Here is a 57671-nt window from a genome sequence, read left to right as displayed (position 1 = left end):
CGGTGGTGGCCGCCGAGATGGCCACGGCCTGGCAGGCCCTCGGCTCCCACGTCACGGTCCTCGTCCGCGGCTCCGGGCTGCTGCCGCGGATGGAGCCCTTCGCCGGTGAGCTGGTCGCCGAGGCGCTGCGCGAAGCCGGCGCGGTGGTCCGTACGGACGTCTCCGTCGAGGCGGTCGTACGGGACGGCTCGACCGGGCCCGTCCAGGTCGTACTGGAGGGCGGCGAGATCCTGGAGGGCGACGAGCTGCTGATCGCGACCGGCCGCTCGCCGCACACCGAGGACATCGGGCTGGAGACCGTCGGGCTGACGCCCGGCGACTGGATCCCGGTCGACGAGAGCTGCCGCGTCCAGGGCCACGACTGGCTGTACGCGGTCGGCGATGTCAACCACCGCGCGCTGCTGACCCACCAGGGCAAGTACCAGGGCCGCATCGCGGGGGCCGCCATCGCGGCCCGCGCGGCGGGCAGCCCCGCGCTCGACACCGGCCGCTGGGGCGCGCACGCGGCGACCGCCGATACGCAGGCCCTGCCGCAGGCGGTGTTCACCGACCCGGAGGCGGCGGCCGTGGGCCTCACCCTCGCGGAGGCCGAGCGCGCGGGCCACCGGGTCCGCGCCGTCGACTACGACCTCGGCAAGGTCTCCGGCGCAGGCCTGTACGCCGACGGGTACCGGGGCCGGGCCCGGATGGTCGTCGACCTGGACCGGGAGGTGCTCCTCGGGGCGACCTTCGTCGGCCCGGGCGCGGCCGAGCTGGTGCACGCGGCCACGATCGCGGTCGCGGGGGAGGTCCCGATCGGCCGGCTGTGGCACGCGGTCCCGGCGTTCCCGACGATCAGCGAGATCTGGCTCAGGCTGCTGGAGGCGTACCGGGGATAGCCGGGTCCACGACGTCGGCCCGCCGGTAGCTGCTGCCGTCGCGGGTCCGGGTCAGCAAGCCCGAGGTGATCAGGTAGCGCCGCAGCGCCGAGCAGTCCTCGTGCACGGTGCGCAGCGCGTCGTTCACCTCGGGCTCGGTGTACGTGCGGCCCTCCGCGAAGAGGGTCTCGGTGAGGGGGCGAGCAGCTGCTCGCGGCGGGCGGCCTTGCGCGGGATGGCGATGAGCCGCCCGCCGGAGAAGAGGTCGGCGACACGGCGCTCTTGTGGTGACATGGCAGCGAGCCTGTCCGACACCCCGCACGTCCGGCAACGGATTTATGCCCGACGCACGGTCGGGGACGTCAACTCCCCTGAAAAGTGACGGTCGTTCATCTTACTGAGCGGTAGGCCCCGCCAGTACCCTCCCCCGTGACCGCTTCCTGCCCCACGGAGGAGCACGTATGCGACGTCCCACCGCCCGCCTGAGAACTGCCGTAGCCGCCGGGGTGATCGCCCTCGGAGCCGCCCTGCTCTCCCCGCTCGCGACCGCGGCCGCGACCGCCGCGCCGTCCGCCGATCCCGTGCCGCTTCCCGTCGCCGACTACTGCGGCGGCCAGTGCGCGGACATCCTGCCGCCCGGCCAGAACGGCAACGCGACCCTCGCCCAGATCCTCCTGCACAAGGCGTTCGGCACGATGCCCGCCCACGCCTCCGACCAACTGGCCCGCTACGACTCGCTGGTGGCCGGATATCCCGGGCTCACCGACGCCAAGGTCAACGACTTCTTCAACGACGCGTCCTTCGGGGTCCCCGCCGACCAGGTCGAGTCCACCGCCAGCCCGCGTTCCGACGTCACCATCACCCGCGACAAGAAGACCGGCGTCCCCCACATCAAGGGCACCACCCGCTACGGCACTTCCTTCGGCGCGGGCTTCGCCGCCGCCCAGGACCGGCTCTGGCAGATGGACCTCTTCCGCCACGTCGGCCGCGGCGACCTGACCCCGTTCGCCGGCGGCGCCCTCGCCAACCAGGGCCTGGAGCAGCAGTTCTGGCCGCAGGCCCCGTACACCGAGGCCGACCTCCAGGCGCAGGTGGACCGGATCCGCACCACCGAGGGCGACCGCGGCCGCCTCGCGATGGAGGACGCGCAGGCGTACGTCGACGGCATCAACGCCTACCGCGTGCAGTCCAAGAACGGCCGCTACTTCCCCGGCGAGTACGTCCTCACCGGCCACATCGACTCCATCACCAACGCCGGCGAGATCCAGCCGTTCAAGACCACCGACCTGATCGCCCTCGCCTCCGTCGTCGGCGGGCTGTTCGGCGGCGGTGGCGGCGGCGAGGTGCAGGCCGCGCTCTCCCTGCTCTCGGCGCAGCAGAAGTACGGCCTGGAGGAGGGCACCCGGGTCTGGGAGTCCTTCCGCGAACGCGACGACCCCGAGGCCGTGCTCACCGTCCACGACGGCACGAGCTTCCCGTACGCGCAGAAGCCCGCGAACCCGCAGGGCGCCGCGCTCCCGGATCCGGGCTCGGTCACCGCCGAGCAGCTGGTCTACGACCGCACGGGCGCGGCGGCCACCGCTGCCGCCGCGAACCCGCCGAAGCCGGTCAAGCAGAGCATGTCCAACGCCCTGCTCGTCTCGGGGGCGAAGACCGCGAGCGGCCACCCCGTCGCCGTCTTCGGCCCGCAGACCGGCTACCTCGCACCCCAACTCCTCATGCTCCAGGAGCTCCAGGGCCCCGGCATCAGCGCCCGGGGCGCCTCCTTCGCCGGGGTGAGCATGTACGTCCAGCTCGGCCGGGGCCAGGACTACGCCTGGAGCGCCACCTCCGCCGGGCAGGACATCACCGACACCTTCGCCGTCGAGCTGTGCGAGCCGGGCGGCGGGGCCCCGACCACCGCGAGCGCCTCGTACCTCTACCGCGGCACCTGCACCCCCATGGAGAAGCTGGAGCGCACCAACACCTGGAAGTCCTCGGTGGCCGACCCGACGCCGAACGGCTCGTACCGGATGCAGGTCTGGCGGACGAACTACGGCATCGTGACCCACCGCGCCACCATCGCGGGCAAGCCCGTGGCCTACACCGCGCTGCGCTCCACGTACCGCCACGAGGCCGACTCGATCATCGGCTTCCAGATGCTCAACGACCCCTCGTACGTGACGGACGCCCGCACGTTCCAGCAGGCCGCCCAGCACATCGGCTACGCCTTCAACTGGTTCTACGCCGACGCGCGCGAAGCGGCGTACTACAACAGCGGTTCGAACCCGGTCCGGCCGGCCGGGGTCGACGCCGCGCTGCCGATCGCGGCGAAGCAGCAGTACGAGTGGCAGGGCTTCGACCCGGCGGCCAACACCGCCGCGTACACGCCGCCCGCCGAGCACCCGCAGTCCATCGGGCAGGACTACTACATCAGTTGGAACAACAAGCAGGCCAAGGGGTACGGCGCGGCCGGCTTCGGCATGGGCTCCGTGCACCGCGGCGACCTCCTCGACCAGCGCGTGAAACCGCTCGTCGCCGCGGGCGGGGTCACCCGGGCCAAGCTCACCCAGGCCATGGCGGACGCGGCCGTCACCGACCTGCGGGCCGAGAACCTGCTGCCCGAGCTGCTCGCGGTGGTACGCAGCCAGCCGGTCACCGATCCGGCGGTGGCCGCCGCCGTCGACAAGCTGGCGGCGTGGCAGGCGGCAGGGACCGAGCGCAAGGAGACCGCTCAGGGCTCGAAGGCGTACGCTCACGCCGACGCCGTCCGGATCATGGACGCCTGGTGGCCGCTGCTGATCGAGGCCGAGTTCAAACCGGGGCTCGGGGCGCCGCTCTACGACGCCCTGCGGGCCTCGCTGACCGTCGACGAGGCGCCCAACGCGGGGCACGGGCCCACCGGTTCGCATGCCGGGTCGGCGTTCCAGTACGGCTGGTGGAGCTACGCGGACAAGGACCTGCGCACGGTGCTCGGGCGCCCGGTCGCCGGTCCGCTGGCCAAGGCGTACTGCGGAGGCGGCTCGCTGTCCGCGTGCCGCGACGCGATGGCGGCCACGCTCAAGCAGGCGGCCTCCGCGACCCCGGCGTCGGTGTACCCGGCCGACGGGACCTGCGCGGCCGGGAACCAGTGGTGCGCGGACTCGATCGTGCAGCGTCCGGTGGGCGGGCTGAGCCACCCGCAGATCAACTGGCAGAACCGGCCCACGTACCAGCAGGTGGTGGAGTTCCCGGCGCACCGCTGAGGCCCGCGCGTACGGGCGGGGAGGCCCCGCCCGTACCACCGCTGAGGCCCCGCGCGTACCACCGCTGAGGCCCGCCGGTCCCGGATCGCTCCGGGGCCGGCGGGCCTCTTTCTGCGCGGGTTGCCGCCGTCCCTCAGGGGCCGACGGTGATCTGCTGCGCCGGGTCGGTCGTGTCGGTGACCTTGTACACGGCGTTGAAGACGGACGCGGTAGCGCTGGTCGGGCAGCCGAACCCGCCGGTGACCGTGACCGGCACGGAGGCGTTGGTGAAGGTCAGGCTCGGCGGGGCGCCGTTCACCCAGGTCCCGCCGACGTTCGCCGGGGCGGTGGGGGCGGCGGTGACCGTACAGGTGGCCAGGCCGGTCGTGTGCACGACGAGCCCGCCGACGGGGACGGTCATGGTGGCGGTGATCGGGGAGCCGTTCTGCATCGACACCGACCAGGAACCGCTGGTGGTGACCGTCGGGGTCACGCCCGGGATGCTGGAGGTGCACGAGCTGTACGTAGGCGGCGTGATCGGCGACGAGACGGGACCTGCGGGGTTCTGGTTCCCGGGGGCGGCCGGGACGGTGCCGGTGGAGACGGAGACCGTACAAGTCACCGTCACCGAACCGGCCTTGAGGGTGGCCTTGCCGCTGAGGGCGGCTTTGAACGAGTGCCCGGCCGGGGTGACGGTGGTCGATCCGGCCAGCGGCGAGGGCGCGGCGGTGGCGGTGACCGAGGCCACCGACAGCGCTCCGGCGGCGGCCAACCCGAGGGCGAGCGCGGTACGCGTGCGGCTCATGGCTGTGCTCCTTGGGGATCGGGGTGCGCGGTGGTGCCGGTTGGGGCGGGGGACTGCGGCGGTACGGAGTCCGGCGGCTCGGGGGAGGGGCGCGGGGCGGTGGCGTTCGGCTGCCAGGCGAACATCAGCCCGCCGCCGAGGATCCCGAGCAGGGTGCCGATCAGGAACCCGCCGAGGTTCGACATGACCAGCGCGGCGGTGGCGATGAGCGTGGTGAGGACACCGGCGAGGTTGCGCTGTGCGGGCGAGAACCAGGCGGTGAGGCCGAGCACGATCATGACGATGCCCATCAGGACGGACGGAATGCCCGCGATGCCCTGCTGGAGCATCACCTTCAACGGTGCGAGCGGCAGGGCGCAGATCTCCGCCCCGGCGAGGACGGCGAACAGCCCTCCCCAGAACGGCCTGCCCCGACGCCACTGCCGCCACCGCCGCCGGAGGCTCAGAAGCATTCCTTCTTGCCCTTGCTGATGTTCATGCTGAGCCCGGAGAGCTTGAAGGTGCCCGCGTTCGTGGCCCAGGCCGTCTGCTGCAGACCTGTGATGCTGACGGTGTCCGCCTGCTGGGCGAACAGGTCCTGCATGCCCACGGCCTCCGCCGGCCCCTTGTCGAGGGTGGAGGCGTCGCGGCCGATCTCGATGTTGCTGAACACGGCGTCGCCGGAGAGCTGGGTGGCGTCGACGAACAGGTTGCTGGCCTCGACGGGGGCCTTCTTGCCCGCGGTGAGGTTGAGCGAGATGTCGCCGACGACCGGCAGCGTGGTCACGACCGACTGGCAGAGGCTGTGGAGCTTGGCCTCCTTGATGGCGGTGACCGCCACCGGGATGAGCTCCTCGCGGGCGTTGACGTCGATGCTGCCGTACTGGGCGAAGCCCTCGCCCTCCAGGCTCGTCGCCGACACCTTGAACTGCTGGCCCGATACGGCGAAGGAGGCGGCGAGGGCGCCTTGCGCGAGGGCGATGCCGAGGCCCGCGGTCACGGCGATGGCGGGGACGGTCAGGACGGCGAAGCGGCGCCAGCGGACGCGGCCGCCTCCCTCGTCGTCTCTGCCGGGCGGGGCGGAGGAATCCGATAAGTTGGGGGAATCTGCCATGAGATCGTCCCTTATTTCGGCTGTGCATCGTTGTTACCGACGAGTTGAATGTAAGAGTGCCAATGGGGGTTGGCAAGGTTGCTCGGCCGTGCCTTTTCGGCCGACTCCTACCGATCGGTCACTGCCTTCCGGTGCGGCCTTACGCGCCCTCATGCGGTATTACGCGGCTTTACGCGTCCTTCCGGAGCAGTTGGGCGACCTCCGCCTCCACCCGCCGGGCCATCGCCCGGGCGAACTCCGACGCCACGACCTCGCCCGCCACCGGACGCAGCGCCGCCACCGCGTCCGAGATGTGATCCAGTTGGGTGGCCGAAAGTCGCTCCAGCCCGTCCGGTCCGATCACATGCCGCCGGAACAGTCCGACGAACCGGTCGGCGAGCGCGGCCGCCTGCGTCTGTACGAAGTCCCCCGCGTCGAGGATCTCCGCGAGCGGCACGCCCTGCCGCACGAGCGTGAGCGTGGCCTCCAGCAGGCGCCGGCTCCGGTGCGTGACCCGGTCGCCCTCGATGCGTACGTACCCCAGCTCCGCGGCCCGCCGGGTGTCCTCGGCCGTCCCCGTCGGGCCGAAGAGCCCGCGCAGCTCGGCCAGGGTCATGGTGACCGGCTCCTCGTGGACCCAGTCGCGGGTCATCGCCCGCTCCAGGCCCAGGAGTTGGGACAGGCCCCCGCCCGCCTCCCAGGCGTGCAGCAGCTCGGCGATCCCGTTGACGGTGTACCCGCGCCCGAGGAGATCGCTGATCAGGCGCAGCCGGGTCAGGTGGTCCGCGGAGTACCAGGCGATGCGGCCCTCGCGGCGCGGCGGCGGGAGCAGCCCGCGCTCCTGGTAGTAGCGCAGGTTGCGCACCTTGACGCCGGCCGCGCGGGCCAGGTCCTCGCGGCGGTAGCGCTCGGCGGTGGTGGCGCCGCCCGCGCTGCCGTCCGTACCGTCGTCTTCTCGTACCTGGCTGCTCACGCGGCCGAGTGTAGGGCGAACCGGGGGAGCTACCGGCGGGTGTACCGGCAGGTCACATGGGGCGCGGCCGGTCCTCCTGCTTGACCGCCCGCAGCACCACGAACTTCGGTTCGCTCGCGGCGACTTCGCTGTTGCCGAACAGGCGGCGCAGGTGGGTGTGGTAGCCCATGTGGCGGTTGGCGACCACCCACAGCTCACCGCCCGGGCGCAGCACCTTGCGCGACTGCGCGAACATGCGCAGCGCCGTGGCGTCCGTCGTCGCCTGGTGGGAGTGGAACGGCGGGTTGCACAGCACCAGGTCGACCGAGCCCGGGTCCAGCATGGCCACGCCGTCGCCGACGAGGAAGTCGGCCCGCTCGCGCTCGTGCTGCACGTTGGCGCGGAACGTGGCCTTCGCCGAGGCGACGGCCTGGTACGACTCGTCGGTGAACACGATCTCGGCGCGCGGGTCCGCGACCGCGACCGCCGTGCCGACGATGCCGTTGCCGCAGCCCAGGTCCACGACCCGGGCGCCGTTCGTGTTGTTCGGGATGCTCTGGAGGAAGAAGCGGGTGCCGACGTCGAGCCGGTCGGCACAGAAGATCCCGGCGTGGTTGACGGCGGTCAGGCCGGCGCCCGAGCCCGCGTCCTCGTCCAGCGTGTACGTCACCGGCCACGGGTCGACGGCCCGCGTCGAGGTGGCGCTCGGCGTGCAGAAGATCAGTCGGGCCTTCTTCTCGGCGAGCGAGGTCTTCGTCGGGCCGAGGATCTTCTCGAAGAGCTTCAGCGTGGAGGTGTGGATCTCCTTGACCATGCCCGTGCCCACGACGACCGTGCCGGCGTGCACGTGCGGCGCCAGCCGGTACAGCTGGTCCTCCAGCAGCGCCAGGCTCTTCGGCACCCGTACGAGGAGTACGTCGATCCGCTCGGGCGGCGCGTCCTGCGTGGTCAGCAGCCGCACCGTGGACTTGGCGGTGCCGATCCCGGCGCGGTCCAGGTTCGCGGCGGTGCCGGCCCGGGCGAGGTAGGAGTCGGTGATCTGCGTGGGGTGGTACGCGGCCAGCGCCGTCGTGAGCGCCCCCCAGCGGTCCCCGAGGATGGTGATCTGCCCGGCGCCGGCCAGGTCCACCGGGCCGTGTTCCCCCGTACCGGAGTCGAGGTGGCGCAGCAGGTACTCGTCGGCGGCGTCCCAGGCGCGGAGCTGGTCGCGCGGGTCTTCGGGGAAGCGGGTGAGCTCGTAGGAGCCGAAAGGCGTGGTCAGACGGTTCATCGTGACCCCAGGCTAACCGAGGCTGCGGCCCGGCCCCGCACACACGGGGCCGGGCGGTGGGCTACTCGGGGCACCACCTGCGGTGCTACTCGGGGAACTCGCCCGCCATCGCGGCGGCCATCCGCAGGTGGGGGCGGGCTTCTTCGGCCCGGCCCTGGCGCTCCAGCGTCCGGCCGAGCATCAGCTGCGCGTAATCCTCCACCGGCCAGCGCTCGAGGATGGCGCGGAGCTCGTGCTCGGCGCGGGAGAGCCGGGCGGAGTGGTAGTAGGCGCGGGCCAGCAGCAGCCGGGGCGCGAGCTGCTCGGGGGCCTCGCCGGCCAGCGCCTCCAGGATGTTCGCGGCCGTCGTGTACTCCTTCGCGTCGAAGAAGAGCCGGGCGCGCTCCCAGCGCTCGGCCGCCGTGCCGTGCTCGAAGTACGTCGTCGGCGCGTTCATCGAGATCCCTTCCGCCGTTCAGGTGGTGTGTCCGCCTGCCCCAACACGTGAGGGCGGCCGGACATTCCACCGAACGCGGCGCCGGTGTCGGTACTAAGTTGTGGGGTATGAGCAATCTCGATCGCCAGCCCGCTCTCTCCGCCTGCGGCGGCCGCGGCTTCGTCGTGGCCGAACCCGTGCGCGAGCTCCTCAGCCCGCGCACGGTCAAGCTCGGGGAATCCACCGAGGTCCGCCGACTCCTGCCGAACCTGGGCCGCCGCATGGTGGGCGCCTGGTGCTTCGTCGACCACTACGGCCCGGACGACATCGCGGGCGAGCCCGGCATGCAGGTCGCCCCGCACCCCCACTCCGGGCTCCAGACGGTGAGCTGGCTGCACGACGGCGAGGTGCTGCACCGGGACAGCGTGGGCAGCCTCGAGACGATCCGGCCGCGCGAGCTCGGCCTGATGACCTCCGGCCGCGGGATCAGCCACTCGGAGGAGAGCCCGCGCTCGCACGGCCGCATCCTGCACGGGGCCCAGCTGTGGGTGGCCCTCCCGGACGAGCACCGCAATGTGGAGCCCCATTTCCAGCACCACGCGGAGCTCCCGCAGGTGACCGCCCCGGGCCTGACGGCGACGGTCATCCTGGGCACCCTGGACACGGCGACCTCGCCGGGCACGGCGTACAGCCCGATCGTCGGCGCTGACCTGGCGCTCGCGGCGGGCACGGAGACCCGGCTCCCGCTCGACCCGGACTTCGAGTACGCGGTGCTGTCGATGGCGGGGGAGGCCCACGTGGACGGCGTCCCGGTCCTCCCGGGCTCGATGCTCTACCTCGGCTGCGGCCGCACGGAACTCCCCCTGCGCGCGACCTCGGACGCGGCCCTGATGCTCCTGGGCGGCGAACCGTTCGAGGAGGAGATCGTGATGTTCTGGAACTGGGTCGCCAGGAGTCATGAAGAGGTCGTTCAGGCCCGTGAGGACTGGATGAACGGAACCCGATTCGGCGAGGTCAAAGGCTACGACGGGCCCTCGATCCCGGCCCCCGAGATTCCCCCAACTCAGTTGAAACCACGGGGTCGTGTGCGTTGACTATGTGAGCATTCGGGATGCGAGTCCGGGCCTCGTCGAGAGGAGGCGAGGCCTGGACCTCTGCGCGTTCTCAACACCTTTCAACGAAGCCAGAAGCCGGTCGGCGCCTCCAGCCTGATTCTCAGGTGTGGCCGTTCGCGTCAGGGTGTGCCAGGACGAATGCTGACTCTGGTTCACCTCTGGGTGACGTCGATGGGCCGACTCAGATACGTCTGAATCTCTGTGTGATCCGCAGTTCGTGGCACACCTTCGGGTCCTGCAGCAAGCCAGGCCGCGGTGCCATATGGGACGACGAGATCATCGATCCAGATTCGGTAGGCACCCGTCGGTCCGCGGCGGCCGCTTTTTGTGGAGATGAGACAACGACAGAGTAGCGTGCTGACCGAGGCGGATCCGAATGTTTTGGGCGTTGTCGACGGTCAGCCGCTGCGGGAGGTCGAGCAGACTTTGGGCTGCGGGGGCCGTAGTGGTGCATCGAGGTGGCGCACACCCTGGCCGTCGTTAGGCTCCCTTCGACGTGATCGAAGGTGCGAAGGCCGGTAGCCGATGTCGACTCCCGCCCGGACGTGGGTCGCTGGTGAAGAAGCCCCCTCGCCGTAGCGGCAGAGGCGTCCAGGTCCTCCTCGGCGAAGGGTCTCTTCGTCGCCGGGTGCGGTTCCGCGGGAGGGTCTGTAGCGCCGGTGATTGCCTGCCAGCGCCCGGACGGTCGTCCGCGAGTGCCCAGGGGTGGACGACCCAGTGGCGGCCGATGCGGTCGCGGATGGTCCATATACGCGGATGTTCGGCTGGCGCGGGGTGTGGCGGCGAGGGATCGCGACCCGCGTCTCCTCGCGGGGGTGGGCTCGCTCCGTCCCGGTTGATGGCTGCTGGCGGTCGGACCACCCGAGGTGGATTGGCGAAGGATGTGCGATGACTACATGGACCGCACGCGTTCCAGGTTCGCTCGCACTTGAGCGGTCACCGGATCCCCCGACCTCAGTACCCGCTCGCAGTCCTTCAGGAGGACTTCGTACAGCCGGGTCGCGCGATTCAGGTCGCCCGCAGCCGCGTATAGGAGCGCGAGGTTGCTACGTGAGGCCAGGGTGTTGGGGTGGTCTTGGCCCAGTTCCTGCTCCTGGCCGTGCAGGGTGCGCTTGTGCAGTGTGATCGCGCGGTCCAGGTCACCTGCAGCCCGGTAGGCGGCAGCGAGGTCCTCGCGGGAAATGATGGTGGTGGGGTGGTCTTTGCCCAGCACCCGCTCGCAGATTTCTAGGGTGCGTTCGTACAGCAGGATCGAGTGGTCCGCGTCGCCCGCCTCCTGGTAGGCGGCGGCCAGGTTGTTACTGAAGGTCAGCGTGGTCGGGTGGTCGTCGCCCAGGACCCGCTCACACTCTTCCAATGAGCGCTCCAATACCGGGATGGCCCGGTTCACGTCGCCCGCCTCTTGGTATGCGGCCGCCAGGTTGTTGCGCGAGACCAGAGTGTCGGGGGCGCGCTTACCCAGCACCCGCTCCCGGTCTTGCAGAGTGCGCTCGAAGAGCTGGATCGCGCGGCGTATGTCGCCCGCTTTCTGGTGCGCGCCCGCAAGGTTGTTGCTGGTCATCATCGTGTCGGGGTGTTCGTCGCCCAACACACGCTCGAACTCTCTCAAGGTCCGTTCGTACAACGGAATCGCGCGGCCCGGCTGGCCTGCCTCTTGATATGCGTATGCCAAATTGTTGCGAGAGATCAGAGTGTGGGGATGGTCACTACCGAGAACCCGCTCGCGGATGTCGAGCACGCGCTCGAAGGTGGGAACGATTGCGGCCGGTAAGCCCTGCGCCTGCCGGAACACTGCGGCGCAGTTGAGGATACGGGCGGTGTGAACGGTGTCGTGGTCGGGGGTGTGCAGGCTGGTGAGGGTGTCGCTGTGAGGCAGGAGCGCTCGGAAGCGCGGCCAATTTCGGGGCTGGTCGAGTTCGGTGGGGAAGGCATTTGCCAGGAGGGTTGTGGCTTGCCCGCGGGCTTGGTTGATGGCGGCGGTGCGGCGGTGGGGGTCGCGAGGGTCTGCGGTGCGTGCAAGGGCCTGGACGAGGCGGTGGACGGACAGGGTGCCGTCGTGGTTGTCGACGACCATGCTGTAGGCGATGAGCCGGCCGATCGCGGTCGCGCGTTCCGGCGGCTCTGCGAGAGCGTCGAGGAGGTCGCGGGGAATGCGGTCGGGGGAGTACCAGGCCAGGATGCGTTGGATGTCCCCAGCCAGTGGGGTGTCGGTCAGACGGTCGAGGGTTAGGCGCCAGATTAGGGCTACGGTGCGGTCGGACTCGCTGCCCTCGGGGCCGGCGGCGAACACCGTCGCAGGATGCTCAGCCAACATGCCCAGGTAGTCGCGCGGGGTGATGCCTGTCTCGGCGCAGTACGCGGCGGCCTGCTCCACGGCCAGTGCTAGATATCCGAGTTCCTCGCACAGAGCGTTCGCTCCGCCAGTCTCCCGTGGCCCGTGGTGGGTGAGGACCCGGGCGAACAGTTCTACGGCGTCGGTCGGAGAGAGGGTGCCGAGTCGGCTGCTTGTGGCATCGTGGTGCCAACCGGTCGCCCGACGGCTGGTGATCAGGACCAGGCCACCCGGGATCCGGTCCAGCAGTGGACGGATATGGGCCGGGTCCTCGACATTGTCGAGCACCAGCAGCCACTGGTCGTGCGTGGCAAGCCACCGCATTACGGTCTCGGTCTGTTCCTCGGCGGGTTGGCTGGTCAGCCTAGGGTGAAGGGCCCGTGCAAGCGCGGCCAACCCGGCATCCACAGCGGACGTACTGTCGGCGGTGATCCACCACCGCACTGCCTCGGGCCGGCCCGCTGCCCAGTGCGCTGCAAGCGCCGATTTCCCGACCCCGCCCAGACCGTGCACCGTGTGGACCACGGCGTGACCCGCCTCGGAGAACGCCGCGTCCAGCGCGCGGAGTTCACCCGCCCGGCCTATGAACAGCCCGGATCGCACGTTCGACACCTTGTCCACCAACTCCACGGAAGTGCCCCTGGGCTCGAAGTAAGCCCGACGCACCGGGTCGCCCTCGGGACTGTGAAGCCTGCGCATCAGCTCCGTTTCGTCCCACAACCGAAGCACGACACCGTGGCCCTGCTCAGTTCGCTTCTTCCACCCGTCCCACCATTTCGCCGCGGGACCGTCCATGCAGGAAGGGATGCACAGCACCCACTCCGTAATCGTGTGACCGTTGGCTTGCGCCGCCTTCAGCGCCTGGGCGAAGGACTCTCGGATCTGCTGTGAGTGGCTTGTGGTAGTCACAGGCATGAAGTATTTGCACTGCCACACGGCGATCGCACCGCCGAGGTCTCCGGCGAACGCGTCCACGCCCCAGTCCCCGGGATTGGCCTCGATTCTGCGGACGTTCGGAGTCGTGGCCCCGGCCAGCTCCGCGATCATCTTCTCGAACTCGGCGCGGGCTCCGTCCACGCTGCCGGTACGGAGCTCGTGCGCCCGGAAGTTGATGAGAGGCACGCCGACTGCCGCAGGCATGGAGGAAATCAACTTGTCCCCGCCCCTCCTCATTCCGCAGACAGCAGCACCTGTTTGTCTTGCTCGCTGCGCACCACTCAGTGTGCGCTCATCCTACTTGGCACGGCCTTCGGGCCACAGTGCCCCCGCAGGACGCCATCGCCGAGACCTCAGGGCATCCGCTCCGGGCACCGGATGGTGGCTGAATCGTCGGCCCCGGACGTCTACTTGAGGTCCGTCCGAATAGGCTGGCGACGGACGGGATCGATTTACCCAGTTCCGATAGGCCTGTGATCACGCATATCTGCACACGGCTGGAGTCTTCTGAAGATGGCGAGAGATGTTCTGCGATCTCGCCGACCAGATCCGATCGAGAAACGTCCGCAGGCCGGGTAACGGGGCCCGTGCACCAGCCTGAAGTCCTGCCGTCCCACCGCTGCCAGTAGCTTCTCGTCCTTGGCGAGCAGTGCACGCCGAAAGTCGTCGACGGCCCGGTGTGCCATCGTCGGATCCGCCGCACGCTGCCTGAACCGATTGAGCGGACAGCGCGTGCTTGTTTGTGGTGCTCATTCTCGACACCGACAAGCCTGGATGGCCGACCGGTTCTGGCGCACCCCCAACTACCCGCCCAAGTCCGCCGCTGCGTGACCCGGTCCCCCCGGACCTGGAGCCCGCCGGGCGCAGGGAGCGCCCATGCCTGAGATTGGCGTGTGCGGCGCCACCGGACTCTTCGGCTGGCCGGAGCCCGTCGGCGGCGGCCGCTGAACGTGGCGCCGGCGGGCAGCTCAGGACTCGACGTCGATGCCGTAGTCGGTGGCCAGGCCAGCCAGTCCGGTGTCGTAGCCCTGCCCGACGGCGCGGGCCTTCCATCCGTCGGAGTGCCGGTAGAGCTCCATCGCGACGGTGACCGTTTCGCCCGATGCGAAGGGCTCCGGCTCGAACGACAGGAGGTTCCCTGACAGTTGGGTAGCCTCGGCCCGCCAGGTGGTGTGCTGGTCGAAGACGGCGGTGGGTTGGGCCTCGAGGTCGATATTGACGACGACGGCGATGCTCCTGACGGCATCGGGGACACTGCCCAGGACGGCCGTGACCGTGTCGCCGTCGGCTCGGACGCCGTCCTGCTGAGGATGGTTGTAGAAGACCAGATCGTTGTCGTTGCGCACTTTGCCGTTGGCGGCGAGCAGCACTGCAGATACGTCGACGGGCGCTCCGGTGGCGATGATGCGCACGGTGACGGGAGCTGTCTGCAGTGGGGCGTTGCCTCCCTTGGCCAGTTGTTGCACTGGACCTGCACGGAGATTGCCCGCAGTCTGATCTGCGACCACCGGAGGGGTTGAGGTTGTGAGTGTACTGATCGCGCTCTGGAGAACCGGCCAGCCTTCGGATTCTTCTCCTGGCCAGGGCCAGGTCATGCGCTGTGCGCCGAACTGCTTCGCGGTGGGCGGTTCACCGAGTGCCTCATGGAGCTGGACATAGCGCAGGCTCTCCGTGGCCAATCGGCTCAGTTGCCACTGCCGACGCGACTCATCCGGGTCGTTCATCCAGGTGTCGTGGTCGAGAGACTTGCCGCCCAACGCGTCGTAGACCCTGCGGGCGAAGTCATAACCGTCGCAGGTCAACAGACGGGTGGGCCGGTGCTGCTCGGCTGCGGCCGGCTCCCCGATGGCCGTGTACACGGAACCCAGGTCACCGCCGGTCCAGCGATTCGCCGCAGTGGTGGCGAACTGGGCGAACTGGATCAGGGTGGGCGGACGGCCCTTGGCGGCGACGAACCTGTGATGGGCACCGGCCACATCTTCCAGCTCGGTGCGCCAGCGCTGCCGGAGGTAGTCGTCGAGGTGTTTCTCAGCCCATGCTCGGCGGTGCCGTGTCACGATGTCGCGCACGCCCTCGAAGCCCTCACGACGAGTGGAGTAGCCGATGCCCGAGGACACGGTGATGTCACCGAAGGGCGTGCCGTCCGAGAACCCCCTGTCCCTCGTGATCCTCTCCTCCGGCCCCAGGTGCTGTTCTGCGGTACGCAGCTCTTCGAACAGGGAGGGGTCGACTGGACAGCCGACCCTCTGGAGTTCGGTGAGGGAACGTCTGTAGTAGTCACCGACGCCGGACAAAGAGGTGCGCGAGTAGGGGCCCTCACAGACGAACCAGGCAGTGAGGGCAACCCCGTGCCAGAAGTCCACTGCAGGGCCGAAGGCGTCGGCCATCAGCTGGTGTGGCCGTGGATTGCTCACGATGCTGCGGGAATGGCGCTGAAGCGTCATCGTGTCCCACAACTGGCCTACGCGCTCGTTCACAGCGGTGGGCAGGATGTCTCGGTACAACTGGACAGTGTGGCCACGGTCGTTCCCAGAGAGTGCCATGAGGTCCTCGTCGACCAATCCCCACAGTGAGCGCATACCCGGAGCTTGCATGGCGTGAGCCTGGTCGAAGGCCGTCCACCACTCACGCAGCGCGTCACTGCGTTCTTCAATCGGGGAGAGTGAAGACGATCCCCCGAGGAAGGCGGCGAGTACTGCGTGGATCTCTTCTTCGGCCACCCCGGACTCGGTCGCCATGGCCGCCGCCTGGGAGGACATGCCTACGTACAGGCGAGGCTCGGGGAGCGTGGTAATGACTTCCTCGTCCGGATGAGGGGGCGCTTGCAGGTAATCCAGCACAGCGAGCCAGTCGCCGGAGAAATAGCCGGAGACGACGGGCTGCAGGGCCCGCGTCAGCACGCGACGCGCCAGGGCCGTCCCGACCTTGGCGGACTTGGCCTTCTTGGCGAAGCCCTCCATGAGGGACTGCACCTGCGTCATGCGATGACGGGCGACGAGTTGCGACAGGTCGCTGGCGGCGAGTGAGTCCAAGAGATCAAGGCGTGCGCGATGTTGCCCAGCTCGGTCCAGGCGGTGCCAGCCGGCCCCGAAGCGGAAGCACTCCAGGACATCGGGAGCCAGACCCAGGCGAGCGAAGCGGCTTTCGATCCCACCCCACAGCTGCCGCTGTTCCTCAACCGATCCGATCGGCCCTGCCGCCCGGATCCGGACCGGCTCCATCAGCGTTTCGAACAACGGGTTCAACAATGCCCACAACAACACCAGATCGGCGCTGTCCACGGCGCTGATCCTGGCAGTGTCGTCCGCTGTAACCGTCATCGCATGAGCCGCGCGCCGTCGCATCAGATGCGGCAGGTTCACCACACCAGCCTTCAGAGACAACTTCTGCGGTAGGTACCAGGCCCCCCGACGCTGCTGCTCCTGGACACCAAACACGTCCGTGCAGATCAGGCCCTCGTGCGGCGAGAGACCCACCAAGGCGACGGTGTCGGAGGTCTGAGGCCCCTTAGCCTGGGTGACTCTGACGATCGGCTGCCCGTTGAGTGCGGCTTCCAGGAGTCTCGCGGCCATCCCGTCGAGTTCGGCGAACCGCTGGTCCTGGCCCGCGGCAGTCTCCAGAGCGAGGGCCTCGGCTGGGCTCACGACGATGGCCTCTTGCCACCATCGCAGTTGATCACTGGCCACCGGTCAGCCTCCTCACGTACTCGACGAACTGCTCGAACGGCATGGGGGTCGTGGAACTCTGCGCATAGACGGCGTAACGCTGCGCCATCAGCTGCATCCCCCGCTCGGCTCGTCTCGCCTCCACCCGTTCCAGGTCGTGCACCACACGCTGCTCGACGCGGCCCCGTTCGTACAGCACGAACGCATCCACCCCGGCCGGTCCGGTGTCTGCAGACTCATCACCCCTTTCGCCATCGCTGCCTTCGGTTCCATCCGACAGTGATGCGGCATCGATGAGCGGGGCGTCGAGCAGCACCGCGGGATCCAGGTCGTTGTCCACGCACATGGCCTCCAGATGTTCCTCTAGGCCCAATTCTGCGTGGCAGACCACGTCCATGTACTGCTCGTCGGTGGGGACGCTCGCATGTCGCAGGACGCGTACACCACGCCCCACGAACTGGTAGAACTCACCGAAGCTGCCGTAAGGCCGCACCGGCACGACCACGGTGATCGGCGGGAAGTCGTAGCCTTGGCCGAGCATCCGAAGTTGGACGATGCCCTGGAGGTCACCCGAATCTGACTCGAACCGACGCCGGGTCGCGGAAATCGCCGACGCAGACATGCTGTGATGCAAAGTCCCACAGGGTATGCCGTGTGCCTCGGCGATCCGAGCGATCTGGTGGGCGTGAGCCTCACCCATCGCCGAGAACAGAACCCGAGGCTTGACTGGAGCCAGCAGCTTGGCCTGCTCGTCTAGACATGCTCGCGTCACCGCCATCACCTGGTGGATCGATGCGTCTGACCGCGCGGTGATCCGTGCCATCTTCCGCTCGTCCCCGAGCGCCGCGAGCAACGCCTCCCGGCCCACGATCTCCTCGCGCCGGCCGTCCGGCCAAATAGCCTCGTACACCGTCGCCGCTGCATCCGGGGCGAACCTGCGGACCCGCAAATTCTTCGCGGATCCGTCCGCGACGGAGTCCACCAACTTGTATCGATAGACGACGTCGGCGTCGATGGGCTTGCCGTCGAGGCGCTTGAAGCAAGCCGACATGAGCAACGTCCGCGCATGACGGAAGTGATCGAACAGCCGCTGGTAGGAGTCACTGGCAGCGATGTGCGCCTCGTCCACCACGATGAAGTCGATTTCGTTCGGCGCCAGTTTCGCCAGTAGATCCCCGGGCTTGTCACCGGTGCCCAGGGCATGGAAGTTCGTTACCAGAACGTCGGCCGCCAGCAGCTGTTCCCGGGTCACCTGGCTGATCTGCGTGTCGTCCGCGTCCAACACCACGGTGTGCGGCGGGCGGGCCCCCGGCAGCAGGGGGCCGCCCGCCAGCCCGTACAGAACGTTCCCCGGAACGCCGGGGTCGAGGGCCTTGGCGAAGGTGCCGCGGATTACCGAGCCAGGTGTCACCACGAGAGCCCGGCGTTTTGTGAAGGAAAGCGCGGCAGCTACGCACAGCGCGGTCTTGCCAGCTCCGACAGCCATCACGGTTGCCGCGTGGCGGCCACCGGAGGCGTAGTAATTGGCCAGCGCACCCAACGCTTCGTCCTGGCACGCCCTCAGCGGCCCTCGGTCCACCAGGGCCCGGATTCCGTCGAAGTAGGCGGTGCCAGAAGCTGCCGGGCCGTATCGCGGAGGATCGGCGGACCGCATCGGATCGCCCGCCATATCCGGCACTTCGACGTGGGGCGTCGCGACGACAAAGGGGGAGAGCCCTGCATCGCGGTGGAGCATGGCCTGCAGCTGTGCGACGCAGCGACGGGTGTCAAGGCGCACGGCATCGTAGGAGAACCGCAGCACGGTCAAACCGGTGGCTGCCAGGTCGTTCTGGCGGAGCCTGTCGTATGTGAACGCGGCGCGGTCACTATGGAAGGCGAAACCATCCAGTTCAATGGCAAGTTGGAGTGAGTTGCCCGCGATGAGGTAGTCCAGTCGGTACGAGCGCTCGTTGACCGTCACCGGATGCTGGCTGTGCACCCGAGGCACGATGCCCGGTTCGACGGCAGGAGTGAGCACCCATCGAAGGAAGGCCTCCTCCAGGAAGGACGCAGAGGGGATCAGCTGGTCAAGGCGAGTGCTCATAGCAGTCCGCCCGCGGCACCCTCGGCAGTCAGAGCGTCGGTCTTCTCTAATAGGCGCTCGACCACATCCTCGCCCTGCTTGAAGCTGGTGAGCCTGCGAGCCAGCACCAGCGCTTCCGCGAGGGCCCCTTCGCGCTCGAGAAGAGAGATCAAGCGCGGCACGGACGTGACCCTTACGAACGTGTCCGGACGGATGTTCTCGTCGAACGACACCGCCTGCGGTGCGGCCTCCATCAACTCCAGGTCCAGCTTGGCGAAGACCTCGAGCATTTCTAGGCCGGCAGGGTACGAACGGCGGTCGCTCCACAGACGGTCGACCGCACTCTGAAGGACGAAGTGGTAATCCATGGCCGAGCCCGGAAGCTCCAGGGCCTCCCAGACACTCGCGAGGTGCTCCGCGCCCCTTGCGTCGAAGGGTACGTGCTGGCTGGCCGGGGTCGCGGAGGTACTACCCTCGGCGGTCGGCCACATAGGCGTGCCGTACGACTCATCCGGTCGGACGGAGGCGCCGGGCAGCTGATCCCTCTTGACACCAGGGCTGCCGACGAAGGCCAAGCCTGGGATCGATGCCATTCGCTCGAACCACGTTCTCAACAGCTCCCACCCCTGTTCGTCCGTGTACGGCTCAGCACGCGCGCCATGTCACACACGACACCTATTGTCACAGCACGTGGTGTGTCGAGACACCCCAACTGGGTACCTCCTGCCGCCCCTATTGGAGAGATGTTCATGCGGCGAGGGTGGTGTTGAGGATGGTGGCTGCTTGACCGATGGTGCCGGGCATGAGGTGGCGGTAGGTCTTGAAGGTGATCTCGAGGTTCTTGTGGCCCATCCATTCGGCGACGTCGGTGATGGGGATGCGGTGGGCGAGGCAGTTGGATGCGAAGAAGTGGCGGAAGCCGTAGAGGACCATGCCATCGGGCATGTCGAGCTTCTTGGTCTGTTTGATGCGGCGCCACTGGTTGTTGAGCAGGTAGCTGGCGTAGGGGCGTGAGCGGTCCTGCGGGTGGCGGAGGAGGTAGCCGTCGACCGCTCCGTGCGCCTCCGTATATCGCTCGATGGCCTCCTTCACCTTCGGTGGTAGGGGGACGTCGCGGTACTCGCCCTTCTTGCGGTGCTTGAGGCGGTCGTACTGCTTGGTGGTGCGGTTGACCTGTTCGGTGACGCGGTAGGTGTCGGCGGCAACGATGTTGTTGAGGTTGACGGCCGCCGCCTCGCCGTTACGGAGGCCGCAGCCGCTCATGAGGTCGACGAGTAGTTGGAAGGTGTCGTCGCCGACGGTGCGTAGGACGCGGAGTTGTGTGGGGGAGGGGATGACGGCGCGCTTGGGGTCGTAGACGGGGGCTTGAACGCCGAGTAGGGGGCTGTCGAGGTAGATGCCGAGGCGGTGGGCGTCGAGGAGGATGGCCTTGAGTTTGTCGAAGGCGCTGGCCTGGGTGGCCAGGCCGGTGCCGGCTCGTTCCATGGCGCGGATGAAGTGCTCGACGACCTTGTGGTCGAAGGAGTCCATGCGGCGGCTGCCCAGGGTGGGGAAGAGGTGGTGCTCCAGGAGCGAGTCGAGGTGGAGGAGGGAGGCGGGTGCGAGGTGGCGTTGGCCCTGCTTCCACTCGCGGGTGTAGTCGCGGAAGGTCATGGGGCCGTATTTGGCGATGCGCTCGGTGCGGGTCTGGTTGGCCGGGGTGGTCTTGCGTTCGTTGTAGACAGCCACCAGGCGTGTGATGGCCGCCTCCCGGCTGGTGAAGCCTGATTCCTGTTGCTGGCGGCCCATGGCGTTGCGGTAGCGGATCTTGTAGGGATGGGGGCAGCGGGGCCAGTAGGCCGGGCCGTGACCGCATTCCTTGAATACGGTGCCCATGCCGTGTGCCAGAGTGGTTGGTGCCATCAGTGTGACGCTCCTCGGACCGATGCTGACGATTTGCTGACCGTCACCGATCCAGTACCCCTCTGACCTGCGAAAACTTGTCCTAGTGAATAAATGTTCTGGAACTGGATCGGGCGTAGCAACGAAGAGATCATCCAGTTCCGCAAGGACTGGATGGAGGGCACCCGCTACGGCGAGGTAAAGGGCTACGACGGCCCCCCGATCCCCGCGCCGCAACTCCCGCCCGTCCCCCTGAAGGCACGCGGCCGGGTGCGCTGACCTGCACTTTCGTGCAGCAGGCCGACCAGCCGAGACCAGCCCAGGAGAGGCCGTAACCCACGCGGAGATCATCCCGTCGAGGCGAGCGCAGGGAGGCTCCGCGCGACCCTCTCCGGGCCCTCGCCGTTTCCCAGGTATGACCAACGGTTCGTCAGGCCGCTCGTGGCCGCAAACGAGCCGGGGACGGGGTCCTCGTTCTGGGCGGACCCGCTGCCCCGGACCGTTCCTGCCCCGCCCGGGCCCTACCGGATACAGGTCGGTGCCGGGTCGCTGACCGAGGGGCCGTTGCGGAAGACCGGGCAACGGCCCTCGGCCGTCTTCGTGTCAGTCGGCGGGATCAGTACGCGAAGCTGGACCTGGCGTTGATGGCGGCCGCGACACGGGAGACGTCGCTGCCGGGGGGCAGGGTTTGGACGGGCTCGGCGCTGGAGGTGGTGCTGCCGTTGCCCAGCTGTCCGCCGGCGTTGGTACCCCAGGCCACCACCGAGCCGTTGTCGAGCACGGCCAGGGTGTGCTCTCCGCTGCCCGCGATGTCCTTCACACCGAGAGGGGTTTCGATGGGGACGGGAGTGGTGCGGTCGATGGTGGTGCGGTCACCGAGCAGGGAGCCGGCGTTGTCCCCCCAGGCGCTGACGCTGGCGTCGCTCAGGATGGCGAAGCTGCTGGAGGCGGTCGCGGACACCTTCGCGACGGAGTCGAGGAACTGGACGTCGACGGGGACCTTGCTGTGGTTCTCCGTGCCGGTGGTGGCGATGGTGTCGTTGCCCAGCTGGCCCTTGTTGTTGTGACCCCAGGCCTTGACGGTGCCGTCCGTCGTTCTGGCCAGCACATGCCTGCATCCCACCGAGATGGACTCCACGTCGGCCAGGTCCTTGACCTGTTTGGGGACATTGCTGGCGGCAGTGGCGCCGTTGCCGAGGCGGCCGTCGGTACCCGACCCCCAGGCCCACACCGTGCCGTTCTTGTGCAGGGCGACGCTGAAGTCACAGCCCGCGCCGACCTTGTCGATCCCGCTCAGGCTTTGAACCGCCACCGGGGCGGTCGACGGTGTCGTACTGGTCGTCCCGTTGCCGAGCTGGCCCGAGCCGTTGCCGCCCCAGGACAGGACGCGACCACCCTGCACGGCCAGCGCGTGGTTGAGACCAGCGGAGACATGGCTGATGCCGGAGAGCTTGGCGACAGCGGCGGGACGGTTGTTGTTCGTGGTGGTGCCGTTGCCGAGCTGGCCGTCCTTGTTCGAGCCCCAGGACCGTACGGTGCCGTCCTTGAGCAGTGCGATGGCGAAGGTGGTGGCGGGGGCGGCGGGAGTGGTGACGGCCTCCGTGCCGCCCGCGGAGAGTTCCTGTACGTCCGCGCGCGCGATGCCCTGGACGGCGGTGGGGGTCGTTTGCTGGACCTCGTTGCCGTTGCCGAGTTGGCCGACGGTGTTCGCGCCCCAGCTGCGGACCCACGGGTCGCTGCTCCCCGCGTGAGCCGGTAGGGCGGAGGCGGTGAGTGCGGTGAGTGCGGTGAGGGCAGTGAGGGCGAGAGCTGAGGTGAGGGCGACTGCCGGGGTGGTGCGCAGGAGGGTCATGCCCGGTCCTTTCGAAGGGTTGACGTCAGTACGTGTACGAGGTGTTGCCGCCGAGTGATGCCGTCACCTTCGTGATCGCGGACCCTTCGTTGAGGACGGTGACCAGCTCGTGGCGCGCGATGGTGGTGCCGTTGCCGAGCTGGCCTTCGCCGTTGTCGCCCCAGGTGTAGACCTTGCCGGCGGTGACCGCGATGCCGTGGCGTGCGCCCGCGGCCAGGCTCTGGACGCCCTCCAGGCGGCGGATCTCGACGGGGGAGGTGCGGTTGGTCCGCGATACGTTGGCTTCGAAGGCCGCGTCGGGCTCGAGGAGTTGGCCGTACTGGTTGCTGCCCCAGCCGAAGACTCTGCTGTCGCCGGTGCGGGCGTAGTTGTGGTGGGCTCCGGCCTCGATCTCGGTCACGCCCTCCAGCCAGTCGACGTCGACGGGGACGGTGGAGGAGGTGGTGCTCGAATTGCCCAGCTGCCCGTACAGGTTGTAGCCCCAGGACTTGAGAGTGTTGTCGGAGGTGAGCGCGACCGCGTGGTGGCAGCCGGCATCGATCTCGATGACGTCCTCCAGGCCCTGGACCTGGCGGGGTACGGAGCTCAGGGCGCGGCTGCCGTTGCCGAGTTGACCGTGTACGCCGCGCCCCCATGCGTAGACCTTGCCGTTCTCCAGCAGGGCCAGGCTGAAGTCGCACCCCGCCGAGATCCGCTTGGCCTTGAACGAGCCCTGGACCCGGTCGGGGACCGTGCGGCTTTCGCCGGTGCGGTTGTTGCCGAGCTGCCCGTAGGCGTTGTCGCCCCAGGAGTAGACCTGGCCGCGGTCGTCGAGCGCCAGGGCGTGCGAGCCGCCGGCCGCGACGGCCTTGATGCCGTCGAGGCTCGGGACGGTGAGGGGCACGGTCTGGTTGGAGCGCCCGCCGTTGCCGAGTTGGCCCGAGGAGTTGTGTCCCCAGGCCTTGACGGTCTTGTCGGTGAGGGCAAGGACGAAGGAGTCCGACGAGGAGGTGCCCCCCGCGGACATCTCCGTCACGTCGCCCCGGAAGAGGCTGGTCACGGAGGCCGGTGAGAGGCTGTCGGCCAGGGTGCCGTTGCCGAGCTGGCCGGTTCGCCCGGCTCCCCAGGCGAGTACGGTCGGCTGGCCCTCGTTGGCGCCGGCGGTGGTCGCGGTGGCCGGCAGGGCGGCGATGGCGGCGGTGACGGCGAGCGCGGCGAGCGTGCGGTTGAGCAGGGTGCGGCCGGGTGGACGGGCCATGGGGGCTCCTTCGGTGAGGCGCAGGGTGGAGGCTGTGGCGGGGGCCGGGCCGCGTTCCGGGCACGGCCTCCAGGGACTCCGGGACTTGGGCTGCTCCGGGGGCGTGCGTCACCCGTGGCGATGTCCGGGGGACACCGTCACGGGCGTCGGAGATATGAGCAGATTGTCCGAATTGGGTGATGTGTGCGAGCTGGAATCGCCGAACCCACTCGTGTGCCCGTCCGCCGCACGGGTTGTGGGGAAGGGGTGCGGCGCTGGCCTGTTGTGGTGAAGTCGACCTCCGGCGGCGTGGCGGACCGTGGAGTGCGATGGTGCGGCTGTCCGGCCGTCGGCCGCGGGGGTGTGCGGTGCACGCTCATGGGGTCGGTGCTGCTACCCGGTCGTTCCTTCGGGGTGCGGGCGGTCCGGCCGTGTCGAGGTCCGGACGGCGGTGTCCGTCGTGGTCCGGCTCACCCAAGCGGCTGTGGATCCGAAAAATCTGATGGGCTCAGGTCAAGATCGGCCAAAGTGGTGAGCCCGGACGGTGACCTGACCGGCGGAGATCGCAATGTGTAATCGAGGCGGATACTTAGCGTAGGCGCCCAGCTGTGGCGCCCACCCCCCATTCGCCGTCCCGGAGAAGGCCATGCGCCACCGCATCCGTCCGTCCCGTCCGCTGCTCCTCCTCGTGTCGGCCCTGACCGCGGCTGCCGTCTGCGGCCCCGCCCCGTGGGCATACGCCACGCCGGCACCCGTCCCCCTCGCACGGTCGGTGCCGGCCCCCGACGACGAGGATCCACCCTGCCCCGGAGGCGAGCCGAAGCCCTGCGGTGCCGCCCCGGCCGAACGCGACGATGTCGAGGCCGACCGCAAGGGCGTCGAGAAGGACACGGAGACGGCCGAAAAGGACATCGCGGCGGCCAAGAAGCAGGTCGAGGAGTGCCGGCCGGGCTCGAAGGAGTGCATGACCGGCCTTGCCGGTTCCGGGACCGAGGAACGCAAGGGCCTGGACGAGGCCCGCAAGGGGTTGGACGAGTTCAAGCCCGCACCGGCCGACAACGCCGCGACGGCAGTGGACGGGGCGTGCGCCGCCTTTGCAGCCGAACTGCCCGCAGGCCTCACGTCTTCCGGAGGGGCGCCTTCGATGACCGGTGTCTGCGAGCTGATGAACCCGTGACCGATACGAAGATCCACGCGCGGCGCACCGCCATGCCGAGGGCAGCGGCACTCGCCGTACTCCTCGTGCTCATGCTCGCGCCCGTGTCCCTATCCGCTCCGGCGAGCGCCGCCCCGGTGCCCAAGAAGGCACCCCCGCTCCCCACGGTGCAGGCCTTCGACGGGGACACGCCGCTGCCCTCGCCGGCCCGTATCCGCGAGCACTGCGCCAAGCACCGCGACGACTGCCGCTTCACGATCGACGCCGCCGCGTCCGGCGAGTACTACAGCGCCGTCAAATCCTTCGGCAACGCCGTCGTCAACTGCACCCGGGACCCGATCAGGGTGGATCGGCAGATCGTCCTTCGCACGGGCAGCACGGACAACCTCGGCGGCGACATCACGGGGAAGCTCGCCGTCGAGGGCCAGATCAACGCCTCGGGCGAAGTGAGCGCCGGGGTCGACGCGAAGGGCAAGGGGGAGTTCGTCACCCCGAACAAGCAACAGGGCCCCCATGCGACGGTAGGGGCCGAGGCCGGGGTCAGCGGCAGCGGGAAGGTCGGCGGGTCACTCGGCGTCAAGGCGGCCTTCGAAGGCGCGTTCAAGCTCTCCTACCAGCGCAGCTGGACCACCGAGCAGACCGAGACGACCACCTACAGCACCACCGTCCGGTCCGGCGAGGCCCTCGCCTTCGGCGCCAGCGCCGCCATGCAGCGGATCGCAGGCACGCTCACCACCGGCACCGGGCTCAGTGCACGCAACGTCGTCGTGGACGGCCCGTCCACCGTCAACAACAGCACCTTCATGGCCGACACCTTCGCCGTCCCCGCCTCGGTGTGCGACCGGGCGGGCGCCAAGGGCAAGAGCGACGTCGAGGTCAACGCCGAGGCCGCCGAGCGGATCGCCGCGCGCCAGGATGCGAACCAGGCGGCCGCGCAGCAGACCGGCAAGGACATCAAGGCCGTCGGAAGCAAGATCGCCGAGTGCCCGGCCGGCAACGCCGTGTGCATGGAGGAGCTCGCCGGCAAGGGCGAGCGCGAGGAGGCCGGCATCAAGGGCATGGCGGACACCATCACCGCCTTCCGGCCGGAACCCGCCGACAACGGCACCGCCGCCGTCACGACCACCTGCGCGAACTTCCCGGGTTCCCTGCCGGGCGGCGCCGCAGAACAGGGTCAGGCCCCGTTCCCCGCCACACAGCTTTGCTCGCACCTCGGATCCTGAGCGGCCCACAGCCCCTGAGGAGGGGAACTTCCGATGACCACGCACTTCCTGGGCCGTGGTGCCCTGCTCCTGCCCGTGCTCGCGCTCGGCCTCGCTTCAGCGCCGGCTCCGGCCGCCGCCGACGGCAGTACCCGGCAGGGGCCGGGAAGGCTGCCCGCGGCTCACGCGCGTACCGCGGACGACCGCCAGACACGGATCGAGGAGATCCTGGAGTACTGCGGAAGCAAGCGCAACGCTTGCTCCTTCCAGATCGACACGGCCCGCACCCGCGAGTACGCGACCGCCGTCACCTCGCTGGGCAACGCCGTCGTCAACTGCACCACCGACCCGATGACGGTGGACCGTACCGTCACCCTGCGCACCAGCAGCTCCGACAACATCGGCGGGGAGATCTCGGGCCGGGCCACCGTCGAAGGCACGGTCACCGCGACCGGCGAGGTCACGGCGAACCTCGCCGACGAATCTTCCAACGGCCACAAGACCCCCTTCCTCAACACCGGTCCCACCTCGGAGAAGGGCACCAGGAACACGGTCTCCAGCGGATCGAAGGAAACCGGCTCGACCAGCGCCAAACAGGCCTTCGAGACCGCCTTCAAGGCGACCTACGCGCGGTCCTGGACCACCGACAACACCGAGACGACCACCTACCGGACGACCGTCAAGCCCTACGACATGCTGGTCTTCGCCGCGAGCGCGGCCATGAGGCGGGTCGTCGGCAGCCTCGTCACCGACCAGGGCAAGAAGATCACCGACGTGGCGGTGGACAGCCCCTCCATGATCAACACCAGCCGCTTCATCGCCCAGACGTACGCGGTGCCCGACAACCTCTGCGGCCGCAAGCGCCCCGGCGGCGACACCGCCCCCGACGAGGACAACGCCCATCCCGTACACGGCACCCGCCGGTCCCGCTGAGGAGCCCGCCGTCATGCACCGCTCCATCCGTCCAACCCTCCACGCCCTGGCCGTGGCCGGCCTCCTGCTCCCCTCGCTGCTCGCGGCCGACGCCGTGGGCGCCGCCGCGGCCCAGAACGACGTTCCGGTCCTCAACGGGGGCTTCACCGCACCCGCCTTCACAGGCGAGCGGTCCACCGTCGGCCTCGCCTACTGGACCGGGCTCAACCAGCGCTTCTCCCCCTCCGCCTCCGGCCGGGCCGACGGGGCGGCCGGCGTCGGGCTGTCCAAGTCCGGCAACACCCTCCGGCATCGGCTGCGCGGGGTGCGCACCGGGTCCAAGGTCACCGTCACTTACGAGGACAGCCCCGCCGTCGCCCAGGAATGCACCCGCGACGAGGTCGCCGACGGTCAGCCCTACGCGGTGCAGGGATCCGGCGGGCCCGTACGGGAAATGCGGACCGCGCCCGACCCGGACCGAACGAAGGGCACGCCCGGCCGGGGGCGCTGGACCGAGCGCACCTATGAGTTCATCGCGGACGAGAACGAGCCGGTGCTCACTTTCACCTCCAGGATCGCCAGCGCCGCTTCCCAGGTGCCCTGCTCACCCATGGTCACCAGGGTCCGGGCCGTCGAGGTGCCGCCGCCGGTGGACAAGACAGTCGACAAGTACGCCCTCGGCGCCGCCGAGGCGTACAAGGACAACGAACGCGAGGCCTCGCTCACGGTCGCGGTCTCCAACTGCAACGGTGACAACATCTGCACCTTCCGGCCCGACCCGCGCTACTCCTTCCGCTACTACGACCGGGCCCGGGTAATCGGTGAGGCCTTCGTCAACTGCACCCGAAACGCCCTGGAACACAGCCGCGTCATCTCGTACACCGAACGCGGCCACGACAGCATCTCCCAGACCTACGCCGCCGCGAACCTCCTGCTCGAACCGGCAGCCCGGCTGCCCACCACCGGCGATCGCACGGAGGACAAGAAACGGCTCGCCGAAAGCCACTTGGCCAGGCAGCTCGCCCTCGGCTACGAGATCGCCTGGCAGCGGCCCTTCCAGTGGTTCAGCAGCGACCAGCGGACGGTGGTGGAGAAGATCCAGCCCGGTGAGGTCAGCTGGGTGGAACTGCAGCCCAGCAGGGAACGCGTCGAAGGCTGGTTCGTCAACAAGAGGGACGACTACCGGCTGCACGCCGTGGTCGACGCGCCCTCACGCGCCGTTCCGGACCGCATCTTCCAGCGAACCGGCCCCATGGCCGAGGCGGAGAAGCAGCGCTGCGCGGCCGCCCGCCCCATGACGACCACCCCGGCGGGCGCCGATACCGCGGCCGGCTCCGCCGACAAGGGTCTGCTGGAGATCCCCCCGCCCACCGGGCCGAGCCTACGTCCGGCCCGCAGCATCCCGCTGTCCTGAATTCGCGGTGCCCCGCCCTGCGGGCACCTCCATACTGCGAGAGGAGCCTGGAGCCGCGGCACGCACGTACGCAAGTACCACCGGTGTGAAAGGACCCGCCCTTGCGTGAGACGGACGGCACGCGCGACGCTCGGACCGCCCCGATGGGGACGCGGGTTCGATGGCAGGTGGTCGTCCTGCTGTTCCTGGCCGTGGTCGTCAACTACGTGGACCGCTCCGGCCTGTCGGTGGTGCTCCCCGTGGTGAAGGAGGAGTTCCACCTGGACGACAGTGTGTCCGGACTGCTCCTGGGTGCCTTCTTCTGGACGTACGCGGCGTTCCAGATCCCGTGCGGGCGGCTGGTCGACAGATTCGGGCCGCGCCGCGTGCTGGCCGTCGCCGCCGTGGCGTGGTCCCTGGTCACCGCCGCCACGGGCCTGGCCTCCGGCTGGGTCTGGCTGCTGGCCTCCCGCCTGCTGCTCGGCGCCACCCAGGCCGCGATGTTCCCCGCGGGGACCAGCTGCGTCGCGTACTGGTTCCCGCGCGCCGAGCGGGCGACCGCGAGCGGGCTGTACGACAGCGGCGCGCGCGTGGGGACGCTGCTGACCCTTCCGCTGTTCGCCGTGCTGACGGCAGCCGTGGGCTGGCGCGGGGCATTCGTCCTCGCGGGAGCCGTCGGGCTGGTCTGGGCCCTGTTGTGGTGGAGGCTCTTCCGCGACCGGCCGGACGAAGACGCGCGTGTCGGCGAAGCGGAGCTGCGCCACATCCACGAGGAGGAGGACGCTCCGGTCCCCGAAGCCGTTCGGGCGGATGCCTCCGCGCCCCCGCCCGGCTGGGGCGAGCTCCTGCGCAACCGCACGGTCTGGGGCACGGTGCTCGCCGTGATCGCCCAGTCCTACGTCATCTACTTCTTCATCACCTGGTTCCCCTCCTATCTCGTCGACGCCCGCGGGTTCACCTTGCTCCAGCTCGGGCTCTTCGGCATGCTCCCCGGTTTCGCCGCCATCGTGGGGAACTGGCTCGGCGGGTGGGCCTCGGACCATCTCGTACGGCGCGGCAGGACACTCACGTTCGCGCGCAAGAGCTGCGGGGCCGGCGGGTTGTTGGTGGGCGCCTCCGTGGGCGCGGCCGCCGTCGTGCCCGGTGCCGGGGCGGCGCTCGCGCTGCTGTCGCTGTCCTTCGCCGGGGTGTCGTTCGCCACCTCCGTGCTGCTGACGATTCCGGCGGACATCTCACCACCGGGGACGCCGCTGGCAGGAACCCTGCAGAGCCTGCAGAACACCTTCTCCGGGATCGCCGGCATCGCCTCTCCCGTGATCGTGGGCGTACTCAAGGACCTCACCGGATCGTTCGTGCCCGGGCTGCTGTCCGCCGCCCTCGTCGCGGTCCTCGGCGCCCTGGCGCTGCTGGTCGTGGTGGACCGGATCGACGCCGACGTGCTGTCGGCGGGCCGGGGGCGCTCTGGCGGCCGGACGCGTGGTCGGGCAGGCTTGCAGCGGAGTTCCGTACGCAAGTGACGGCGCCGGCCGCGCACAGCGCGACCGGCAGACGGAAGGCGAAGCGATGGGAGGCCAGATGATCCCGGAGTCGGCGCGCCGGTGGATCGACGACCGGGCCTTCGCGGTCCTGGGCATCGCGAGGCCCGACGGACCGCCGCACCTCTCGGTGGTGTGGTGCGCCACGGACGGGGACGACATCGTGGTCAGCACGCTGCGCGAGCGGCTCAAGTACCGTCTCCTGGAGCGGGATTCCCGCGCGACACTGCTGGTGTATCCGCGCGAGAACCCCAACTCGTACGTGTCCGTCGAGGGCACCGTCGCCTTCCAGGAGAAAGGTGCCGACGACCTCATCCAGAGGCTGTCGATGCGCTACAAGGGGCGCACCTACCCGGACGATCCGGACGCCCAGCGGGTGACGGTGCGACTGCGGCCGAGCCGCGTCTTCGTCAGGGACCGTCCTGCCACTGGTCGGTGAGGGGCAACTCCCGCCCGGTCCTGGCCGCCTCGACGGCGGTGACGGCCACGTAGGCGGCCGTGTGGGCCTCCTGGAGCGTGGCCGCGCGGGGCGGCTTGCCGTGGGTGCAGCACTCCGCGAAGTGCTCGTGCAGGGCGACGAACCCGGCGTCGTCGTCGGCGAGTACGTCGGTGTGCGGCGCCGGGGCACCGGCGGCGGCCGTGGCCGTCTCGACGCGGAAGTGGCGGCCGTTGAAGCGGCCCCGTTCGAAGGCGGCGGAGCCGGCGGAGCCGACGATGTCGAGGCTGCCGAAGGGGATGTGGGGATCGCTGATCCACGAGCCCTCGACCGTGCCCACGGCGCCGCCCGGGAAACGCATCAGCACCGTGGCGGCGTCGGCGACACCGCCACGGCCCGAGTGCGTCATCGCCGCGACGGAGCGCGGCCGTTCGCCCAGCATCCAGATGATCTGGTCGATCCCGTGCACCAGGGATTCCAGGATGATGCCGCCGCTGCGGGCGTCGTCCCACAGCCATGCGCCCTCCCGGTCCCGCAGGCTGTACATGCGGTGGTAGGCGTGGGCGACGGTGCCGAGCTCACCCGCGGCGACACGGAGCCGCAGCCGCTGCAGGGGCGGCACGAAACGGAAGTGGTACGGCACCATGACGGTGAGTCCCCGGGCGTCGGCCAAGTGCGCGAGCGGCCGGATGCGGTCCGGGGCGAGCCCCACCGGCTTCTCGATCACCAGGTGCTTGCCCGCACGCAGGGCCGCTTCGGCGATCTCCAGGTGCGTGTCGGGCGGCGTGCACACCACCACGGCGTCGATTTCCGGGTCCGTCAGGACGTCGTCGAGGCGGTCGGTGGCCGCCACGCCGCCGAAGTCGGCTGGGAGCCGAGTGGGTGTGCCGGGCTCGACGACGACCCGGGCCAGCTGCGACTGCTCGACCCGGCGCAGGACCCGGGCGTGCCGTCCCGCCGACCATCCGCTTCCGACGATCGCGCACTGGATCATTCGTCTCCTCCTGAGATCCGTAGGGGTTCCGGGGTTTCCCGTACTGCCGTGTCCTTCGTCTCGCAGATGGCCCGCACGGCGCGGGAGGCGAGTTGTTCGGCGGTCAGACCGGCCGCGAACAGCAGATCGGCGTAGTCGCCGGAGCCCGGCGAGGCGGTGAGGTCGCAGCGGACGACGCGGGAGCGAGGGCCGTCCGCCTCCGCCAGGGCCTCGTCCAGAGCGGAGGCGAGCGCGCCCGGGCGGTACTGGTCCTCACAGGCGAGCACGAGGGGGAACCCGGCCAGGGCGGCGGAGAGTTCCCGGGGCGTGGGGGACAGGCGGCCGACCTCGAGGGCAGCTGCGGCGATGCCGTGGCGTTCGATCAGGATCCGGGCCGCCTGCTGTGCCTGCTCGCACAGGGCGCCGTGCGCACACAGCAGCACCTGCCCGACCTGAGGCGTCAGCCGCCGGACGGGGCTCCATGGGCGGGCGGCGTCCGGCGTCTCCCCGAGCGGTACGGGACGGCGCACCAGCCGGACCCAGCGCGGGCCCGGTCGGCCGGCGCAGTAGGCGGCGAGGGCCCGCGCGCTGTCCGTGTCGGAGGGGGCGACGACCTCGATGCCGGGCACGGCGCGCAGGAGGGCGGCGTCCTCGGTGGCGTGGTGCTGGGCGCCGTCGCGGCCCGCGCTGAGTCCGGTCATGCCCGCCAGGAAGGTGACGTCCGCCCCGTGCAGGGCGACGAGGGAGCGGATCGGTTCCAGGGCGCGCAACGACAGAAACGCGGCGAAGCCCGCCACGACGACCTTGAACCCGGCGCGCCACATGCCGAACGCGGCGGCGACGGCGGTCGCCTCGGCCACCCCGACGTCCACCACGAGGTGGGGGTGGCGCCGGGCGAAGTCACCCAGCCGGAACGACAGGGTGGCATCACAGGTGATGATCACGAACGGGTCCGGTCCGCGCAGGAGTTCATCGCACAAGGCGTGGGTGAACGCCTCCAGCTGGCTTTCGTCGGTGGCCGACAGCGCGCTCACCTCCTGACCGCGTGTCGTTCGGCGTACATCCGGAAGTCCGGCGAGGCGGCGTCGGAGGAGAGCAGGACGTTGAGGAGGGTGGGCCGGTCCGCCTCGATTCCGGTCTTCAGGGCCCGTTCGAAGGACGCTTCGTCCCGCACGGTGTGCGCCTGCCAGCCGAAGCCCCGTGCCACCGCCGTCCAGTCGGTCGGTGCGAAGGAGCCGAGCAGGTCCGCCTGCCCGAGTCCGACGGAGGCGACCCGGTTGAGCAGCCCGAAGGCGTTGTCGTTGAGGAGGACGAAGACCAGGCGCGCGCCGATGCGGACCGCGGTCTCCATCTCCTGGCAGGAGAGGGCGAATCCGCCGTCGCCGCCCACGCCCACGACGGTGCGTCCCGGGTGTACGAGCGCTGCCGCGATCGCGGCCGGCAGGGCGTAGCCGATGCTGCCGCTGCCGCGCGGTGCGATGACCGAGCGGCCCGCGCTGCGACAGCGGAAGTGCGCCCCCGCCCAGCTGCAGGCGCGCGAGGCGTCGGCGATCAGCGCGGTGTCGGGCGGACAGGTCCGCTCCACGGCCTGGATCAGCCGGCCGGGGGTGGGGGCGGCGTCGCCCTCGGGCTCGTCGATCAGGGCGCCGGTGGATCCGGTCCAGGCAGGCGCGCCCTGCCAGCCGGACGCGCGCAGGGCGCCCGCCAGGTCCTCCAGGGCCGTGGCGGCGTCGGCGTGCAGGACGTACCGGGGCGACAGGATCCGGCCGAGTTCCGCCTCGTCGATGTCGAGTTGGACGCAGACCGCGTCCGGACCGGGCAGCCGCCCGTAGCCGGTGGACTTGTCCCCGGCCTTGCTGGCGACCCACAGCACCAGGTCGGCGCGTTCGGCGACGGCGTTGGCCCCGGCCGATCCCTTCGCGCCGATGACGCCGAGGCTGTGCGGGTGGGTCTCGGAGATGACGCCCTTGCCGTTGAAAGTCGTCGCCACCGGGACGCGGAAGGCGTCGGTGAGGGCTGCCAGCTGGTCGTACGCACCGGACAGGTGGACACCGCCCCCGGCGACCAGCAGCGGGCGCCGGGCCCTGGTGAGCAGGTCGACGACCTGGGCCAGGGCCGCGGGACCGGGTCGGGTCCGGGAGGTGGTGGGAGGCGCGGCCGGCCCGTCCGTCACCACAGGCTCTGCGGCGGCGGGGTCGGCCAGCACGTCGGAGGGCACGTCGAGGTGGACCGGGCCGGGGCGCCCCCGCATCGCCAGGCGCACCGCGCGGGCCGCCAGTTCGGGCAGCCGGGCGGCGTCCGGCACGGCGACGGTGGCCTTGACGCACGGCCGGAACATCTCCTGGTGGCGGCAGGCCGCCGTCGGCCACCGGTCCTCCTGGCCCAGGGGCACACCGCTGGTCAGCGCGACCAGCGGTATGGAGCTGTTGTACGCCTCGTGCAGGGCGGGCAGCAGCAGCGGCGAGCCGATCCCACCGGGCGCGTCGGCGACGGCGGCCCTCCCCGTGTACCGGGCACACGCGTCGGCCATGTACCCGGCGGCGGTCTCGCTGCGGGCCATGACGTGGCGTACGCCCGCCCGGCGGAACGCGTCGTACAGCGGCAGGGTCGACTCACCGGGCAGGCCGAAGAACGACTCGGCTCCCGCGGCCCGCAGGGCGTCCACGAGGACGTCGGCTCCGGTGCGCTTCACAGGGTCCTCCCGGGAATCGTCCGTCCGGAACCGGAGCGGTCCCGTGGTGGTTCCTGGGCCCCCTCGGCCGCCCGCAGGGCCGAGGCGAGCGCGTGTTCCGTGCGGGCGAGCGTGTCGTCGTCGGGTAGCCAGCTCATCGGTACCGGTTTCTCCTCCAGGGTGGGGACGCCTTTGCCGCGGACGGTGGAGGCCCACAGCACGGCCGGGCCCCTGCCGCTGCCGAGCAGCCGTCCGGTCTCTGCGTCGAGACGCGTGAGGTCGTGTCCGTCGACCGCGCAGAAGGAGGGAGCGGTCGACTCCAGCATCCGCCGCGTGATCATCCCGGCGGGGGTCGCTCCGCCCGACTGGTATCCGTTGGCGTCCACAACGACGAGCAGGTTGCCCAGCCCGGCCCGCACGGCCCACTGGTAGCCCTCCAGGGCGATACCGGACTGGAGTTCGCCGTCGCCGGTCACGACGACGACGCGTCCGCCGCCGCCCCGCAGGGCGAGCCCGTGCGCGAGGCCGGCCGCCGCGGCGACCCCGAGGCCCAGGGAGCCGGTGGTCATCCCGGCCTCGGGCAGGAAGCGCAGGCTGGGGTGGCCCTGGTAGGGGCTGCCCAGCCGTGCGTACGTCCCGTCCCCCTCCCACCCCGTGAGCGCGGCGTACAGGGCGGGGGCGGCGTGTCCCTTGGACAGGACGAGCCGGTCGTGGTCGGGGGTCTCCGCTCCGGCGCCGGCGAGCCGCAGGTGTTCGACCAGTACGGCGAGGAGGTCGGAGACCGACAGGCAGGAACCCAGGAAGCCCCAGCGGGCACGGCGTACGGCGCGGACCGAGGTGAGCCTCAGGCTCAGGGCGCGGACCCGGATGCGGTGCCGGCGCTCCGCGTCGTGGAGGGGGCGGACGTCGTGCGGGGAATCAGTCATCGGCCTGCCCGTCCCGTTCGCCGCCGGTGAGATTGACCAGCACCGGCTCGTCGCGTCCGATCTCGCCGCGGTCGGCGAGCTGGGCGGCGCCCGCGAGGGCCGCGGCAGCGGCGAAGCACACCTCGATGCCCTCGTCCTCGGCGAGCCAGCGGCGTGCCCGGATCATTTCGTCGTCGGAGACCGCCGCGAAGCGGCCGCCGGTGTCGTCCGTGATCGCCCGCATGTAGGGGTAGGTGTTGGTCGGGTCACCGCGCAGGATCGCCTTCGCGAGCCCCCGTGGATGACGCAGGATGTGCTGCGGCCGGATGCGGTCGCTGCCGTCCCGGGCGGCGTGCCACATGGGCGCGCAGCTTTCCTGCTGGACGCAGACGAAGCGCGGCAGGGCGGGCAGCCGGCCCATCGCCAGGTACTCCCGGGCACCCTTGTGCGCTCCGTACACGCCCATTCCGCTGCTGACCGCCTGGAACACCACGGCCGGGGGCAGCGGCATCTCGTCGTACGCCTCCAGGTAGGCCAGCTTCAGGCCCTCCCGCCGGGCGGAGTTGAAGAAACCACCCTCGAAGAGGAGTCCGTGCTCGGCCGCGAAGGCCCGCCCCGCCGCGGCGGCGGCCACGAAGTCGTCGTCGATCACATGCAGCTCCACGCCCGGGTGATCGGTGTACTGGTGTCGGTCCAGGAAGTCCCGCCCGGCGAAGAGGTGGGCTTTCATACCGTCGATGTGACGCAGGCCCCAGGCGAAGGAGGTGGAGCTGTTCCCGGTGGAACTGGCGACGAACTCGAAGACGCCCTGCTCCTGGAAGACCGCGAGCACGCACGCGGCCATCCGGTCCTTGGTGGTCCGGGTGGCGTTGCGGGTCTCGTCCTTCAGGTAGAGGTGTTCCAGACCCAGCCGGGCGCCGAGGACGCGGGCGTGGACGCACGGGGTGTTGCCGTCGCCGATGTGGAGCGCGGATTCGGGCCGCCGCAGCGGCAGGAGGTCGAAGTAGCGCTCGGAAGGAGTCTCGGCGTCCTGTCGCACCCTCGCTGCGGCCAGGTCGTATTCGGGATCAAGGAGCCCGCCGCAGGCGCAGCGGGGTTCGGCGACGGCGTACGGGCGGGCCGTACCGCAGCGGACGCACACCGCCCGGACGTCCTTGCCGTCGCCGGGGTTCGGCGCGCCGGTGCGGCGCTGCCCGCTCATCGGCGCTCTCCCGTTCCGGCCGCGGCGGCGTCGACGGGCGACGTGACGCGCAGTCCGCCGCCCGCGGGCAGTCCGCGTTGCCGGCCGGTGCGGCGGTCCCCGGACAGGAGGACCACGTTCATGTGGTTGGGAAGGTGGGTGTCGTCGAAGCCGAGGACGTGCCCGAGGAGCGCTCCGTCCGCCGCGTGCACCGCGTCACCGACGGCGAGCAGCCCGCCGGTGAACTCGGCGAAGCCCAGGTACGACACCTCGTCGACGCGGTCGCCGCCCGCGGGGGGAGGCGCCGGCGTGGTCATGAGCTCGTGCACGCTGCCGGCGGGCACCGCGCGGGTCTGCCACCGCTCCAGTCGCATGCCGCGGTCGAACCGGCGGTGCTCCATGACGGCGACCCAGCGGCCGGTCATGGCGGCCCGCGGCCAGTTCGCGGCGTCGGGCAGGTCGGGAACGGCGTCGGTGAGCCGCCGCTGCCGCAGGGCGGCCGCCACGGCACGGGCGCAGGCGTCGTCGTACCCGTCGGCGGCGGTCCACGGGAGCGTCGCCGCCTCTTTGAGGAGGGGCGCGTGCTGGGGACTTCCGGGAGTGGCGCCGATGCCGTGCCAGGCCGGGTAGCGGGCGGCCGACACGGCGGCCGCCCGGTGCAGCGCCGCCTGCGGGTCCGTTCCCCGGAGCCCTACGAGGAGCGCGGGCGGCGCCTGTTCCAGGATTCGGCACCCCAGGGCCTCGGCGAGCTCGTCGGGGGTGAACTCCGCCGCCGGGCCTCGGTGGTCCGTGTCCCGAGGGCCGGTGCCCCGCGCGGGGGGTTGGGATGCGGCCAGTGCCGGGAGCGCGGACAGGTGAACGTGCCGGCGCAGCGCGGGGGAGGCTCGCAGGACGGCGAGTGGTACGTCGCACCCTGTGGGAAGGGGACGCAGGCGTAATCGGTCCGGGTCCCGCGGGTCGGCCGTGAGCTGGACGGACGACCAGGACAGCAGGGCGGCGCCGTGCAGGTGCAGCAGTGGGACGACGGCACCGGCCGTTCCCCCGCCGGTGTCGAGCAGGAGCGCGGCGCCCGAGGCGGACCCGACCGCCGCTCCCGCCAGGACCGGGCCGTCCTGGGCGGCGAGCGCGGTCAGCAGCGCCGTGACGAGGCGGGCGGGTTCCCGCAGACCGTGGGGGTCGCCGCACTGGCCGGCGTACAGCACGGTCCGGGCGGCCGTGTCCGTGACGAAGCGGTCCTCGCGTCCCGGCATCCGCACCACGCGGAACCCGTCGGCGGCGCTCAGCGTCCCGGAGGTGGCGGAGCGCCCGCCGTGGAGGGACAGCGGCTCGGAGCCTTCGCCGTCAGAGGCGGTGAGCCGGGCCAGTTCGGGCGGGTCGGCGAGCACGGCCAGGCACACCGCGTCGGGTACCGGTCCGGCCCCGGCACCCGCCGTGGTCACGTGGACCGACCGGAGGACGGTGATGGCGTAGCCGACGACGGCCGGGTCGTCGCTCAGCAGTCTGACCCGACGCGTACCGACGGCGAAGTCGGCGGAGAAGGCGCCGGCCCCGCCGGCGCGGGCGCCCAGGCCTGCAGCGAGGCGGACGAGCGGCAGGTCGTGGTGCGTGGCAGCGATCACGGGACTTTCCCTCTTTTCGCTGGATGACGTCGCTACGGCGGCGGAGGTGGTGGGTTGCGGGGGTGTCAGTCGAACCAGCCGTCCGGGACGGTGACGCCGAGTCCCGGTTCGCGGGGCAGGCTCAGGCGTCCGTCCCGTACCTCGAATCCGCCGTGCGGACCCTGTTCGGGATCGAGGATGACGAGGGAGAAGTAGTAGTCGCAGCCATCGGCGAGGAGAGGCAGCGTGAGCATCTGGTGCAGCGCCGCGGTCGTCCCCAGCCGGGACTCCTCGAAGGCCCCGGCATACCCGTACACCCCATGGAGCGCCGCCGCGGCCGCGATCTGCCCGACCGTGCCGTAGCCCCCGAGCTTGCCCGGCTTGAGGCTGATCAGGTCGTAGGAGCCGTCCGCCAGCAGAGCGCGCGCGTCGGCGGGAGTGCGGCATCCCTCGTCCGCGCAGAGGGGGACCGGGAAGGACCGGCGCAGCCGGCGCAGCGGCTGGTGGTGCTCGGGGGCGAAGGGCTGTTCGACGTAGTCGATCGGCACGTCCGCCACCGCTCCGAGGAGGCGGTGCACGGCCAAGGGGTCTCCGGCGCAGTTGAAGTCCAGCCGGATCGACACGTCGTCGTACCGGCCGGCCAGGGACGCGATCCGGGCGGCGTCGGTGCGCCAGTCCCTCACCCCCGTCTTCAGCTTGAAGATGCGGTATCCCTCTTCGTACCGGGCCTGGACGAGGTCGGCCTCCAGCGCGACGTCCTGGGCCGAAACGGAATAGGAAAGGCCGAGGTCGTGGCGCCGGAGTCCGCCGAGAAGGGTGTAGACGGGGACGCCGAGACTGCGCGCGGCGAGGTCGTAAAGCGCCGTCTCGACCGCGTTTTTCGCTGCCGGATTTCCGACGATGGCCCTGTCCAAAACCGAACGGCAACCGTTTAGATCAAGAACGTCACGCCCTACGAGGGAGGGGCCGATGAGTTTTTCGGACACCTGGCATATTCCCTCCGGTGTTTCCGAGGAGAAGAGATTCCAGGTGGCTGCCTCGCCGTAGCCGCAGACGCCATCGTCGCTGCGGACGCGAATGAATACGTTGGTTACGGAGTCGAGCAGGGCGCCGGCGCCCATTTGCTGTTTCTCACGTGTCGGCAGGATGCGCGTGGCCGCTGAAACATCCCGTATTCGCACGAATCACCCCAAGGGCATATGTCTTGTTTGTTGGCATTCATGGCCTTACGTCACACACTCGCGATCATTTACAGTACGAGCAGCAGACGACCCCGTGTAAGGCGCACTTCGGGGGCGCACGAGAAGCACGAAGGGGAGCGCATGAAAATTCTGGGGATCAATGCCATTTTCCATGATCCGGCCGCTGCTCTGGTCGTCGACGGCGAGATCGTCACCGCCCAGGAAGAGGAGCGACTGACACGGAAGAAGGCGCGGAAGACGCCGGTTCCGTTCAACCGGTGGGAAATCCCGGAGTTGGCCGTGGCGAGCTGCCTGGCCGATTCCGGACTGCGCATGAGTGACCTCGACGCCGTGGTCTACTCGTACGAGCCCTCACTCGTGCCGGAACCGGACACGAGTGAACCCCGGGGTTTCTGGGAGCAGGTGCACAAGACATACGCCCAGACGGCTCCGGAATTCCTGCACCGGATGTTCCCCGACCTCGATCCGGCCAAGGTCACCTTCGTTCCCCACCACTTCGCCCATGCCGCTTCTGCCTATCTGGCGGCGCCTTACGACAGCTGTGCAGTCCTCGTCCTCGACGGCCGGGGCGAGATCGCCACCCACCTCGCCGGCCGCGCCGACCACGGTGCCCTCACGGTCCTCGCCAGCCAGCAACTGCCGCATTCGCTCGGCCTCCTCTACGAGGACGTCACCGAGCACCTGGGCTTCCGCCGGTGCGCCGACGAGTACAAGGTCATGGCGCTCGCGGCCTACGGCCGACCCGCCTACCTGCGCCGGTTCCGCGAACGCGTACGCGCGCAGGCCGACGGCACGTTCGTGGTCGAGCCCCTCGGCCTGGACGAGCTGATGCCCCGCCGACTGCGCGGGGACGCGATGGAGTCCCACCACGCCGACCTGGCCGCCAGCGTCCAGCGCCGTCTCGAAGAGGTCGTGCTCGACCTGGCGCGCTGGCTGGCCCGGGCCACCGGCGAGCGGGACCTCGCGATGGCGGGTGGCGTCGCGTTCAACTGCGTGGCCAACTCGCGCGTCGCCCGCGAGGGGCCGTTCGAGCGTGTGTGGGTGCAACCCGCCGCCGGCGACGCCGGCACCGCGCTCGGCGGGGCGCTGTACGTCGCCCAGGCCGCGGGCGACCCCGTCAAGCACATGACCACGGCCGCTCTGGGGCGCGGCTGGAGCGACGCCGAGACCGAAGCCTGGCTGCAGACCAACCGGATCTCCTACTCGCGCCCGCCGGACGTGGCGGCCGTCGCGGCACGCGCCCTCGCCGACAACAAGGTCGTGGGCTGGTTCCAGGGGCGGAGCGAGTTCGGCCCCCGGGCTCTGGGCCACCGCAGCATCCTGGCCCACCCCGGTCACCGCGGAAACCTGGAACGCCTCAACGACATCAAGGGCCGCGAACAGTTCCGCCCGGTCGCCCCCATGGTCCTGCTGGAACGCGCCACCGAGATATTCGAGGGACCGGTGCCCAGCCCGTACATGCTCTTCACCCATCAGGTCCGGCCTGGCTGGGCCGAGCGCATCCCCGCCGCCCTGCACGTCGACGGCAGCGCCCGCATCCAGACCATTGCCGACGACGACGAACCGCTGGTGGCCCGCATGCTCAAGGAGTTCGAGCGGGAGACGGGCGTCCCCGTCGTCATCAACACCAGCTTCAACGTGGCCGAGAGCCCCATCGCCGACCACCCCCGCGACGCGGTCGCGTGCTTCGCGACCACCCCCATGGACCTGCTCGTCCTCGGTCCGTTCATCCTCCAGCGTCGAGACCTCGCGGCGGGCTGACGGTGCGGCCGGAGGCCTACACGGCCGAGGCGTTCCGCCGTGCACTGGACGAGGCCTGCGCGGCGGCCGGCCTCCCGTCGGCCGGGGCGCAGCTGATGCACCTCACCGTGAACGCCGTCTACCGGCTGCACGGCACTCCCGTCGTCGCCCGTATCGCCGGACCGCAGCTCGGCCTCGACGACGTCACCCGCGTGGTCGCCCTCGCCCACTGGCTGGAGCGCGAGGGCGTACCGGCCGTCCGGCTCGTCCGTCTCCCCGGCCCCCAGCCGGTGGCTACGGATGACAGGATGTACGTCACGTTCTGGCACTACCTCCCCCAGCCGCACGGCGATCCGCCGGGAGCGGGTGAACTGGCGGGCCCGCTGCGCCGCGTGCATGGCCTGCGCCCGCCCGCGTACCCGCTCCCGGACTGGGATCCCGTGGCCGTCGACCGGGCCCGGCTGCGCCGGGCTCCGCAGGACGTGCCGGCGGCGGAACTCGCCTACCTGCACCACCTCGCCGACCGGCTGGGGGAGGAACTACCGCAGGTGCGCTTCGTACTCCCACGCTCGGTGATCCACGGTGACGCCCACATCGGCAACCTGCTGCGCGACGCGCGGGGGCGCCCGGTCCTGTGCGACCTGGACTTCATGTGCGTGGGGCCGCCCGAATGGGATCTGGTGGCCGAACTCATGGGATGCCTGCGCTACGGCCGTTCCCTGACGGACTACCAGCACCTCGTGGACGCCTATGGCTTCGACCCCCGCTCCTGGGACGGGCTCCCGGCCCTCGCCCGGGTCCACGCCCTCAACGTCCTCACGGTCGTGCTCCCCCTCCTCGGGCCGAACCCGGGGATGCGCGCCGAGTGGCGACGCCGCATCACCGCCTTACGGGAAGGAGACACGACAGCACCATGGATTCCCTACCGGACCCTGCACCGGCCGGAACCCGGCTGACAGCCTCGGTCGCACTGGTCACGAGGGTGGCGGCGGACCGGCGCACGGTACGCCGGCCCCGGGCAGGAGGGCGTGTGCACCCGCTGGGAAGCCGGTATCAACCGGTGTGACGACGACACCAGGTCCGCACCTGTGCCTGTCACGGAGCCGACGGCGACCACTACGCGGAGATCTGCCCCGGCAGGTAGCAGTACGTGCAGTCCATGGGGAGGCACTTCGTGGTCGGCTGCATGATCACAGATCGGGGCCTGGCCGCGAGCCGTAATGCACTCTGCATCGTGCTCCTCTCGATCGGGTCCGGGCGGTGTGCCCCGCCCGGGCAAGTGGTGCTGTTGGAGGCGCCGGGCGGAGCGTCCGTGGGTTCAGCGGGGGTCGGCCTGGCGCAGGGCCTGGTGGTCGGCGACGACCCGCGGCTGCGGTCGGCGGACGCCCGGCTCATGACCCTGGTGCCGTCGTAGGCGACGGCGTCGTCCGCGTCGAGACCCGCTCGGCGCAGGAACTCGAGGGCGTCGCGCAGGTCGCGGGCGCGTCCGAGGATGCCGCCGGGCGGGGGCGATCCGATCGGCGGTGGCATCCGGGGCATCACCGGCCTTCCTGTCGGCGCTGTCCTGTCGCGCGCCGCGCCGGTCGGGCAGGGCTTGCGGCACGAGCTCTTCGTCGACACGGGCGTGGCCGCCCGTCCGGTCCCGCAGCCAGGCCCGGTCAACGAGCACGCGCACGACCAGAACGCGGCGGGCCGGTTTCGGCAGGGCCGCTGTGGGGGCTCGCAGATGACCTGAGGGTGTGGGTGCTTCGTGAGTGGCTGGAAATCTGCCCCTCTCTCACCCACATGGCCCCGTGCGCAGGTGAAGTGGGTGCCTGTCCTCTGCGAATGTGGCCGCGACCGGATGGATCTTCAGGATCCTGATGATGAGTGGAAGGACGTGCCATGACCGAAGCCGAGGCCAGGGAACTGTTCGCGCGGATCGACAGCGACTCCGACGGGCAGATCAACATCGTCGAACTCGCCAACCACTTCAAGAGCGAGGGCCACGCCGGTCAGCTCAAGGACAAGGTCAAGGAGGCCATGGCGGCTGACGCCAACCGCGACCGCGTCCTTGACTTCGACGAGTTCCACGCGCTGGTCAAGTAACACCCGGGCGGCCCGCCCTCGCCAGCAGGGCGGCAACGAGCCCTCGGCGTGGTGCGGATGAGCGACCGCCTCCGGGCATGGCCCGTGCGGCTGCGAGCCGTGCCGGCATGGCCGGCCGGGCAGCACCGCCCGCCCGGGGTGGTCCGCCATGTGCATGCTCCTACGCGTACTCGCAGGCATGGACACCTTCCCGGAGACGGACGCACAGCCGCGCCGCGCCCGGCCCGTGCCGCAGGCACGGGGGCCGGGCGCGGCGGGTGGTTGCCTGGATGGCGGGCCTACCCCACCCCACCGGGGTGCTGGCATGCTCCGCTGAAAGGACTCCCTCATGAGCAAGGTCGTCTTCGTCACCGGTGCCGGACGCGGACTCGGCACCGACATCGCCCGCGAGGCCCTCGCCGCCGGCCACCACGTCGTCGCCACCGGCCGCCGCCCCGAAGAGGTCGAGGAGACTCTGGGCGGTCCGCAGGACAACCTGCTGGTCACCAAGCTGGACGTCACCCGCCCGGACGACGCCGAAGCCGCCGCCCAGGCGGCCGTCGACCGCTTCGGACGCATCGACGTCCTGGTCAACAACGCCGGGAACTTCTTCGCCGGCTACTTCGAGGAGATCACGCCCGCGCAGATGCGCCAGCAGATCGAAACGAACCTCTTCGGCCCCATGAACGTCACCCGAGCCATCCTGCCCATCATGCGCAAGCAGCGCGCCGGCCACATCATCACCCTGTCCTCCTCCGCCGGCATCATCGGACAGGAGTTCTGCGTCGCCTACGCCGCCTCCAAGTTCGGCGTCGAGGGCTGGATGGAATCCCTGCGCTACGACGTCGAGCCGTACAACATCCACACCACGCTCGTGGAACCCGGCTTCTTCCGCACCGAGCTCCTCGTGGACGCCTCCACCACCTGGCCCGCGCCGACCATCGACGACTACGCCGAGCGCACCACCGCCACCGTCGCAGCCTGGAAGAGCATGAACGGCCAGCAGCCCGGCGACCCCGCCAAGCTCGCCCGCGCCCTCCTGGCCATCGCCGACCAGGAGAAGCCGCTGCTGCGCTTCGTCGCCGGCGCCGACGCCATCGAGGCAGTGAAGGCAAAGGCCCGGGAACTGCTGGACCAGGCGGAGGCTTCCCGGGAGCTGGGCGGCGACCTGGCCCATGACGACGCCAAGGCCTGATCAGGACTCCACCTCCTGTCCGGAGCGCCGCTGCGTGAACGGCCACCATTGACCAGGCCGGATGTCCGACAGGCGGCGACGCAGCCGGCCTTCGGCACCGGTACCCCGGACAACGGGGCACCGGGGCCGCGCTGTGTGTGACCGCGGTGTCCTCCGCCGCTGATTCTTCGGCGTACAACCCCTCGACCGCCGTTGGTTCTTCGGCGGTCGAGGGGTTGTACGCCTGTTGATCACGGTCGGATGGCATCGGGTACGGGAGGGGCACTGCTTTGGTCAGGGAGGGGGCAGTGCGCCCCACAGGAGCAGCGACACCAGCTCTTCGGCCGGCAGGGTCTGCGCGGGGCCGGTCGGTGTGTCGGCCAAGACCATCGACTGGAACACCCGGGCGAGGTGCTCGGGCGGCATTCTGAGCCGCTCACGTTCTGGTTCGAACAGGGCCGTCAGCGCAGATCGCAGCGACGCGAGTTCCTCTTCGTGCCGGGTACGCCCGTCGGAGTCCTCCGGCTCGGGGCGTCGGGGCCGGCGTGCGGGCATGGCATCGGCGAGCAGGAGTACGCGGGCCGCGTAGCTGCGGAGATGGAGGGCGGCTGATGCCAGGCGGAGGGCGAGTGGCTGGTTCAGGTCGACCGCGGCTATGGCCGCTACCGCTTCGTCCGCCCTGAGGGCCTCGGCCGCGCAGGCTTCGAGCAGGGCGGCTTGGTCGGGGAACGCGGTGAAGACCGCCGTGGCCGGGACCCCCGCAGCCCGGGCGACCATCGAGGTGGTGACCGAGGCGCCGTGCCTCACGACAAGCGGCAGCGCGGCGGCGACGATCAGCGCGCGACCGGGGTGGTTGGTCATCTCCCGTCCAGAGGATTCAGGGACCGGTGTGGATCGGTCGTGGATCGGTCGGTGAGTGGAGGCGGTGGGTTCCGCAGGCGCCCGTGGGGCCGCGGTGCGTTCACCGACGGCCCGTCCAGGGCGCGCAGGTTCAACGCGGGCTTCCGGTCGGGGCACGGTGGCGTCGCCGCCGGATCATTTCGAGGGCCAGGGGAGTGAGGGAGATGAGGACGACGAGGGCTACGATCGGCAGGAGGTGGCGGTCCACGTCGGGCACGCAGGAGCCGAGTGCGTATCCGGCGAGGACGAGGCCGACGGTCCACACCAGTCCGCCCACGACCTGCCAGAGCGTGAAGACACGGGCGGGCACGCCCAGGGCACCGGCCAGGGGGTTGAGCACGGTGCGTACGACCGGTACGAAGCGGGCCGGCACGATGGCCTTGGCGTGGCCGTAGCGGTCGAGGAGTACCTCGGCACGCTCGGCTCCCTCATGGAGGAGGGAGTCGCCGGGCAGGAAGAACCCGACCAGGAGTCCGGTTTCGGCGAAGAGGACGACGGCGATGCCGAGCGCGCCGAACGCCGACAGCAGGGATCCGGCGTCGAGCAGGTTCACGGCCTGCGGGACTGCCGTGTGGGCGGACAGGGCCATGGCGAGCGGCTCCCCTGCTGGTGAGTGACCGGGTGGCGACGACATCATCGACTACAGTCCTGTAGACGGTCTACGTCACTGTAGACGATCGAGGTGGTGAGGAGATTCGCATGGGGGATGCGCATACGGAACGGCGGTCCGCCGGTGAGCTGGGGGCGAGCGTCCTGGCGGTGCTGTGGGCGGCCGGCGCTCCGCTGACGCCCGGGCAGGTCCAGGAGGCGCTGGGTTCCTCCCACGCCCGGACGACGGTGACGACGGTCCTGTCCCGCCTCTACGAGAAGGGTGTGGTCACCCGCACCCGGTCCGGCCGCGGGTTCGCCTACCTGCCGACCGAGGACGCGTCGGGGCTGACCGCGCGCCGCATGCACGCGGAACTGGCCGGGACCGAGGACCGTGTGACCGTACTGAGCCGCTTCGTCTCCCAGCTCAGCAATGAGGACGAGGCCCTGCTGCGCGCCCTGCTGGAAGAGGGCGGCACAGGGAGCGCCGCATGATGTGGTTGTTGTCGCTGCCGCTCCTGCTGCCCTTCCTGGCCGGCCCGGCGTGCCGCGCGCTGGTGACGAGCCTGGCGCCGCAGCAGGCCGTCCGGCTGCTGGCCGGTTCGGCCGCCGGGCTCGCCGCGGGCAGCACCGCGGCCCTCGCGCTGCTGGTCGTCCCCGGAGCCACGCACCTGCGGCCGGTGGCGGCGCTCGGACACCTGCTCACCCCCCTCGCGTCCGGTGCGCCGGGCGCGGTCATCGCGATCACCGTCGTGGCGGGCTCGCTGCTCGCGGCCCGCGGTGTCCTGCTGCTGCGCGGTGCGTACCGGTGGTGGCAGCGGCTGAGGCGGGCGCGCGTGCTTGCCGCCGGCAGTCGGAGCGAACTCGTGGTCCTGCAGGAGGAGCACCCCGACGCCTACGCACTGCCGGGCCGGCCCGGCCGCATCGTGATCACCTCGGGCATGCTGCGCGCCCTTTCCGCGGAGGAACGCGAGGTCCTGCTCGCCCATGAGCGAGCCCACCTGAAAGGCCGCCATCACCTCCTGGTGGGGATGGCCGAGCTGGCCGCCCACTGTCATCCGGGGCTGCGCGCCGTGCGCGAGCCCCTTCGTTACGCGCTGGAGCGCTGCGCCGACGAATACGCCGCGCAGGCGGTGGGCGACCGCCACCTCGCGGCCCGGGCCATCGCCCGGGCCGCTCTGGCTGCTCGTACGTCTCCTGATCGGTACCGGCCCGGCTTCGCACTGGCCGCCACGACGGGCCCGGTGCCCCGGCGGGTCGCGGCCCTGCTCGACGGGTCCGGCCGGGCCCGTGCCCGTAGCTCGCACCGCCTGGCGGCCGTGGCGCTGCTGGCCTGCCTGTTCGTGTCGGCCGGCGCGTCCCTCCAAGCCGCTGACGATCTGCACTCCGGCATCGAAATCGCGCAGGGTGAGACGGGTGAGGAGTGAGCCGGCCGGTTCCGACGGCGCCGGCCTCCGCGGTGGGCGGCGTCCGGCGGGGCAGGCACGGGGGCTCGGCTCGTGCCCCCGTACAGTTAGATAAGGCAAACCTATTTATCGATGACCGGGCGCATCGGCCCAGGGCGGCAGCAGGGCGGTAGCGGGATGGTGGAGGACGGCGCGGACGCAAGGCGTCCGCACGGTGAACTCGTCGCGGACGTGCTGGCGGCTCTGTGGGCGGCCGATGGGCCGTTGACGCCGCAGCAGATCAACACCGCGCTCGGCCGGGACCTCGCCAGGACGACGGTGACGACGATCCTCACCCGCCTCTACGAGAAGGGGACGGTCGTGCGGACCCGCGTCGGCAGGGGCTTCGTCTACGCCGCGGCGGACGACGCCGCCGGGCTGGCGGCCGGGCGCATGCACCGCGAGCTGGACCGGGAGCCCCGGCGGGACCTCGTGCTGAAGCGGTTCGTGTCCTCGCTGTCCGGGGACGACGAGGAAGCGCTGAGGCGTCTGCTCCTGGAGTCCGAGGAGGGCTGATGACCCTGGTCCTGGCCCTGGTCGTGCTGACCCTGGTGCTTCCGTGGGGTGCCGCGCCGGCCACCCGACGGCTGGCCGCGCTCCTGCCTCCGAGGGAGGCGTGCGCGGCACTGACCGGGGCCGCCGTGTTGCTGGCGGGCGGCACCGTTGCGGCGCTCATCGGCCTGTTCCACGTGCCCTTCCTCGCCTCCCTGGAAAAGATCCCGTTGACGCGAGCGGCTGCCGAATGGCCGGCCGCCGTGCCGGTCGCCGCCGTCGCGGGTGCGGTGCTGGTCCTGCAGACGGTGCTGGTGGTCCGCCGCTGGTGGGAGCGTCGCTCGGTGCTCGCGCGGGCCTGGGCGTCCACCCGCGAGGCGGTGTCCGATGGAGATCTGCTGGTCGTACCGGATGCCGAGCCGCAGGCGTTCGCGCTGCCGGGATGGCGCAAGCGCGGCGGCCGGGTCGTGGTGACGACGGGCATGCTCAAGACCCTGGCCCCGGCGGAGCGCGAGGTGCTGCTCGGTCACGAGCGGGCTCACCTGACGGGCCGCCACAACCTGTGGTCCGTCGTCGCCCACCTGGCCGCCGCGGTCCATCCCGCCCTTCGGCCCCTGCGTCCGGCGCTGGACTTCCACCTGGAGCGGTGGGCGGACGAGTCGGCGGCCTCGTCGGTGGGTGACCGGCGGCTGGCGGCGACCGCGATCGCACGCGCGGCGCTGGCCGCCGCGTCCGCCGAGAAGGCGGGCGGAGGCCGTGGTCCCTTGCTGTCCGTGAGTACCGGTCCGGTTCCGCAGCGGGTCGAAGCCCTGCTGGGGCCGGTGCCGGTACGGCCGCAGGCCCGCAGGACGCGGGCGGCCGCAGCGGGGCTGGTGACGGCGGTGGCGGTTTCGGCCCTGCTGGGCCTGGTTCTGGCCTACGGACTGCACGAGTACGTGGAGTTCGCCGCGCGGGCCCTTCTGGCCGAATGAGCACCCGGGCGACGACATTGATGTAGACCGAAGCGTCTGGGGCAACTATGGTTAGCCTAGGCTTACTTCACCTGCCTCTCCAGGGCCGAGCGTTGCGTGGGTCCCGTTCCGAGGGGTGCCTCGTACCCTGCGCGCAGTGTGCCGTGGGCGACAGTGGTCCGCGTGTCCCGGGGCGGAGGTGACCTTCCCCTCCCAGTGATTGGACGCGCGACGTGTATGACAGGGGGAACGGGGTCTCGAATCCCTCCGAGCAGACCGTGCATCTCCTGGCAGCGGCGAACCGGGCCGTGGACGTGTTGATGGCCGAGCGACTGGGAGTGCGCGGCCCGGGTCCTTTCCACCGGTCGGTCCTCAGGACGCTGGCGGATCTGGGGCCGCATGCCAGGCGCGATCTCGCCGCGCAGGTGGAGGCGCCGGTGGCTGACGTCTCGCGCGTGGTCGGTGATCTCCTGGAGCAGGGCCTGGTACAGGAGATGGTCGTGAACATCGGTGGACGTCACGAGGTCGTGACGCTCACCCCGGCCGGGACCGCGGTGCTGGATGCGGCGCGCGAGGACATGCACTCGGTGCAGGACCTCCTGCTCGGCTGCCTCACCAGGGGCGAGCGCGCCCAGCTGCACTATCTCCTGCGGCGGGTGTGCGCGACGGCTGCCCGTGCCGGAGCGGTACGAACGGCCTAGTCCTGGCGGCGAGTGCGCCACGACAGGAGCCGACGCTCCAGAGCCCGGCACTGGATGCGTCCGCCGAGGAAGTTACGCCTCGATGCCTTCCGTGCTCCGGCGACGAGTTGCCCCCACACCTTCCTGGGGCACGGCCGGGTGGCGCTCGGCCGTCACGGCAGCGGCCGGGCCGCCGAGGGTGAGGACGTCGTCGGCGTGGCGAAGTACCAGGGGGAGGTCGTGGCTGACGAGGACGACGGCCAGACCGCGGGTGGTGCGCAGGTCGCGTAGCAGCGCCATGACGTCGGAGGCGGTACCCGCGTCGAGCGCGGAGGTGACCTCGTCGCACAGCAGCACGTCGGGCTCGGCCGCCAGGGCGCGAGCGATGGAGACCCGTTGGCGCTGGCCGCCCGACAGCTCGTGGGGGTAGCGGGAGGCGAAGTCTCCCGGCAGCCCGACGGCCGTGAGGAGTTCCGATACCCGGGCCGCCCGCTGGCCGGCGGGCAGTGCGAGGTGGAGCTTGAGGGGCCGGACGAGGGTGGCGCCGACGGTACGGGCGGGATTGAGGGCACCGAGCGGGTTCTGCGGGACGAGCTGGATGCGGCGGAGCTGGTCACGGCTGCGCCTGCGGTGGGTGCCGCCGAGCGGGCTGCCGTGGAGGGTGAGGGTGCCGCCTCCGGCCGGGTGGAGCCCCGCGAGGGTGCGCACCAGGGTGGTCTTGCCGCAGCCGGAAGGGCCGACGACGGCGGTGAGCGCACCCGGTCGGACGTCGAGGTCGAGGCCGGCGAGGGCCAGGCGGCGGGCGGGTCCGGTGCCGACGTAGGCATCGAGGGAGCGCACCGTCAGAACGGCGTCGCCGTGGTGGGCCCCAGGTGTTCCGGCCGCCGACGGCGTGACGGGTGCGGAGGTTCCCCGGCCGGGCGTCCGTGTGGTGGCCGGGCCGAGGGCGAGGGTGTCGTCGGCGCAGCGTGCGACGAAGTCGGGGTCGTGGCTGGAGAGGGCGATCGCGAGCCCGTGGTGGTGCGCGAGGTCGCGCAGCAGCTCGGCGATCTCGTCGCGCAGGGCGGCGTCGAGTCCTGCGGTGGGTTCGTCGAGGAGCAGGATCTCGGGCCGGCGGGCGAGGGCGCGGGCCAGGGCGACGCGCCGCTGCTGACCACCGGACAGACCGGCGGGGCGCCGGTTCTCCAGGCCCTCGTCGGTGGGGAGCCGGACCTGGGTGAGGAGGTCGAGGAGAGCGCCGCGGGACTTGTCCGCGGCGGTTTCACGGATGAGGCGGCCGACCTTCATACGGGGGTTGAGGCCCGAGGCGGGGTCCTGGCCGAGGTGGGCGAGGTGTTCCCGGCGGAGGCGGCGCAGAGGTTCGGGTGCCAGAGCGAGCACGTCGTGCCCGAGCACGGTGACCGTCCCCTCGGTGACGGCCGCACCCGGCGGTATGGCGCCGGTCAGGGCGCGCAGCAGCGTGGTCTTTCCTGCGCCGGAGGGGCCGGTGATGGCGTGGACGCTGCCCCGCTGGAGGGTCAGGGAGGCGTTGTCGAGCAAGCGGGCGCCGTCGGTGAGGGCGATGGACAGGTTGCTGGCCCGGGCGGCCGGGTCGGTGTGGCTCACAGGGGGGTCTCCGGGGTGGGCCGGGCGGGAGCGAGGGCTTCGGCGGCGAGGTTGACGCTGATGGCGAGCAGGCCGATGGCCAGGCAGGGTGCGCCCACGGCCCAGGGGTTGAGCAGGATGCCCGGCGCGTTCTCCCGGATCATCAACGCCCAGTCGGCTTCGGGTGGTTGGGGGCCGAGTTGGAGGAACGCGGCGATGGAGACGACGTAGACGCCTTCTACGAAGCGCAGTCCGAACAGGGCGAGCAGGGTGGAGCGGAGGTTGGGCAGTACTTCGCGGGTCATCAGGTACCACAGGTGTTCACCTCCGGCGGAGGCCGTTTCCACGTAGCCGGTGGCGGCGATCGGTGCGGCGGCGGCCGCGACGACCCGCACGGCGTAGGGGATGCCGAGGACGCAGGCGGCGAGGCCGACGGCCAGGCGGCCGCCGGCGGGCCAGGCCAGGGCGATGAGCATGATGCCCAGGACGGCCGGCAGGAGGATGGCGAGGTCCGCGGTGCGTTCGACCCAGCGACCCAGGCGCGGGCGCAGGGCGGCGAGGATGCCGAGTGCGGTGGCGGCTCCGGTGACGACCAGGGCGATGGCCAGGGCCGTGGCGATGAGGGGGGCTCCACCGGAGAGCAGCCGGCTGAGGACATCACGGCCGAGCAGGTCCCCGCCGAGGGCGGCGGTGTCGTCGGCCGCCGCGTAGGGGGCGGTGACGGGCCGGTCGATGGCCTCGGGTGCGAGCAGGGGGCCGATCAGCGCGAGGAGCAGGAGCAGCAGCGCGGGGAGCGCGCGGGCCAGGATCCGGGCGGGGGAGGGGCGCCGGCGCACGGTCGGGGCGGTGGAGGTCATCGGTGCGTTCCCATGATGCGGTCGCGTACGAGGTCGGCCAGGAGCAGGAGCGTGCTGATGGCCGCGCCGGTGGCGACGATGACTCCGGCCACCAGCGGGGTGTCCCGGTCGGTGATGGCGCCGGCGAGGACCGCGCCGATGCCGGGGTAGTTGAACAGGGTCTCCACGACGACGGCGCCGCCGACCAGCATGCCGGCGGAGGTGGCGGTGGACACCGCGATGGCGGGCAGGGCGCCGGGCAGCATGTGATGGATGAGGATGCGGTGTCGGGGCAGGCCGTCGAGGATCGCCGCCTGGACGTGCGGGAGGTCGGCCTGGTCGGCGAGGGCGCCTCGAACGATGCGGGTGTTCCAGCCGATCTGGGGGATCGCGAGCGCCAGCAGCGGCAGAACCAGCATGTCCCAGGAGGCGGGTGCGCCGTCGGGACCGGTGAGGGTGACAGCAGGAAGCCAGCCCGTCCACTGGGAGAACACCAGCAGCAGGGCAACGGAGATGACGAACTCCGGCAGGGCGAACGCCGCGGTCGAGGCCGCGGCGACGGCCCGGTCGACGCGACCGCCGGGCCGCAGGGTGGCCCAACTGCCCAGCAGCAGCGCGCCGATGATGCTCAGGGCGAGGGCGAGCGAGCCCAGCAGCAGGGTGTTCGGGAAGGGCCCGGACAGGACGGAGGTGACGGGCTGTCCGTGGGCGGTGGTGCCGAGATCGCCGGTGGGCAGGCCGCTCATCCAGTCCCAGAAGCGTTCGGTCACCGGCCGGTCGAGGCCCAGCGCCGTTCGGCGGGCCGCCACGTCGGCCGCGCTCTCGCCCCGCTCGGACGTCGCGTTGGCCGCGTCGCCGGGCAGGAGCTCGATCGCGGCGAACACGGCGGCCAGCAGGAGTACGAGCATGCCCAGACGGCGGGCGGCAAGCCAGGCGGCCCGGCCCGCACCGGGGAGGATGCGGGCCGGGCCGGACAGGGCTTTCGGCGTGGCGGCGCCGTCGGCGGTGGATGCCGGGATCAACGGGCCAGCCAGGTCTTTTCGAGCTGGACGCGGCCGTAGCCGGGGAGCCCCGGCAGGTCGCGCACGGCCTTCCCGGCGAGGTCGATGCCGTCGGCCATGCCCCACAGGAGGTAGCCGGACTTGGCGAACTCGATCTCCTGCAGCTGGTGCAGGCCCTTGGTGCGCTCGGCCGCGTCCGCGGCCCCGATGGCCTTGCGGTAGGCCTCGTCGAAGGTGGGCTCCCGCCAGCCGGCTTCGTTCTGCCCGGCCTCGGAGACCATGGTCTTGGAGGCGAAGAACACGACGGAGTCGTTCGTGCCCCAGTAGGTGGTGTAGAGCGGCGCCTTGAGCCAGGTGGCGTCCCAGAAGACCTTCGAGTCCTGCTTCACCACGTTGATCTTCACTCCGGCTTCGCGGGCCTGGGTGGCGAACAGCGTGGCGGACTCCGCGAGACCGGCGATGTCCTCGGTGGTGATCAGGTCGTAGGTCTTGGAGGTGTCGAAACCGGCCTCGGCGAGCAGCTGCTTGGCCTTGTCGAGGTCGCGCCCCCGCTGGGGGATGTCCTTGGCGAACACCGGGTCGCCAGTGCCCAGGATGTCGTTTCCGACGGTGCCGTAGCCGGACAGGACCTGCTTCACCATGGCGTCGCGGTCCACCGTCAGGCGCAGGGCCTCACGTACCCGCGGGTCCGCGAACGGGCCGTCGGCGGTGCGCATGACGATGGGCATCGCCATGTCGTTGGGCCGGCGCAGGATCTGGAGGTCCTTGCGGGTCTCGGCGGTGCGCGCGGCGACGGCCCCGACGTTGGAGGCGACGTCGATCTGGCCGGCGAGCAGGGCGTTGGCCATGGCCTGCGGGCTCTCGAAGATGCGCACCTCGATGGCGTCCAGGAGCACCTTGCCGCCGTACCAGTCGTCGTTGCGTACGAGGCGGGCGTTGCCGTCGCGGAACCAGTCCAGCTTGAAGGGGCCGGTGCCCGGCGCGCTTGCGATCTGGTCGTCCTTGGTGTCCTTCTTCAGGACGAAGGTGGTCAGGCGGGTGAGGAGCGGCAGTTCGGCGTTGGCGTAGTCGGACACGAGGACGACGGTCTTGGCATCCTCGGCGGTGATGCTCTCGGGCTTGATGCCCGGCAGGCGCGAGGCGCCGGCGGAGGTGCCCCGCAGGCGCTTCAGCGACCAGACGACGTCGTCGGCGGTGACGGGAGTGCCGTCGTGGAACTTCGCGCCTTCGGCGATGGTGAAGCGCCAGGTCTTGAGGTCCTCGGAGGGCTTCCAGCTCGCGGCGAGCCTCGGGGCGGTGTTGGTCTTCTCGCCGGGCACCGCGAGGGTGTCGTAGACGAGGCTGAGGATCAGGTAGTCGCTCTCGTTGGACTGCGTGCCGTGCGGGTCACGGGTGACCGAGGACGCCTTGCCCAGCGCGCCCACCGTCAGCGTGCCGCCGCTACGGGGCTGTTGGGAAGCGGAGGATGAGTCCTTGGCATCCGTCGATCCGCCCGACCCGCTGCTGCAGGCAGCGAGCGCACCGGCCGCCCCGATTCCGGCACTGGCCCACAGCAGCTGTCGTCTGGTGACGCCCACGTCGTTCCTCGTTTCCGTCGAGCAAGAGTTGCTTAGGTATACCTAGCCTAAGTTTTGGGGTGCCCGCAAGCCGTCGCGCAGGGCTTGCGCGGTGAAGTGTCCTGGCCAACGCCTCGTCAACTGCCTCCCTGATCTGCGGTGTTGTGCCACAGGATCTTGGTCGTGTGACGACAGGGTGACCGACGACATATTTGTAGACGGACCTTTTAGTAAGGGTTGCCTTACTCGTTTGACGTTGTTAGTTTCCTCGGTGTCCGGCTGTCCGAGCCGCGCCGGACCCACTACTTTTCGGGGTTCCCCCGAGCCCCACCCCACGCCTTCGCTGGGCCGCGCCATGCCGCGACGCCCGCGCTTCCACCTGCCCACGAAAACGGAAGGTGCCTCCGTGCCCACCGCCGCAGTCGCCCCAGTACGCCAACTCGACGCCGACCAGGTCACCGAGCTCACCACCATGGCGGCCGAACTGCTGGACATCCACCGCTCAGCCACCAGCCCCGCCCTGCTCGCCGACCTCGCCCCCGCCTGCCGGCGGCTGAGCCGAGAACTCCACGACGCGCTGCGCCCCGTGGACACCGCGGACGGCCTTTTCGTGCTGCGCGGCCTGCACATCGAAGACACCGGACTCGGCCCCACCCCCGGGCACTGGTCCACCGTCGGCCAGGCCGGAGCCCTGTGGGACGTCGTCCTGCTGCTGGTGTCCACCCTCATGGGCACGCCCATCGCCTGGGACGGCCAGCAGGACGGCCGCTTCGTGCACAACATCGTCCCCTCACCGGGACACGAGACGGTGCAGACCGGAGCGTCCAGCAGCGTGCTGCTCACCCCGCACACCGAGGACGCCTTCCACCCCGGCCGCGCCCACCTGCTGCTGCTGTGCTGCATGCGCAACCACGACGACATCGCCACCACCGCGGCCAGCATCCGCCTCACGGAGCTCTCGGACGAGGACCTCACCGAACTGACCCGGCCGGTCGCCCCGATCCTCCCCGACGACGCCTACGAGGACGCCCAGCAGTTCGGCGGCAAGCCCGCGCCGGTGCCGACCCTCTTCGCCGGCGAGGACGGACTCACCCTCCGCTTCGACCCCGCCTACACCCCGCTGGAGGAGGCCGACGAGGCGTGGCGCGCCGCGTACGGGCGACTGGAGGGCGAACTCGCCCGCGTGTCCGTCGCGGTGAGCCTGGAGCCCGGCGACGTGCTGGTGGTCGACAACGACCTCGTCGTACACGGCCGCGTCCCCTTCACCGCCCGCTACGACGGCACCGACCGCTGGCTCAAGCGCGCCTCCGTCCGGGTGCCCGGCCGACGCACCCGCCCCGAGGCGGAGGCCTCCGAGCACGGCTACGGCCAGGCCGCCCTCGAAGCCTGGACCGCCTGAACCGAACCGGCGCCACCCCTGCCGAACCCGTTTCCCCGAAGGGACAACCCCATGACCTCGACCTCCCAGGACACCGCGACGCCCCACGACGGCACCCTGCGGATCCTGTCCACGACCGACCTCGCGGGCATCGAGATCTCCCTGGAAGACGTCGTCTCCACGGTGGAGGGGGCCTACCGCACCCTGCACGCCGGCCAGTCCGACAACCCCCGGAAACTGACCGTCAAGCCCAAGGACGGGCACTCCGTCTCCTACGCCATGCTGGGCCGCGACGGCTCACGCGAGGTCGTCGCCATCAAGACCTCGTACAAGCACGGCCTCGACAAGGGCCGCGAGGAGCAGCACTACTACACCTCGCTCACCCTCTACGACGACGTCACCGGCCTGCCCGTCGCGATGATGGACTGCTCCCGCATCGGCTCCCTGCGTACCCCGGCCGTCTCGGCCCTGCTCGCCCGCGAGCTGGCCGCCCCCGGCGCCCGCAGCGCCCTGGTCATAGGCACCGGCACCCAAGGCCGGCTCGCGCTGCCGTTCCTGCTCACCACCCTCCCGGACCTGGACCGCCTGATGCTCTCGGGCACCCACCCCGAGGGGATCGCCGCCGTCCGCGAGCAGCTGCGTACGCACTTCCCCGACCGCGAGGTGGAACTCGTCACCGACCTGCGCGCGGCCGCCGCGGACGCCGACGTCATCGTCGCCACCGCCGGCGGGCACACCCCGGCCGCGGTGGAGGACTCCTGGCTGAAGCCGGGCGCGCTGTCGATCCTCGTCGGCCACGGCCTCGCCCCGTCCACCCTGCACCGGGCCGACCGTGTCATCGCCACCAGCGAGGCGCAGATGAACGTCACCGGCACGGACATGGCCGACGCCGAGGGCAAGCTCCCGGCCGTCGACTCCGAGTTCCCGCCCGTCCTCGCCGGTCTCACCGCCGGCCGGCACACTGCGAAGGAACGAATCTTCGCCTACAACAGCGGCCTCGTCGTCACCGACATCGCCCTCGGCCACCGCTTCGCACAGCTCGCCCTCGCGCAGGGCCTGGGCACCGAGGTCGCGCTGTGGCAGTGAACAGCCGTCCCCTGCCCACCCTGCCGGTGCTCCCGGACGCCGCCTGCGAGCAGGTGGTGGCGTCCGGGCTGCTGCCCGAGCTGGCGTACGCGTTCGGCGGCCCGTTCCACTTCCTGCTGCCCGACGCCTTCGACACCAATCAGGGAGCCATGCAGGACGCCCTCGCCGCGGCCGGCGTCGACGGCTTCGTCTACTTCGCGAAGAAGGCCAACAAGGCCGCCGTCTTCGTCGAACGCGCCGCCGCCGGCGACGCGGGAGTGGACGTCGCCTCCGTCGCCGAGCTGCGCGAGGCACTCGGCCACGGGGTGCGGGGCGAGCACCTCGTCGTCACCGGCCCCGCCAAGGATCCGGCCCTGCTGCACCTGGCCGTCCAGCACGGAGCACTCGTCGCGGTCGACGCCCTCGACGAACTCGAAGCCCTCGTCACCACGGCCCTGACCGGGCGCGTCCGCCCGGCGAGGATCCTGCTCCGGGTCCTGCCGCCCGCCCAGCCGCACAGCCGCTTCGGCCTCTCCGAAACCGACCTGGCCACCGCCCTGGACCGCTGCGTCCAGGCCGGGGACGCCGTCCGCATGGAAGGGTTCTCCTTCCACCTGTCCGGTTACGCCCTCCAGCCCCGGGCCGACCTCGCGGCCCGCCTCGTGGAACTCTGCCTCAAGGCCCGCGTCCAGGGCCTGGAGGCGAGCCGCATCAGCATCGGGGGCGGCCTGCCCATCAGCTACAGCGACGCCGACAGCTGGCACACCTTCCTCGCCGAACAGAACAGCGGCCACTACCACGCGGGCAAGACCTTCCACACCGGCGACTTCTACCCGTACCACTCCCCGGTGGCCGGCGCCGAGGCCCTCGCAGCCCTCCTGGCCACGCGGCCCGAGGGTCACCAACAGCCCGTCGCGGCCCTGCTCAGGGACGCAGGAGTCACCCTCCTCCTGGAGCCGGGCCGGGCCCTGCTCCACCAGGCCGGTGCGACGGTCTTCCGCATCCAGGGAGCCAAGGAGCGGGACGGCTACCAGATCCTGACCGTGGACGGCACGAGCCTGAGTCTGTCCGAGCAGTGGTTCAACAGCGAGTACCTGCCCGACCCCATCCTCCTCCCGCAGGACGAGGCCGGTCCGGCGGGCGTCTTCCCGGCGAGCGTCGGAGCCGCCACCTGCCTGGAGTCGGACATGCTCACCTGGCGGAAGATCCCGTTCCAGAGCCGGCCCCGCCCCGGCGACCTGCTGGTCTACCCCAACACCGCGGGCTACCAGATGGACTCCAACGAGTCCCCCTTCCACGACCTGGCGCTGCCCCCCAAGGTCGTCATCGACCACACCGACCGGCCCCGCCCCCGCTGGCGCCTGGACCGGCACTTCACCTGACGCCCAGCACCCCCGCCCGCACCCCGCCCCCCCGCAC

47 protein-coding genes and 2 pseudogenes (1 of these 49 running past the window's edge) are annotated in these 57671 nt (G+C 70.8%); 22 read left to right on the top strand and 27 right to left on the bottom strand.

Going from position 1 to position 57671, the window contains the following annotated elements:
- Positions 1 to 878, top strand: partial view of a dihydrolipoyl dehydrogenase family protein gene (locus tag IF02_RS0123240; protein ID WP_030159938.1) — the 3' portion only. 562 nt of this gene lie to the left of the window's left edge; only the last 878 of its 1440 coding nucleotides appear in the window; the start codon falls outside the window, past its left edge; the stop codon is at positions 876 to 878.
- On the opposite strand, the pseudogene IF02_RS33945 reads toward IF02_RS0123240, so the two are convergent.
- A pseudogene (locus tag IF02_RS33945) lies at positions 850 to 1151 on the bottom strand (DUF2087 domain-containing protein). The gene IF02_RS0123240 and the pseudogene IF02_RS33945 overlap by 29 nt on opposite strands.
- Before the next feature lie 167 nt (positions 1152 to 1318).
- Between IF02_RS33945 and IF02_RS0123230 the strand changes: the two are divergent.
- Positions 1319 to 4081: a penicillin acylase family protein gene (locus IF02_RS0123230; protein ID WP_030159936.1), complete on the top strand. Its 2763-nt coding sequence runs from the start codon at positions 1319 to 1321 to the stop codon at positions 4079 to 4081.
- Positions 4082 to 4214: 133 nt separating this feature from the next.
- Here IF02_RS0123230 and IF02_RS0123225 read toward each other — a convergent pair whose 3' ends face one another.
- The 6 genes from IF02_RS0123225 to IF02_RS0123200 all read right to left on the bottom strand — a co-directional run bounded on the left by IF02_RS0123225 (position 4215) and on the right by IF02_RS0123200 (position 8595).
- Positions 4215 to 4865, bottom strand: a complete 651-nt coding sequence (locus tag IF02_RS0123225) for a hypothetical protein (RefSeq protein ID WP_030159933.1) — start codon at positions 4863 to 4865, stop codon at positions 4215 to 4217.
- On the bottom strand, positions 4862 to 5317 hold the full coding sequence (locus tag IF02_RS0123220; protein ID WP_037836960.1) for a DUF6114 domain-containing protein: 456 nt from the start codon (positions 5315 to 5317) through the stop codon (positions 4862 to 4864). Before IF02_RS0123220 ends, IF02_RS0123225 begins: the two co-directional genes overlap by 4 nt.
- Positions 5308 to 5958, bottom strand: coding sequence for a DUF6230 family protein (locus IF02_RS0123215; RefSeq protein ID WP_420708199.1), 651 nt, complete (start codon positions 5956 to 5958; stop codon positions 5308 to 5310). The genes IF02_RS0123220 and IF02_RS0123215 overlap by 10 nt, the downstream gene beginning before the upstream one ends.
- A 169-nt stretch (positions 5959 to 6127) precedes the next feature.
- Positions 6128 to 6910 (bottom strand): MerR family transcriptional regulator, encoded by a 783-nt coding sequence (locus IF02_RS0123210; protein WP_234318306.1) that lies wholly within the window; start codon positions 6908 to 6910, stop codon positions 6128 to 6130.
- 52 nt (positions 6911 to 6962) lie between these two features.
- Positions 6963 to 8150 (bottom strand): methyltransferase, encoded by a 1188-nt coding sequence (locus tag IF02_RS0123205; RefSeq protein WP_037836973.1) that lies wholly within the window; start codon positions 8148 to 8150, stop codon positions 6963 to 6965.
- A gap of 94 nt (positions 8151 to 8244) precedes the next feature.
- Positions 8245 to 8595: a tetratricopeptide repeat protein gene (locus IF02_RS0123200; RefSeq protein ID WP_030159925.1), complete on the bottom strand. Its 351-nt coding sequence runs from the start codon at positions 8593 to 8595 to the stop codon at positions 8245 to 8247.
- Between the two features lie 107 nt (positions 8596 to 8702).
- Here IF02_RS0123200 and IF02_RS0123195 point away from each other — a divergent pair, with 107 nt between their 5' ends.
- On the top strand, positions 8703 to 9668 hold the full coding sequence (locus IF02_RS0123195; RefSeq protein ID WP_030159922.1) for a pirin family protein: 966 nt from the start codon (positions 8703 to 8705) through the stop codon (positions 9666 to 9668).
- 913 nt (positions 9669 to 10581) lie between these two features.
- Here the strand turns inward: IF02_RS0123195 and fxsT are convergent.
- From fxsT to IF02_RS0123170, 5 genes are all read right to left on the bottom strand, one after another.
- The gene (gene fxsT / locus IF02_RS33240; RefSeq protein WP_158708544.1) at positions 10582 to 13161 is read right to left on the bottom strand and encodes an FxSxx-COOH system tetratricopeptide repeat protein; all 2580 of its coding nucleotides are present in this window, start codon (positions 13159 to 13161) and stop codon (positions 10582 to 10584) included.
- Positions 13162 to 13925: 764 nt separating this feature from the next.
- Positions 13926 to 16643: a TerD family protein gene (locus tag IF02_RS0123185; protein WP_030159920.1), complete on the bottom strand. Its 2718-nt coding sequence runs from the start codon at positions 16641 to 16643 to the stop codon at positions 13926 to 13928.
- Positions 16633 to 18705: a DEAD/DEAH box helicase family protein gene (locus IF02_RS0123180; RefSeq protein ID WP_030159919.1), complete on the bottom strand. Its 2073-nt coding sequence runs from the start codon at positions 18703 to 18705 to the stop codon at positions 16633 to 16635. Before IF02_RS0123180 ends, IF02_RS0123185 begins: the two co-directional genes overlap by 11 nt.
- Positions 18702 to 19277: a hypothetical protein gene (locus IF02_RS0123175; RefSeq protein WP_030159918.1), complete on the bottom strand. Its 576-nt coding sequence runs from the start codon at positions 19275 to 19277 to the stop codon at positions 18702 to 18704. Before IF02_RS0123175 ends, IF02_RS0123180 begins: the two co-directional genes overlap by 4 nt.
- A gap of 154 nt (positions 19278 to 19431) precedes the next feature.
- Positions 19432 to 20586: a tyrosine-type recombinase/integrase gene (locus IF02_RS0123170; RefSeq protein ID WP_234318305.1), complete on the bottom strand. Its 1155-nt coding sequence runs from the start codon at positions 20584 to 20586 to the stop codon at positions 19432 to 19434.
- 93 nt (positions 20587 to 20679) lie between these two features.
- On the opposite strand from IF02_RS0123170, the pseudogene IF02_RS33940 reads away from it, so the two are divergent.
- Positions 20680 to 20844, top strand: a pseudogene (locus tag IF02_RS33940) (pirin); the annotation flags it as partial.
- Between the two features lie 337 nt (positions 20845 to 21181).
- On the opposite strand, the gene IF02_RS0123160 reads toward IF02_RS33940, so the two are convergent.
- Together IF02_RS0123160 and IF02_RS0123155 are read right to left on the bottom strand one after the other, a co-directional pair.
- A complete protein-coding gene (locus tag IF02_RS0123160; protein ID WP_030159916.1) occupies positions 21182 to 22417 on the bottom strand; it encodes an RCC1 domain-containing protein in 1236 nt (411 codons plus the stop codon).
- 25 nt (positions 22418 to 22442) lie between these two features.
- A complete protein-coding gene (locus tag IF02_RS0123155) occupies positions 22443 to 23654 on the bottom strand; it encodes an RCC1 domain-containing protein (protein ID WP_051696474.1) in 1212 nt (403 codons plus the stop codon).
- Between the two features lie 625 nt (positions 23655 to 24279).
- Here IF02_RS0123155 and IF02_RS0123150 point away from each other — a divergent pair.
- From IF02_RS0123150 to IF02_RS0123120, 6 genes are all read left to right on the top strand, one after another.
- Positions 24280 to 24810 (top strand): hypothetical protein, encoded by a 531-nt coding sequence (locus IF02_RS0123150; RefSeq protein WP_030159912.1) that lies wholly within the window; start codon positions 24280 to 24282, stop codon positions 24808 to 24810.
- Positions 24807 to 26012, top strand: coding sequence for a hypothetical protein (locus tag IF02_RS0123145; protein WP_051696473.1), 1206 nt, complete (start codon positions 24807 to 24809; stop codon positions 26010 to 26012). The genes IF02_RS0123150 and IF02_RS0123145 overlap by 4 nt, the downstream gene beginning before the upstream one ends.
- Positions 26013 to 26045: 33 nt before the next feature.
- Positions 26046 to 26924 (top strand): hypothetical protein, encoded by an 879-nt coding sequence (locus IF02_RS0123135; protein ID WP_234318304.1) that lies wholly within the window; start codon positions 26046 to 26048, stop codon positions 26922 to 26924.
- A 13-nt stretch (positions 26925 to 26937) separates the two neighbouring features.
- Entirely contained in the window at positions 26938 to 28317 is a 1380-nt protein-coding gene (locus IF02_RS0123130) for a hypothetical protein (RefSeq protein ID WP_030159908.1), read from the top strand.
- A gap of 101 nt (positions 28318 to 28418) precedes the next feature.
- Positions 28419 to 29813 carry an MFS transporter gene (locus IF02_RS0123125; protein WP_078622268.1) on the top strand — a complete coding sequence of 465 codons (1395 nt, stop codon included), beginning with the start codon at positions 28419 to 28421 and terminating at the stop codon, positions 29811 to 29813.
- 46 nt (positions 29814 to 29859) lie between these two features.
- A complete protein-coding gene (locus IF02_RS0123120; protein ID WP_030159903.1) occupies positions 29860 to 30270 on the top strand; it encodes a PPOX class F420-dependent oxidoreductase in 411 nt (136 codons plus the stop codon).
- Here the strand turns inward: IF02_RS0123120 and IF02_RS0123115 are convergent.
- The 7 genes from IF02_RS0123115 to IF02_RS0123085 all read right to left on the bottom strand — a co-directional run bounded on the left by IF02_RS0123115 (position 30242) and on the right by IF02_RS0123085 (position 38715).
- Positions 30242 to 31261 carry a Gfo/Idh/MocA family protein gene (locus IF02_RS0123115; RefSeq protein ID WP_030159901.1) on the bottom strand — a complete coding sequence of 340 codons (1020 nt, stop codon included), beginning with the start codon at positions 31259 to 31261 and terminating at the stop codon, positions 30242 to 30244. The genes IF02_RS0123120 and IF02_RS0123115 overlap by 29 nt on opposite strands.
- Complete coding sequence (locus IF02_RS34455) at positions 31258 to 32274, bottom strand: transketolase C-terminal domain-containing protein (RefSeq protein WP_030159900.1); 1017 nt, start codon at positions 32272 to 32274, stop codon at positions 31258 to 31260. The genes IF02_RS0123115 and IF02_RS34455 overlap by 4 nt, the downstream gene beginning before the upstream one ends.
- Positions 32271 to 33932, bottom strand: a complete 1662-nt coding sequence (locus IF02_RS0123105) for a thiamine pyrophosphate-binding protein (RefSeq protein WP_030159898.1) — start codon at positions 33930 to 33932, stop codon at positions 32271 to 32273. Before IF02_RS0123105 ends, IF02_RS34455 begins: the two co-directional genes overlap by 4 nt.
- Complete coding sequence (locus tag IF02_RS0123100; protein WP_051696471.1) at positions 33929 to 34837, bottom strand: 1-deoxy-D-xylulose-5-phosphate synthase N-terminal domain-containing protein; 909 nt, start codon at positions 34835 to 34837, stop codon at positions 33929 to 33931. The genes IF02_RS0123105 and IF02_RS0123100 overlap by 4 nt, the downstream gene beginning before the upstream one ends.
- Complete coding sequence (locus IF02_RS0123095) at positions 34830 to 36017, bottom strand: threonine synthase (protein WP_051696470.1); 1188 nt, start codon at positions 36015 to 36017, stop codon at positions 34830 to 34832. Before IF02_RS0123095 ends, IF02_RS0123100 begins: the two co-directional genes overlap by 8 nt.
- Positions 36014 to 37615, bottom strand: a complete 1602-nt coding sequence (locus tag IF02_RS35220; protein ID WP_078622266.1) for a DUF6917 domain-containing protein — start codon at positions 37613 to 37615, stop codon at positions 36014 to 36016. Before IF02_RS35220 ends, IF02_RS0123095 begins: the two co-directional genes overlap by 4 nt.
- Before the next feature lie 65 nt (positions 37616 to 37680).
- Positions 37681 to 38715, bottom strand: a complete 1035-nt coding sequence (locus tag IF02_RS0123085) for a mandelate racemase/muconate lactonizing enzyme family protein (RefSeq protein ID WP_078622265.1) — start codon at positions 38713 to 38715, stop codon at positions 37681 to 37683.
- A gap of 201 nt (positions 38716 to 38916) precedes the next feature.
- Between IF02_RS0123085 and IF02_RS0123080 the strand changes: the two genes are divergently transcribed.
- From IF02_RS0123080 to IF02_RS0123055, 4 genes are all read left to right on the top strand, one after another.
- Positions 38917 to 40557: a carbamoyltransferase gene (locus tag IF02_RS0123080; RefSeq protein ID WP_030159889.1), complete on the top strand. Its 1641-nt coding sequence runs from the start codon at positions 38917 to 38919 to the stop codon at positions 40555 to 40557.
- Between the two features lie 2 nt (positions 40558 to 40559).
- Positions 40560 to 41492, top strand: coding sequence for a phosphotransferase enzyme family protein (locus tag IF02_RS0123075; protein WP_051696469.1), 933 nt, complete (start codon positions 40560 to 40562; stop codon positions 41490 to 41492).
- A 928-nt stretch (positions 41493 to 42420) separates the two neighbouring features.
- Positions 42421 to 42624, top strand: coding sequence for an EF-hand domain-containing protein (locus IF02_RS0123060; protein WP_030159885.1), 204 nt, complete (start codon positions 42421 to 42423; stop codon positions 42622 to 42624).
- Between the two features lie 328 nt (positions 42625 to 42952).
- Positions 42953 to 43798: an SDR family oxidoreductase gene (locus IF02_RS0123055; RefSeq protein ID WP_030159883.1), complete on the top strand. Its 846-nt coding sequence runs from the start codon at positions 42953 to 42955 to the stop codon at positions 43796 to 43798.
- Positions 43799 to 44071: 273 nt separating this feature from the next.
- On the opposite strand, the gene IF02_RS0123050 is transcribed toward IF02_RS0123055, so the two are convergent.
- Together IF02_RS0123050 and IF02_RS0123045 are read right to left on the bottom strand one after the other, a co-directional pair.
- Positions 44072 to 44638: a TetR family transcriptional regulator gene (locus IF02_RS0123050; RefSeq protein WP_030159881.1), complete on the bottom strand. Its 567-nt coding sequence runs from the start codon at positions 44636 to 44638 to the stop codon at positions 44072 to 44074.
- Between the two features lie 130 nt (positions 44639 to 44768).
- A complete protein-coding gene (locus IF02_RS0123045; protein WP_030159879.1) occupies positions 44769 to 45266 on the bottom strand; it encodes a DedA family protein in 498 nt (165 codons plus the stop codon).
- A 110-nt stretch (positions 45267 to 45376) separates the two neighbouring features.
- Between IF02_RS0123045 and IF02_RS0123040 the strand changes: the two genes are divergently transcribed.
- The 5 genes from IF02_RS0123040 to IF02_RS34895 all read left to right on the top strand — a co-directional run bounded on the left by IF02_RS0123040 (position 45377) and on the right by IF02_RS34895 (position 48853).
- Entirely contained in the window at positions 45377 to 45760 is a 384-nt protein-coding gene (locus IF02_RS0123040) for a BlaI/MecI/CopY family transcriptional regulator (protein WP_030159877.1), read from the top strand.
- A complete protein-coding gene (locus tag IF02_RS0123035; RefSeq protein ID WP_030159875.1) occupies positions 45757 to 46692 on the top strand; it encodes a M56 family metallopeptidase in 936 nt (311 codons plus the stop codon). Before IF02_RS0123040 ends, IF02_RS0123035 begins: the two co-directional genes overlap by 4 nt.
- A gap of 156 nt (positions 46693 to 46848) precedes the next feature.
- The gene (locus IF02_RS0123030; protein ID WP_030159873.1) at positions 46849 to 47226 is read left to right on the top strand and encodes a BlaI/MecI/CopY family transcriptional regulator; all 378 of its coding nucleotides are present in this window, start codon (positions 46849 to 46851) and stop codon (positions 47224 to 47226) included.
- Positions 47226 to 48173 carry a M56 family metallopeptidase gene (locus IF02_RS0123025; protein ID WP_030159871.1) on the top strand — a complete coding sequence of 316 codons (948 nt, stop codon included), beginning with the start codon at positions 47226 to 47228 and terminating at the stop codon, positions 48171 to 48173. Before IF02_RS0123030 ends, IF02_RS0123025 begins: the two co-directional genes overlap by 1 nt.
- A 416-nt stretch (positions 48174 to 48589) precedes the next feature.
- Positions 48590 to 48853 carry a MarR family winged helix-turn-helix transcriptional regulator gene (locus IF02_RS34895; RefSeq protein ID WP_158708543.1) on the top strand — a complete coding sequence of 88 codons (264 nt, stop codon included), beginning with the start codon at positions 48590 to 48592 and terminating at the stop codon, positions 48851 to 48853.
- Between the two features lie 72 nt (positions 48854 to 48925).
- Here IF02_RS34895 and IF02_RS0123015 read toward each other — a convergent pair whose 3' ends face one another.
- Genes IF02_RS0123015 through IF02_RS0123000 form a run of 4 tightly spaced genes read right to left on the bottom strand, consistent with a single transcriptional unit; the run spans position 48926 to position 53830 of the window.
- On the bottom strand, positions 48926 to 50437 hold the full coding sequence (locus IF02_RS0123015; RefSeq protein ID WP_078622264.1) for an ABC transporter ATP-binding protein: 1512 nt from the start codon (positions 50435 to 50437) through the stop codon (positions 48926 to 48928).
- A complete protein-coding gene (locus IF02_RS0123010) occupies positions 50434 to 51273 on the bottom strand; it encodes an ABC transporter permease (protein ID WP_037836954.1) in 840 nt (279 codons plus the stop codon). The genes IF02_RS0123015 and IF02_RS0123010 overlap by 4 nt, the downstream gene beginning before the upstream one ends.
- On the bottom strand, positions 51270 to 52286 hold the full coding sequence (locus IF02_RS0123005; RefSeq protein ID WP_030159866.1) for an ABC transporter permease: 1017 nt from the start codon (positions 52284 to 52286) through the stop codon (positions 51270 to 51272). Before IF02_RS0123005 ends, IF02_RS0123010 begins: the two co-directional genes overlap by 4 nt.
- Positions 52271 to 53830 (bottom strand): ABC transporter substrate-binding protein, encoded by a 1560-nt coding sequence (locus IF02_RS0123000; protein ID WP_030159864.1) that lies wholly within the window; start codon positions 53828 to 53830, stop codon positions 52271 to 52273. Before IF02_RS0123000 ends, IF02_RS0123005 begins: the two co-directional genes overlap by 16 nt.
- Positions 53831 to 54215: 385 nt before the next feature.
- On the opposite strand from IF02_RS0123000, the gene IF02_RS0122995 reads away from it, so the two are divergent.
- From IF02_RS0122995 to IF02_RS0122985, 3 genes are read left to right on the top strand one after another with little or no spacing between them, the layout of a single operon-like run.
- On the top strand, positions 54216 to 55208 hold the full coding sequence (locus tag IF02_RS0122995) for a TauD/TfdA family dioxygenase (RefSeq protein ID WP_030159862.1): 993 nt from the start codon (positions 54216 to 54218) through the stop codon (positions 55206 to 55208).
- A 51-nt stretch (positions 55209 to 55259) separates the two neighbouring features.
- A complete protein-coding gene (locus tag IF02_RS0122990) occupies positions 55260 to 56273 on the top strand; it encodes an ornithine cyclodeaminase (protein WP_078622263.1) in 1014 nt (337 codons plus the stop codon).
- Positions 56264 to 57634, top strand: a complete 1371-nt coding sequence (locus IF02_RS0122985) for a Y4yA family PLP-dependent enzyme (RefSeq protein WP_030159858.1) — start codon at positions 56264 to 56266, stop codon at positions 57632 to 57634. The genes IF02_RS0122990 and IF02_RS0122985 overlap by 10 nt, the downstream gene beginning before the upstream one ends.
- Positions 57635 to 57671: the final 37 nt, after the last annotated feature.

Origin of the sequence: Streptomyces sp. NRRL S-244 (genome assembly GCF_000717915.1) — a bacterium.
In the GTDB taxonomy this organism is placed as follows: Bacteria; Actinomycetota; Actinomycetes; order Streptomycetales; family Streptomycetaceae; genus Streptomyces.
The sequence above is the reverse complement of the archived record's forward strand: the minus strand, read 5'-3'. Positions and strand labels throughout refer to the sequence as shown.

Bases quoted from the DNA above. Each gene is read 5' to 3' on its own strand.
- IF02_RS0123230 (WP_030159936.1), top strand. From the start codon at position 1,319: ATGCGACGTCCCACCGCCCGCCTGAGAACTGCCGTAGCCGCCGGGGTG.
- IF02_RS0123225 (WP_030159933.1), bottom strand. From the start codon at position 4,865: ATGAGCCGCACGCGTACCGCGCTCGCCCTCGGGTTGGCCGCCGCCGGA.
- IF02_RS0123220 (WP_037836960.1), bottom strand. From the start codon at position 5,317: ATGCTTCTGAGCCTCCGGCGGCGGTGGCGGCAGTGGCGTCGGGGCAGG.
- IF02_RS0123215 (WP_420708199.1), bottom strand. From the start codon at position 5,958: ATGGCAGATTCCCCCAACTTATCGGATTCCTCCGCCCCGCCCGGCAGA.
- IF02_RS0123200 (WP_030159925.1), bottom strand. From the start codon at position 8,595: ATGAACGCGCCGACGACGTACTTCGAGCACGGCACGGCGGCCGAGCGC.
- IF02_RS0123195 (WP_030159922.1), top strand. From the start codon at position 8,703: ATGAGCAATCTCGATCGCCAGCCCGCTCTCTCCGCCTGCGGCGGCCGC.
- fxsT (WP_158708544.1), bottom strand. From the start codon at position 13,161: ATGCCTGCGGCAGTCGGCGTGCCTCTCATCAACTTCCGGGCGCACGAG.
- IF02_RS0123180 (WP_030159919.1), bottom strand. From the start codon at position 18,705: ATGAGCACTCGCCTTGACCAGCTGATCCCCTCTGCGTCCTTCCTGGAG.
- IF02_RS0123175 (WP_030159918.1), bottom strand. From the start codon at position 19,277: ATGGCATCGATCCCAGGCTTGGCCTTCGTCGGCAGCCCTGGTGTCAAG.
- IF02_RS0123170 (WP_234318305.1), bottom strand. From the start codon at position 20,586: ATGGCACCAACCACTCTGGCACACGGCATGGGCACCGTATTCAAGGAA.
- IF02_RS0123160 (WP_030159916.1), bottom strand. From the start codon at position 22,417: ATGACCCTCCTGCGCACCACCCCGGCAGTCGCCCTCACCTCAGCTCTC.
- IF02_RS0123155 (WP_051696474.1), bottom strand. From the start codon at position 23,654: ATGGCCCGTCCACCCGGCCGCACCCTGCTCAACCGCACGCTCGCCGCG.
- IF02_RS0123150 (WP_030159912.1), top strand. From the start codon at position 24,280: ATGCGCCACCGCATCCGTCCGTCCCGTCCGCTGCTCCTCCTCGTGTCG.
- IF02_RS0123135 (WP_234318304.1), top strand. From the start codon at position 26,046: ATGACCACGCACTTCCTGGGCCGTGGTGCCCTGCTCCTGCCCGTGCTC.
- IF02_RS0123130 (WP_030159908.1), top strand. From the start codon at position 26,938: ATGCACCGCTCCATCCGTCCAACCCTCCACGCCCTGGCCGTGGCCGGC.
- IF02_RS0123120 (WP_030159903.1), top strand. From the start codon at position 29,860: ATGGGAGGCCAGATGATCCCGGAGTCGGCGCGCCGGTGGATCGACGAC.
- IF02_RS0123115 (WP_030159901.1), bottom strand. From the start codon at position 31,261: ATGATCCAGTGCGCGATCGTCGGAAGCGGATGGTCGGCGGGACGGCAC.
- IF02_RS0123100 (WP_051696471.1), bottom strand. From the start codon at position 34,837: ATGACTGATTCCCCGCACGACGTCCGCCCCCTCCACGACGCGGAGCGC.
- IF02_RS0123095 (WP_051696470.1), bottom strand. From the start codon at position 36,017: ATGAGCGGGCAGCGCCGCACCGGCGCGCCGAACCCCGGCGACGGCAAG.
- IF02_RS0123085 (WP_078622265.1), bottom strand. From the start codon at position 38,715: ATGGGCGCCGGCGCCCTGCTCGACTCCGTAACCAACGTATTCATTCGC.
- IF02_RS0123080 (WP_030159889.1), top strand. From the start codon at position 38,917: ATGAAAATTCTGGGGATCAATGCCATTTTCCATGATCCGGCCGCTGCT.
- IF02_RS0123060 (WP_030159885.1), top strand. From the start codon at position 42,421: ATGACCGAAGCCGAGGCCAGGGAACTGTTCGCGCGGATCGACAGCGAC.
- IF02_RS0123055 (WP_030159883.1), top strand. From the start codon at position 42,953: ATGAGCAAGGTCGTCTTCGTCACCGGTGCCGGACGCGGACTCGGCACC.
- IF02_RS0123050 (WP_030159881.1), bottom strand. From the start codon at position 44,638: ATGACCAACCACCCCGGTCGCGCGCTGATCGTCGCCGCCGCGCTGCCG.
- IF02_RS0123045 (WP_030159879.1), bottom strand. From the start codon at position 45,266: ATGGCCCTGTCCGCCCACACGGCAGTCCCGCAGGCCGTGAACCTGCTC.
- IF02_RS0123040 (WP_030159877.1), top strand. From the start codon at position 45,377: ATGGGGGATGCGCATACGGAACGGCGGTCCGCCGGTGAGCTGGGGGCG.
- IF02_RS0123035 (WP_030159875.1), top strand. From the start codon at position 45,757: ATGATGTGGTTGTTGTCGCTGCCGCTCCTGCTGCCCTTCCTGGCCGGC.
- IF02_RS0123030 (WP_030159873.1), top strand. From the start codon at position 46,849: ATGGTGGAGGACGGCGCGGACGCAAGGCGTCCGCACGGTGAACTCGTC.
- IF02_RS0123025 (WP_030159871.1), top strand. From the start codon at position 47,226: ATGACCCTGGTCCTGGCCCTGGTCGTGCTGACCCTGGTGCTTCCGTGG.
- IF02_RS0123010 (WP_037836954.1), bottom strand. From the start codon at position 51,273: ATGACCTCCACCGCCCCGACCGTGCGCCGGCGCCCCTCCCCCGCCCGG.
- IF02_RS0122990 (WP_078622263.1), top strand. From the start codon at position 55,260: ATGACCTCGACCTCCCAGGACACCGCGACGCCCCACGACGGCACCCTG.